Source organism: Caldicellulosiruptor obsidiansis OB47 (assembly GCF_000145215.1).
GTDB lineage: Bacteria > Bacillota > Thermoanaerobacteria > Caldicellulosiruptorales > Caldicellulosiruptoraceae > Caldicellulosiruptor > Caldicellulosiruptor obsidiansis.
The window spans coordinates 2,211,102-2,268,772 of sequence record NC_014392.1; the positions used below are offsets into that span (position 1 = coordinate 2,211,102).

Genomic DNA, 57,671 nt, shown 5'->3' on the forward strand with positions numbered 1-57,671 from the left:
TTTTGTCTGAACTGTCTGAATTCGCCCGGCATTCCACCACCAGGTCCGCCAAATCCGCCCATTATGTTAAAGCCCTGCTGAGTTTGCGTCTGTGTGCTTGTTGAGCCTGTTGAAAGCGGTGGCAGGACAACGATATCTCCTTCATTAAGTCCGCTTACAATCTCGATGTATGAGTCATTGTTTATACCAACCTCAACAGGTCGTAAAACTGCACCTTTATAGTAGCTGCTACCCAGCAAACTTGTCATTCTTCTTGTTCGCAGCTGCGAAGAGCTACCTGTGCCTTGACTATTTTGTGACCATGAACCTCTTGACTGGCTATTTCCTGATTGCTGTGCACTTTCTGTGCTGCTACCTTCTTGCTGCTGCCATCTTTGTCGCCAGTTTTGTGAGCCTTGAGCAGAGCTTTGCTGATTATTTCCAAAACCTCCCTGCGGGAAAAATCCGCCAGTTTGCCCTTCTTGAAAGCTATTTTGACTTGAGCTTTTTACAAACACAAAGTATCTGTTGCCAAATTTCTGCACAGCTTCAAGCGGCACCATCAAAACATCTTGTTTCTGGTTTACTATTATCTCAGCATTTGCGTTCATGCCAATCTTGAGGTCTTTTGGGTTGTCAATAGAAATTGTAACAGAGTATGTTGTAACGCCGTTCTGGGTTGTACCAACAAGCGGGATTTTGGCTACTTTCCCTGTCAGCGGGTTTGTCTGTGTCTCTGGCAGAGCATCAACTGTTATATTTACTTTTTGCCCTACTTTTATTTTAGCAATATCAAGCTCATCTATGTCAACCCTGAATACTAAATTTTTGTTATCAAATACAGTTGCAAGTACCTCTCCCGCTTTTATGTTATCGCCTTTTTTGAAGTTTATGTTGGTCACAACTCCGTCAAACGGAGCTTTGATGTAGTAGTTTTCCAAGTTATCCTCTGCATCATTTAGCTGGTCCTGCAAGTTTTTAAGCTGTGTCTGATAATTCTTGAGCTGTTTTGACAGGTCATCGTTTGAAAGTTTTAAAAGCACAGCACCTTTTTCAACAAACTGGTTGTTTCTTGCAAAAATCTCTTCAACCTCACCGTCAACCTTTGCCTTGACATTTTCCTTGTCTACATACTCCAAGGTTGCGTCCTGCGTGCTAAGATATACTTCACTCCCAACCTTTATCTCAGCACTTGCCTTCATGCCTTCCTGCAGAGCGCCGGGGTTTGAGATTGTGATCTCAACATCAAAAACTTTGCCACCGTAGTCATTTGTGTAAGTTGTGTTTCCAAGATAGCTTACTGTACCCTGGATTGACTGGGAAATATCAGGAATGTAAACAACTGCTGGCGCACCTATCTTGACCTTGCCGAAAAGCGCTGCTGAAAATGGTAATGTAACTTTCAACTTTGATGTATCAATTATTGTCAAAACGGTTGAACCTTTTGAAACCCTGTCTCCTTCTTGAACGTTCAGATTTTTAACATACCCAGAAATTGGTGCGGTGATAACAAGGTTTTTGATACTCTCCTGAACATCTGCAATTGAGGAGTTTACATCGTCAATCTGACTCTTAATTGAATCAATCTTGTCCTTTGCATCCTGGCTTTCAAGCTCAAATATGACATCACCTTTTTTGACAGAATCACCGTCTTTGAAAAATACGTTTGTGATGGTTGAACTCACTGTTGATGTAAGATCTACGCTCTGAGCAGACTCAATCGGGCCTGAACCGGTGACACTGACGGTTATATCGCCGCGGGTTACCCTTGCAGTCCTCTGGGCAATGGTTTGATTTTGATTTTTTCTTCCCTGAACAAACCTGTATATTCCAAACCCTGCCCCTGCTAAAATTGCAACAATTACTGTGGATATTATAACTCTCTTTAAAGCCTTGCTTTTTAAACTGAACTTAAACTTTGGAGTTTTTAGCGGTTTTACTTTCTCTGTCATATGCACACCCTTCCTTTCGCTTTTTTTACTGCTTTATTTTGAGCTCTGGCTATATGTTCCCATCACCATAATCCTTTTTGCAGTTGTCTTTTTACTGTCTGAATACCAGATGTAAACTATGTTGTTTGCTTTCAAATCCTTTACAGTCAGCTTCTTTTCTGTCATCTGACCATTTTGAAATGTTCTTGTGACAATCACTGTTGATTTTGAAATTGTGATTGTCTTTGTCTGGCTTGATAGCTTTAGATTCATCATGTCTCTATCAAATCCACCTTGAGGTGGCTGACCGACTGGTCTTTGCTGAGGTTGATTGGTTGACGTGCTTTGCCCTGGCTGTGGTCTTTCGATTGTTGCAACTGTGATGGTTATTCTGCTTGACTCAACTTTTTTGATAACACCAATTAGTTCTGGTGTCTGATATGGGTCGTATGTGCCCTGGACAAGAATTTTTGAGATGGTTTTCTTTTTGCTATCTGCATACCAGATGTACAGAATGTTATTTGTCTTTAAGTCCTTTGTTGTTAGCTTCTTTTCTGTTACCTGACCATTTTGAAATACTCTTGTTACAATTGATGTTTTGCTTGAAACTGTAATTGTCTGTGTTTTGGATGTGAGCTCAATTCTACCTCTTCCAAATCCTCTGCCATCGCTCTGGGATGAGAGCTTTGCAATGTAGATTGTGATTTTACTGCCAGATAAACTCTTTACAACACCAATTAAATCTGGTTGTGAATTTTGACTGCTATTTGATTGGGCATACGATATATTCCATGGTAAGATTAACACTGTAGCTATAAAAGTCAATATTAACATAAGGCACATATAAGCTTTTAGGCTTTTAGGCATTCTCATTTTTTCATTTGCGCCTCCTTCGATGAAGATTTTTCATCTTTAAAATATTTTAGCAGTAATTTGTGAATAAATTTTTAAATTTTTGAAAACAAATTTTAATGAAATGTGAAAATTGTGAAATGTGGGAAAATAAAAAAGGTGGGCTAAATACCCACCTCGCTTTTAGTCATAACCAGAAAGATTTAGCGAAGATAATAACATTATCTTTTTCATAAGTTTAACCTTCTATTTTTACAAAACCGTTTTCTTCTAAAAACTTAATGGCTTCCTCTATTTTTTTCTCGGTGTATTTATTGCCTTTTAATTTTTTCACTTTTTCTATAATTTCTTTTTTATTAAGCTCATCAGTCCCCCGAATTTTTAGTTGATTTATCACGTAATCCACTGTTGCAATTAACTCCAATTCAGAAGCGTTAAAGCTCGACAAGTTTTTTATTAAATCTTTAATCTCTTTTGAGTCTATCATCTCTATATCATGATGGCTCAAATATTTTTCATCATCAGATACTTCTTCAGGAATTATTTCATGAGTGTATCCATCTTTTGGATCAATTCGTACTAATCTATTCATTTCTAATCTGTGTATATCATATTCTAACTGGCTACTGTACGGACCATAATAGTGAATCGAAAAATTATAGTTAAGGTTTAACCCCTTTCTCTGAAGCAAATACACCACTTTTTGCAAAAACTTTTTACCTACTTTGTTTCCTGTACTTGAGCAATGTTTAGTAAACTCTTTTATCAAATGCCACAATATCAGGTCTCTATTTTCTTTCATAGTGTAGGTGCCTCCCTCCCCTTTTTAATTTGAACGTTTCATCATATTCTGTATTTCATTTACTATTGCCTCTGCTTCTTCCTTTTTATCCTCAGAAACATATATCCTTTTTATATTTATTGGTTCAGGCATCTTTTTTATAACCTCTGAAGCAATACTTATAGACATCACTTCTTTGTTTTTCTCGGTCTACTATAGGGATTGCTTTTTCACTATCAAGTTCATATTTTACAGGTATCTGATGAATCATTTTGTCAGCCGAATCAAAAAGAAGATTTTCTTTGCTAATTTTTTGTATAAGACTGTTTTTTATCAAATTATAAATAGATTCTTGATCTTTGTTAGAATGAGGTGGTGTTTCATAAATACAGCTCATTATCTTTCTCTTTAAAAGTCTTTCTGCGCATTCATTTTCTTTGCTCTTTTCTCTGATAAGTTCACTGATTGTTACATCGTCATATTCTAAAAATTCATTAATGTCTTTGGGATATTTACCCTCTTTCAAAGCAGACTTCAAAAAAGAAAAAAGCATATTATCCAAAAACCTTCGAGTTTTGTGAAAGTAAACTTGTGTAAACATAAAATATCGAGCTAAAACAAACTCTTCAAAAGCGTGTATTCCGCTTTTTTCAATAGCAAGATGAAGTATACCTTCATCATTTTTCCAAATGGTAAGAGTGTTTATTAACCTTTCCAAATCAAACTTTCCATAGCTTACTCCACAGTAAAGTGAATCCCGTAAAAGATAATCCATCTTGTCACAGTCTAATTCACTGTCCATAAACTTTCTTAGAAACATGAAATCAGGATTTTCTATATTTTCTCCTTTGTATATAGAACAAATCAGCTCAGGAGTAATATCATAGTCTTTACTGTAGAGTTTTTTGAATCTCTCTCCTATCTCATGAATATAATCTCCTATCTCTGTTTGAGTTGCTATCATGCAACTATAATCTTCATGTTTCAAATCATCTGGAAAAAGCTCTTCTGAAGCGTGAGAAAAAGGAGCATGTCCGATATCATGAATCAAAGCTATAAGTCTCAATATCTGAGTATACCATTCTTTTTGAGGAATATCAAAAATATTTGTCTTCTCAACAACTGTCCTGAATGCTTTTGTAACAAGATGCATAACGCCCAATGAATGTCCAAACCTTGAATGTTCTGCTCCATGATAGACGTAGAGTGGGAAAATGCCAGCTGTTTTATATTGCGTAATCTCTGAAATGGAAAAGAATCTATGATTTTCAGTTCTAAATCATTAACTTGAATAAAACCATGAACTGGATCTCTGAATTCATAGATTTCATTTGCACTCATTTTAACTCTCCAATTTCAAAATACCTTATCTAAATATATTTTTCAAAGTAGAAGTTCTTGTGATAAAAGAAAATATGTTCTATGTGTTTATTATATCAAAGGGAATAAATTTTTGTAAATATATTTTTATTTGAAGTAAACATCTTTTTTAGTTGTCTTATTTGCCATTTAATTAGGTTCTTTGTCAAGAGTTGGGGTGGGTATTCTGAATGCCCACCTTGTAAAATGAAATTTGTCTGCTACTTTCTTTGCATTTTTAAAATATATCTTTGCTGTATCCACATATCACATATGAAATACTTTACTCTCTCCCTATCCCTTAGTTTCTTAAAATATTCAATCAAAACATCTTGTCTTCTGTCTTTTAAAATCTCTACTATCTGTTTTTTCACAGGATCCACAACTATACACTGATATTTAGCTCCACCTGCATTTCCCTTGAATTCATCTATGCATATCGCCTCAAAAGAAAACTCCTCTATCTTCTGGGTAGGACTTACCTTGTCAAATAACCTCATAACTGCCCAAGCTGATACATTTGTCTGTCTTGCTACCTCTTTCATACTGCTTAAATTGCTAAGCTGACTTATAATGTATGCTGCCAGTCTGCTTGTCATCCTTTGATGTTTGCCCAAAAAATTTACGTGTTCAAAAAACTTCTTTCCACATTTCTTGCAAACATATCTTCTTTTTCTTAAAACTAAATATGTTTTCTTACCTATTATTGGTATGTCTTTTACTCTTTGGATACGATAATCATGTATCTTGCTTGTAACGCTCCCACATATAGGACATTTATGAGGCTTTTGCACCTGACTTATATGCAGTTCTACTTCCTTTTCGTTTTCAATTATTTGGTTAAGAACAATATCTTTTGATTTCAAAAGTTCAGTGATATAATTATGATTAAGCACTTATTCTGGATGCCTCCTTTCTTTTGTGTGTTTTTTATTCCTAAAAACAATCTTAATTATAGCAGGCATTCAGAATAAGTGCTATATTTTTTTACTATCTACCCACCCCAATATTTATTATAGAGCCTAAATTTTTATAAACAAATTTTAATGAAATGTGAAAATTGTGAAATGCGTGAAAATAAAAAAGGTGGGCTAAATACTCACCTCACTCTTCGTTATATAACTAACTATTAAAATACAGTATTCAGAACAGCAACCCCAATACATGAATAAAAACCTCAAAATAAAGAAGGGTAGGCATATATTGCCTACCCTTCTTTATTCCAATTTGCCTATTACCAACTTCCTGTTACACTTGTCTGAGCAAGTTCATTCGGTGTTGATGCACTGTCTTTTACGCGATTGTTTGCATTATAGTCTGGTATATAATCAACTTTAATTGATTTATACCTGTGGTCAACATTGCTAAATACAAACTTTATCTTAGTATGATCTGATTTATCAATTCCATCTGGTGCAGTTAATGTTCCACCAATATAAACCTTGAACTGTGCTTTGATTACATCATCACTTAGTGACCCGACGTTAACATCCTCACTGAAATTAACTGTTACATATGTTGTATTTGTTACACTGTCATATGTCGCTTTAACTGAGGAAATACTTGGAGCTATACCATCCACAACTGTATATGACGGTAGCGCAATTCCAATTGAATCTCCAAATAAATCCTTCGTTATAGTTGTATTGCTCTTAAGTGAGAGTGTTAATGGATATTTAACGTTATTAACAGTATATGTTGCATCAGCATTTATCGAAGTACCGAGAGTTAGTGTAAGTTTCTCATTTGTTGCATCCCAATCAGAGCCAATAGCGCTTATTGTCGCTGGACCAGCTGAAATTACAAAGTCGCCCGGATATCTTGTATACTCATTAATTATTCCGTCTAAATATACCTCAATTTTGTCAGTTGCTACAGCTTTTGCACCAGTAACTTTTACTTGTTGTGCAACCATAAATTCATTATTGGCTTTTGCAATTGTCAATTTATTCCCAGCTGTATCTGCAACATTTACTATTTGTAGATAAGCTACTTTGCCCCATACAGATGCATTTGCTGAATCATATGGTATTGTGAGTTTTACAATCTTATTACCTGCCATAAGCGATACGGATGCTCCACTAAACTCTTTCAATGTAAGCGTGCTATCGAGGTATTTATAATTTGTAAGTGTTGTTGCACTTGTAGCATCAAGTGTCTTATTAAACACAATATATACATATGTCTTCTTATTAGATGGATCTTCTTTGTAAACTATCGCTTGAACAGATGGAGCACTTGTATCAGCCAATGTAGCAGATACTGTTACAGGTAAGCTTGCATTTTTAAGCGGTGTATTGTCTTGAACACCACTTACTTCCACAGTTACATTACCTGCTGGTAAATCAGATGCAAGTGTAACCTTTAAAGTATTATAAATATAATTACCATTGCTGTCTCTATCCCAGTCAATAGCGGATACTACTTTTTGATTACCATCTTTATCTTTGACAACAATAGTACCACTAATTCTTACATCTTCACTAAATGTTATTTTTATTGTCTTGCTATCTGCTACTACAACAGATTTAACAGTTGGTCTTTCATTGTCAACCGTTGGTACTACATATTTTGTAATATTTGCACTTTGACCGTTATAGTCAGTTACAGTTACCGTTACATTAGTACCTGAAATTGGTATGCACTTTGTTAAGTCATCATTGTTAGAATAAATTATTACATTTTCACCATCTACATCAACTTTTACAATCTCACCGTTAGAAAGTGACACAGATGCATTTGCAATGGGCTTGTTGAATGTCAAGGTAACTTTGCTCAATGTTGCTGTTGCAGCTTTTAATTCGATTGGTGAAGTATCAGCTTTTACTTCAAACGACCATGTAGGATTAATAACGCCATATCCAGCTACATCTGTAACACCATTTATAGTAATTGAATGATTAGCTACTGAAAGCGCTGAATAAAGATTGAGTATTAATACATTTGGATCTATTGACTTATCTTCTGCAAAACTCTTAGCTTCTTTTACTAAATAACTTCCATCAATTGTATACTTTGCAACATCTGTATAATTGTTAATTGGCTCATTAAATTCAACCTTAATCTTTTGCGGTGTTAAAGCAAAAACAGACTTTATAGATGGAGCCACAGAATCTACCACTGGTCCCACAGTTTGTGTATAATCAGTTGTTAATCCAACATCTTTCTTTATAGTCACAGAAACTTTATCTTGGTTAGCCAAATTATCACTCAAAATTAATGTTGCAACTTTTTTATCGCTGCTCAATCTCACTGCTCCAACAGTTTTTGTACTATCGCCTACTTTAACAATATAGTTTGCAACATTAGTTCCAACATCTTCTTTTACATCTCTATTGAATGTCACAACAACTTGCTTCAAGTTTGGCACTTCAACTTTTGCAACTTGAAGCTGTACTGGTACTGCTACAAAAGTTTTGCCTGTATCATTACCCTTGTAATACAGTTTATAAGTAGCACCTTCTGTTTGCGCTGCTGTCTTTAATACAAGCTTTCCTGCACCAAAGTCAGATGCCTGAGAATCAATCAATGTTACAGCAACTGTCTTTGTTTCATCAGATGCATCTTTAATCTCAAAATCAAGAGGAATTACATCCCCATCTTCAAGTGTTGCAGGCTCATTGTTGAGGTATGCATCAACATAAACCTCAATTGTGTCATTTGCAACTGCTTTAACATCCTTAACAACTATTGTCTTCTCAGGTGGGAAGAATGCATTTGCAAATGCAACTGCTGCTTGACCTCTGATTACAACATCTCCAATTCCAACTTCATCTTCAATCCCATTGAAGAATCCAAGTTCAAGAGCTTTTCTTACATAGTTGAGAGGCCATTTTCCTGCTGCTGGGCTCTCACCTTTTGCAGCAACAAGCATTTTACAGAGCTCTTCAAATTTGACTTTTCTGTCTGGCTTGAATGTTCCATCCGGATAACCATTTACAATACCGAGGTCTTTACCTGCCTCAACATATGCAAATGCCCAATGTGTGTTTGGAACATCGCTGAAGGATTGCTCAGCATATACATAGTCTTTTACAACATCTTCTTGACCTGTTGCTCTGATGATCATTGCCAAAATCTCTGCTCTTGTAAGTTCCTTATCGAGCATCAGGTCGCCTTGCTCATTACCTTTTAAAATACCTTTGTCTTGGAGAATCTTTGCTGCCTGGTCATACACAGAACTTGTCTGTTCTGTTGTAGTTTCGTCCTGTGCAAACGCAGGCGCAATTATTGAGAGAGCAAAAAGCAATACTGTTACGATAGCGATGAGTCTTTTAAATCTTTTCATAACTACTCACCAAACCTCCTTGTATGATTTTTTAGTGATGAGACTATTACCTTTTATATAGCCTCATCACTTACAGCTAAAATTTTATCAAGCGGTCTTTTAATAGTCAATAGCTTTCCCTCATCTGTAACCAAACTGTAAAATTAGTGAAACAATTTTATTACACTTTGAAAACCTGCATAGCATCTTTCAAATCCTGTGCAAGTTTGTTAAGGCTTTCTGCCATGGCACGAAGTTCTTCAATTGCAGCAAGCTGCTCCTGGGTTGATGCAGAAACCTCTTCTGAAGATGCAGCAGTCTCTTCAGAAATTGCTGAGATATTTTCAACACTTTTGATTATTACATCCTTTTCTTTATCTATAGCCTGAATAGATTCGTTAATGTTATCAATTCCTTCTATAACATTACTCATTGCCTCTTTTATGCTAACAAAAGCCTGAGCAACATCTTTTACTGCAATATTTTGCTTTTCAATAACATCTTCTACTTTATCAGCAACATCCTGAGCAGCTTTAGTCTGGTTCACAATTCTTTTAATCATCTCTTCAACTTCTCTTGTTGACTCTTTTGACTGATCAGCAAGCTTTCTAATTTCGCTTGCAACAACTGCAAACCCTCTTCCTGCCTCTCCTGCTTTTGCAGCCTCAATTGATGCATTGAGAGCTAAAAGTTTTGTCTGCTCTGAAATACTTGATAGTACCTGAATAATCTTGCCAATAGATCTTGAATACTCTGCAAGCTGGTTGATTGTGTTTATCATTGTACTTGTTATATTAACCGTATCCTGCGATACATTGTTCAATACCTCCACAACACTTTCACCCTTCTCAGAAAGTTCAGATACATCTTTAGTTAGTTTTTCCATTTTACTTGATGATTCAACAATAGTTTCTATTTTATCACCGAAACGTGAAACAACCTCAACAACGCTTGTCGCTTCTTTTGCCTGGTTGGATGCACCTTCTGCAATCTCAGAAATTGCCTTTGCAACTTCATTAGATGCTGCAGCAGTTTCCCCTGCCACTGTTGAAAGGGTTGAAATTGCGGATGTTACTTCGCTGCTAAGATTTACACCTTTCTCGATAAGCTGTTTGATATTTTTAGTCATGTTATTAAAACTGTGAGCCATCAAACCGATTTCGTCATCTCGTTTTATATCAAGACTTACTGTCAAATCACCTTTTTCTGCAACCTCAAATGCCTTTGTTATCTTCTCTATATCTTTCACAATTCTAAGAGCAAAAAAGATTCCAACTACAAGAGCAATCAATGTAAATATTATAGTAAGTATGATTGATAATACCTCCAGCTTCCTTGCACTTGAAATAAGCTTTGTAAGTGGTATCATACCAACAACAGCCCATGGAGTATCTGGTATAAGTGAATACGTTATAAGGTATGGCTGCTTAGAATATATAGTTTCAATTGCTCCAGAAACCTTTTCAGCTTTTATATTGGAGATAACTTCTCTTACAAACTCAGTGTTAATATTTGGAATATCCTTGAAGTTATTTTCCCATTCTGTTGGAAGCACTATTTTCCCCTGAGTTGATACAGCAAGCATAAACCCACCTTGCTGTGATATTTGGGTATCCTGAAGTTGATCTCTGAGCCAACTCTTGCTTACATCTAAAAGCATTACACCAAGCGTCTCATTTGTTGAAATATCTTTGAATGGAAGTCCTATACAAAAAGCATATTCCGGTATATTCGCATTATTCTTCTGCGCTATCTCATCAAATTCCTTATCATGGGCTTCTATTAAAGTAGGACCACCCGCATCAATAATTTTTTTATACCACCATGTATTCTTTATTTTTGAATAATCAATATCAAAAACCAAAGAAAGATTAAATAACGATTTTTCTTTATTTATCAATATGTATATACCCGCAATCATGTTATTTGAAATTAAAATATTCTGCAATGCTTTCTGAGCATCTGTTTGTAATGTAATTTTTTCATAATCTTCTAAAGCAGCCTGTTTGCTTTCAGAATAATACCTTTGAATAAGTTCGTTTGACATGAGCTGAGTTGCATTATTTTGAGCAGTTTTTATTGCAAGCTGAAAATACCTTGCAGTAGAATCTGTTGCAGCAAGATATGACTTTTTGCTCTCACTGATAACTGAATTTACAGACATAGTAATTGACAAAATATCAATTATGACTATTGGAACAATAACTATGCATGCTATAAGCAGTGCAAATCTTTTTGCAAGTTTACCACTCTTCAAAAAAGATAAAAATAGTTCTTTGAAGTCTCTCTTGTTTTTTGACTGGGTTTTTCGTTCTTTTTTCACAAGATCTCCCACCCTTTTTTATTTTGTATGTTAATTTTGATTATATCTTATTTTACCTGACAATACAATAATAAGTCACTTTTTATATACTGTTAGACAAAAAATTAGTCGGAATTTACTAAAAGTTGTATAATAAAAGTATTTCAAAAATCATCTTAAATTTTTGCAGTTGTTTAACCTAATTTTATATTAACAAACAAAAGCCCTGTAAAAGGTCCTTCCCTCCTACAGGGCTTTATAGATATATTTATTTAAAGACTACTACCTGAACAAAGTCAACAGCACACCTGCTGCAACAGCAGAACCAATAACTCCTGCAACGTTTGGTCCCATTACATGCATCAAAAGAAAGTTTGAAGGATTTTCTTTTTGACCCACAACCTGTGAAACGCGTGCTGCCAAAGGAAAACTGGCACCTTTACATTTTCTTTTAAAGCCTTTACAAGCTCGTACGCCTCTTTTGGGCTCATAATACCTGCCATGTCTTTTATACAGATGGAATGAACACCCACACTCTCAAGTTCTCTACCAATCTTCACATACATCTCAAGGTTATGGATGGGGCTTATGGTATAAACAATTGTGCCCTGGGCATGGCCGCCTGCTTTGATTGTCTCATCAACCGCAACTTCGATGTTTCGAAGGTCATTCAGCGCATCAAATATCCTTATTATATCCATTCCATTTTCGATAGATTTTCGAACAAACATCCTTACAACATCATCTGGATAGTGTCTGTAACCCAAAAGGTTTTGACCACGAAGAAGCATCTGAAGTTTTGTATTTTTCACCTTTGACTTTATTTTTCTCAAGCGCTCCCATGGATCTTCGCCAAGATACCTCAGACACGAGTCAAATGTTGCACCGCCCCAACACTCAATCGAATAATACCCCGCCTCATCAATCTTTTCTAAAATACCTTCAAAATCTTGGTAAGACATCCTTGTTGCAATCAGTGATTGCTGAGCATCTCTTAAAACTGTCTCTGTAAAACAAATCTTTTTCATTTTTCTTCAGCTCCTTTTACCACCTGCATTAAGTCTGTCTGTATGGTGAATTTTTTAACAAAAAACACATGGAAATAATTTTAATAGTTTTATTTTAATTTTCTACATCAAACTTAACAAACTTGTTTGTTAACATTTCACATAGAAAGCTTAATATCAGCACCTATTACAACCAAAAGCTTATCTTAAGGTATCATATACAGCCATGGAAATTTACAAAAATTAAAGGCGTTTTGAAGCTTTCGCCCCAAAACGCCTTTGTTTTGGAGAATGTTTGAATTTGTTGCTTTTATTATAACACAGATATTTGAAAATTGCAAAGCAAAATTAAGAATATTTCGTATACCCTTCTCTTATCTTCTTTATCCTCTCAATCTCAACTCCAGTTGCTTCAGCTATAAAATTATCATCAAAACCTTTTTGAATAAGCCTTCTCACAATTTCCTCTTCTTTCCGCTGTATACCTTTCTGTATGCCTTCCTGTATGCCTTCCTCATAGCCCTTTTCTTTGCCTTTTTCTTCTGCCTCTTTGTAATACTCCTGTATCAGCTGCTGAACATTGAATATAAACTCACCCACATCTTCCACCCCCTCAGCTTCTACCTTCTCTAACAGTTCATCTATCCTGCTTTTCATCTCCTCTCTCACCTGCGGCTTTACTATCCTGAGCAGCCATGAACAAAACACTTTTAACTGCACCTGTGGTAACTTACAAACATATTCTGACACTTCTCTAAGCTTTACAATAAACTCCTCTGCATTTCTTCTTGACTTTTCTAAATACAGAATAATACTTAAAAGGTCTAACCTGCTTTTTAGCCTCTCATCATCAAGCCTGTTTACATCAACCAGAATATAGTTAAACATGTCATCCTTGAATATATCAAAGCCTTTAAATATCTGGGTCGGTATATTCCAGCTGCTTCTTCCATTGTACAGCACTATAGGAATAATCGGTGGAAACAACTCGTCTGCCTTCTCTTCCATGTGTCTTTTCCACACCAAGCTCATATACTCAAACAATCTTCTCGGCATACTTTTGTCTGCTGTGGATTGTGGTTCTATTAACACATAAAAGTATATGTCCGTATCTTCTAATCTTGCTCTATATATGACATCTGCTTCTTTTTCTACAAACTCGTCCTTAATAAAACTCCTGTCAACAAACTCTAAACTCTCAGCATCTATTCTATTTACCCATTCTCTATTTATATTGCTCCTCAAAAAGTTTAAAAATACTTCCTTGAACTGAAATAATCTTTTGAATGTCAAATCATACTGGTTATGCGGTACTTTCTGTTCCATCTACTTCATCCTTATAAATAATTTCTTTCTATCTATAGTTTTTCTTCTGTTTAAAATTATACCATAAAGAAAAAGAGCATACAAGCAACATCTTGCCACTTACATGATTAGTGTAAACCTTAAAAACCTATTTGCTAACATCTCACATTGAGAGCTTTATATCAGCACCTATCACTCCCAAAAGTTTGCCAAAGCCGTCATATACAGGCAGAGAAACTGTGATGCAGTAGTTTTTTGTAATAGCTGAGATGTAAGCTGAAGATACATATGTGTGACCTGCCATTGCCTTTGTGAACCACTCTCTGACTTTTGCGTTTTCTATGCCCTCTGGCGGATTTGAGTAGATGAACGTTCCATCAGGGTTGTTTGTCCACAGAGCCTCAAATATATTAGAAAACTTTTGAAGACTCTGGTCTATAACCTCTTTGTGATGCTGCTCTTTCTGCCAGCTTAAAACAAGTTGCGGAATCACCTCATTTTCCATGGTCTCAATAGCCTCTGCAACACGCTGCTGGTTTACCTCTATCTCTACTCTCTTTGTGATCTTTGCTGAAATGTCATTTCTGACAGATTCAAACTCCCTGCACATGTCAACAAGCCTGTTCATAAGCCGCATAAGCCTTGCTGCAGTTTTTTGGCTCACCTCAACAGAGCTCAAAATTCTGCTGGTGCTCCTATCGACAGCGATGTAGTCATTTTCAAGTCTTGATACATAGTGCTTAAGGTCATTCACAATAAAGTACTGGACCGAAAGCTTTTCTGATGCCTGGGAAATCTTCTTGTTTATGTAGTCAACAAGCTGTGAAACCTGATTTAGTTTCTGGAAAGTAGTTTTGCCATACTCTACTTGTGCTGATATTATGTCCTTGCTCTTCTCGCTGAGACTTGAAATTCCATCAACTATGCCAGAAATCTCAATGATAAAGTCTCCAATCTCGTCTGCAGTTGATTTTGTATCATTTGAAAGCCTTCGGATTTGGTCAGCAATAACATGAAAGCCTGTTTTGAAATTCTCGCCAAGCACACTTTCAAGCTTTGCAGATTCAATAGAAGCGTTCAGTGCAAGGATGTTTATCTGCTCTGAAATTTTCACAATTGTGTCAAGAAAATCTTCTACTTTTTTGAAAACAGCCTTGAGCTTTGTTATTTGGTCTGCCATCTTCTGGGTGTGTGCCGTATTTTCTAAAACCATATTTTCCAAATCACTTGAAACCTCTGCAAGCAGCTTTTGAATGTCTTCTTGAATGTTCTGGTTCTTTTCTTTGAAATGAGCCATGAATTCTTCAAGGCTTGAGATATTTGCATAGGCACTTTCAATGTGCTCAAGCACAAGCTTCAAGGCTACCAGAAGCCCTGATATAGAATCTTGAATGTCCTTGCTGTTTGAAAGCACAAGATTGGATTGCTGCTGGTTCTTTTCTGCACTCGTTTCGATGTCATAAGCAACTGATAAAATCTTGTTGTATGCAAGATCAATTTCTTTAAATATATCACTTAGAAAATCCTGAAAAGATGTTACCCAGTCTTTCACAGGTGTCAAAAAGAGCTTTTCAAATGCGTTGAGGTTGTTCTTGCCCTGCAAAATAGAAAGTGTCTTGTCAACAAAAATTTTTAAAATCAGAATGGAAAATACAGTCGGTAGCACAAGCGCAGCCAAGATAGTCAATACAACCTGCATCTTGCAAAACCCCCCTGAAAAAAGTTTTACAAAAAAATTAAAGGCGCTTTGAAGCTTTCGCCCCAAAACGCCTTTGTTTTGGAGAATGTTTGAATTTGTTGCTTTTATTATAACACAGATATTTGAAAATTGCAAAGCAAAATTAAGAATATTTCGTATACCCTTCTCTTATCTTCTTTATCCTCTCAATCTCAACTCCAGTTGCTTCAGCTATAAAATTATCATCAAAACCTTTTTGAATAAGCCTTCTCACAATTTCCTCTTCTTTCCGCTGTATACCTTCCTGTATACCTTCCTCATAGCCCTTTTCTTTGCCTTTTTCTTCTGCCTCTTTGTAATACTCCTGTATCAACTGCTGAACATTGAATATAAACTCACCCACATCTTCCACCCCCTCAGCTTCTACCTTCTCTAACAGTTCATCTATCCTGCTTTTCATCTCCTCTCTCACCTGCGGCTTTACTATCCTGAGCAGCCATGAACAAAACACTTTTAACTGCACCTGTGGTAACTTACAAACATATTCTGACACTTCTCTAAGCTTTACAATAAACTCCTCTGCATTTCTTCTTGACTTTTCTAAATACAGAATAATACTTAAAAGGTCTAACCTGCTTTTTAGCCTCTCATCATCAAGCCTGTTTACATCAACCAGAATATAGTTAAACATGTCATCCTTGAATATATCAAAGCCTTTAAATATCTGGGTCGGTATATTCCAGCTGCTTCTTCCATTGTACAGCACTATAGGAATAATCGGTGGAAACAACTCGTCTGCCTTCTCTTCCATGTGTCTTTTCCACACCAAGCTCATATACTCAAACAATCTTCTCGGCATACTTTTGTCTGCTGTGGATTGTGGTTCTATTAACACATAAAAGTATATGTCCGTATCTTCTAATCTTGCTCTATATATGACATCTGCTTCTTTTTCTACAAACTCGTCCTTAATAAAACTCCTGTCAACAAACTCTAAACTCTCAGCATCTATTCTATTTACCCATTCTCTATTTATATTGCTCCTCAAAAAGTTTAAAAATACTTCCTTGAACTGAAATAATCTTTTGAATGTCAAATCATACTGGTTATGCGGTACTTTCTGTTCCATCTACTTCATCCTTATAAATAATTTCTTTCTATCTATAGTTTTTCTTCTGTTTAAAATTATACCATAAAGAAAAAGAGTATACAAGCAACATCTCATTACTACAACTCGAATAGGTGTAAAGATATTTACCACAGCGAAAAAATGTGCGAAAATAGTGAGGAGAAACAAAAGTTAAATTCAAACTGACTAAATTCCTTTCTATGGTTATGTTATAATGGTTAACAGGAGGAAAAAGAAAAAGGAGCCATGTGTAATGATGGATGTTGAAATATTAGACCCAATAGGATATGAAATATGTAGAAATATTGCTAAAAGCAATTTAGCGGAAAAATTCTACCTTGCAGGCGGCACTGCATTAGCATTGCAACTTTGCCATAGAAAGTCATATGATTTGGATTTTTTTCAAAAAGAAGTTAGTGAAAGAATAGAATTTGAATATATTTACAACATCTTAACCAAGTTGTTTCCCAGAAAAGATGAAAGATGTAAATATTATTATAAAGCAAATTGACCAAATGACTTCAACTATATGTGGAGTAAAGATAATTTTAATTGCATATCCCTTCCCTTTGATCGAGCCATTAGTCCAAGGTGATAAAATAGACATTCGTTTAAAAGGAATCAATTTAGCATCTCCTAAAGAAATTGCTTTGATGAAGGCATACACCATTGGTAGACGACCAACATTTAGAGATTATATTGACTTGTATTTTTTGCTCAAAAACGGTATTGTAAATTTAGAATATATTTTAGAAAAAGCACCTCAGAAATTTGTCATAGAGGGAAAGCCAGTTTTTTCTAAAAAATTATTTTTAGAACAGCTTATGTATACAGAAGATTTAATTGATAAAGAAACAGCACTAATCTCTATAATTGGTACAGCACCAAAAGTAGATGAAATAGAAATGTTTTTAACCCGGCAAGCTAAAGCAGCAATTGAAAAATATATGAAGAAAAGAGGTATGCTACTGTGAAACTTCCAGAGGATTTTATAATCTTGTTCAAAAATTACAACTTTGAAATGCTAGATACAGAAAAACACAAAGAATTAATAATAAAGACAGTATTAGCAAAAGGTGATTGGGGACATATTGAAAAACTCTTTACTATTTATAGTTTCAACGAAATAAAAGAAGTATTCTTAAAAGATTTCTATGGAGTCCAAGAACTCCCTATCCCTACAATTTACCTTTGGGGAAGTCTATTTCTCGATGAAAAAGAGTACTGGAAATTTAGAAATATGAGAAGGAAGCTAAACTCAATAGAAAAGTGGAAACAAACAAGAAAAATTCGGGTCTGTAAATAATTTTGTGTATTTAAATTGAACCATCCCTCTTGGTAAGAAATCATTCAAGATAATCCTGTCTACCTTCTATTTTTTAGTATTACCATTTTAAAAATTTTTATGCATAAATTTTTTAAAAGCTGGACAAAATTTGATACTGGGATATATTGCTCTGATTTTTCTGATTCTAATTTAATTTGTTTTAGATTGCTTCCATGGAAGCAATCTAAAAGCGAACTGAAGTTTGTTATTAATTTATATATCCACTTAAACGTTCTGGATACATTATCAAAAGCTGATTTAATATTATATCCCAATTTCTGTACCTCTGTGTCCACTTTCTTACAACATTTTTTGTTGCAAGATAAAGCATCTTCTCTAACGCTGTATCGTTTGAAAATACTGATTTTGTCTTTGTCACTTTTCTAAATTGTCTGTGAACTCCTTCTATGATGTTTGTTGTATAAATTATCTTCCTTATTTCTGGGGGAAACTTAAAAAACGAAGTCAGTGAATCCCAATTGCTTTCCCAACTCCTGAACGCATAAGGATACTGTTTCCCCCATTTTTCTTTTACCTGATAAAAATTTTCCAGTGCTTCTTCTTCATTAGTTGCCTGATATACTTTTTTAAAATCCTTTGAAAATTCTTTTATATGCTTGTATGAAACATATTTGAATGAATTGACTTGACTGATGAATAATACACCTTTGAATATCGCTTTTTGGGAACACTGCTTCTATTGCCTCTTTTAAACCAGTAAGGCCATCAACACAAAACAGTAATACCTCTTCTACTCCTCTTGTTTTCAGGTCATTCAAAACACCCAACCAGAATTTAGAGCTTTCACTTTCTCCAATCCATATCCCTAAAACATCCTTATATCCCTCAATGTTAATTCCTAAAACAACGTAAGCAGCTTTGTTTACAATCCTGCCTTCATCTTTTATCTTGTAATGAATTGCATCCATAAAGATAAACGGATATATCTTTTCTAACGGTCTGTTTTGCCATTCTCTTATCTCTGGTATTATTTTTTCTGTAATTTTGCTTACCATCTCAGCAGATACTTCAATACCATAAATATCTTTAATTTGCTCATGAATGTCTCATGTTGCTATTGCTCAGGAATATAAAGCTATTATTTTATCTTCAATTTCAGAGATATCTCTTTTATATTTGGGAATTATCTTGGGTTCAAATTCGCCTTCTCTGTCTCTTGGTATATCAATTTCCATCTCTCCAAATTTTGTTTTTACAGTCTTCTGAGTATACCCGTTTCGAGAGTTAGTAGTTTGTTTGTTTTTAACATCATATTTTTCATAACCCAGAGTTTCTTCAATCTCTGCTTCTAAAAAGCTTTGAAGTACACTCTTAAACAAGTCTTTTAAGCTTTCGTAAATATCACTTACGCTCTGAATATTATTTTTTCTTATAAACTCTAAGAGCTGCTCTTTTGTTAAAACATTTTCCATAACAAAAAACCTCCTTCTTGGATATTTTTGTTTATATTCTGATTCTTACCAAGAAGGAGGTCTTTATACTTTGCACAAAATTACTTATAGTCTCCCCCAAAACGCCTTTGTTTGGATAATGTCAAATCATACTTGTTCTGCAGTACTTTTTGTTTCTTCTATTTCATCCTTATAAATAATTTCTTCTATGCCAGAAATCTCAATAGATAAAGTCTCCAATTTCGTCTACAGCTAATAATGAACCATGAATTTTTCAAGTATAAAAAATACTCTAATTCTCAGTTATAAAACGTGATGTTGTCATATCAAGCTCAGCTGATAATTTTCTAATTTCATCTATCATATTTTTAAGTTCTTCTATTGAAGCAAGTTGCTGTTCAGTTGCAGCTGATACTTCTTCGGCTGATGCAGCTGTTTGCTCTGTAACTGCTGAAATGCTTTCTACACTACTGAAAATCTTATCCTTTTTGCACTCTATCTCTTCTAATATCGTTAAAGACTTTTTCATATTCTCGTAAAGTTCTGAAATGGTATCACGCATTGATTTAAAAGTAATCTGAACATTTTCAAGTGCATTCTCCTGAAGTTTTATTAAACTTTCAACATCAGCCATAACTTTATCAGAAAACTTTGCTTTTGAAAGAATATTTTTTACAATATCTTCAACATCTTTTGTCGATTCTCTTGACTGTTGAGCAAGTTTTCTGATCTCTGCTGCAACAATAGAAAATCCTTTACCAGTTTCGCCTGCTTTTGCCGCTTCAATTGCAGCATTCAAGGCTAAAAGTTTTGTTTGTTCAGAAATGCTTGAAAGAAGATTCATTATTTTTCCTATTTTCTCAGCCCACCCTATAAGTTCTCTAACATTTACAATCATGTTTTTTGTAGTATCCTGTGACTTTTTTGCAACCTGATACAACGTTTCAATCGCTGAAAATCCCTCGTTAGCCTGAACCAGTACGTTTTCTGAAATTTTATTCATATTCTTAAAATCATTTGCCATATTGCCAATTTCATTTGAAAACTCTGACATTTGCTGAGAAATTGCTGTAGCTTCACCTGCCTGCTGGGATGCACCCTCGGCAATCTCTGAAACTGCTTTGGTAATCTCCTGCGATGCAGCTGCAGTTTCAGCAGCAACTCCTGCAATTACTGATATTGATTTATTAACTCTCTCTGAAAGTTCTTTGATTTTCATAATAAGCTCTTTTAGCTGCTGCACCATGCTGTTAAATCCTTCTGAAAGCATACCTATTTCATCATTGGTGTTAACCTTTGCTGTAATAGTTAAATCTCCTTTTGCTGCTGTGCTCATCGAATCAAGAAGTATTTTTATATTGCTGGTTATCCTGAGCGTTATAACAAGCCCTAAGATAATCCCCAAAATACCAAATACCAAACTTGCTAAGACTATAAAAATCTGTAATTTTGCAATTTTAGAATTAATATCACTGACAGGTACAAGCGAAACATACAAATAACCGCTATCAGGACTTTTTGAATAACTCACAAGCCATTTTCCTGAAAGATTTATCTCAAAATTATCAATCTCTTTTTTATTAGCTTTTTGTAATAAAATGTTACTCAGTATCTTTAAATTTTTCTTCAACTTATCATTTAGGTTGTTTGGAAAAATAATACTTGCATCTGGCGTAACAACAAAAGATGTGCTATTTTTGGTAACTTTTATATTCGAAAGCATTCCATCAAAAATATCTTTTCCAATATCAACAACTATTAGTCCAGCTCTGTTACCACTTGAAGAATCATACAAAACCCTTACAACTGATGTAGCATATTCTCTTATATCAGAACCCACCTCTTTTAAAATATCATTAAAATGCTGGTTATGATCAGAACACCATATAAACCCCTGTTCACTTTCAAATGCTAATTTTGCCCAACTGCTGCTCATAAGATTTTTAAAGTCAAGATTCTCAAAACTCAATGTAGGGTATCCTAATGACGATTCCTTATCAATCAAAATATAAATCCCTGATAAAAACTTGTTTGCAGAAACAATGCTCAACAAAGCTCTTTGAGCATTCTTTTTCCACTCCAATTTTTCATAATCATCTTTACTTGTTCTTTGCACATTCAAATATTTTTGTATAGTCTCATTTGTAGCAAGCTGAAAAGATAAATCTTTTGCACGCTCCAGTATTTGATCAAAGTATTTCCCCGACTGAAAAGTAGAAGTTGAAATACTGTTTTGAAGATTTTGTCTCAGTGTAGATGTAGAAAGTGTTACAGCAAAAATATCTATTGCAAAAACCAAAATCAAAATTACAGAAAATATTAAAAGAGAAATTTTTCCTGGTAATGTTGAAAGTAACTTTCTAAATTTTTTTAAATCTACAGACAACTTTATATCCCTCCTGAATGCTAAACATCATGAAAAACAGAGCCATCTAACAATGGAGATAAAATCCATCTCAGACAGCCCTGATACATAATTTATTCTTTCACAGCACCAGCAGTAAGACCAGATACAATTCTTTGCTGGAACACAAATACCATAATTACAAGTGGAATCATAACAACTATTGCAGCAGCTGAAATTTCATCCCATGGAATTGTGAACCTTCCCTGGAACATTACAATCCCAACAGATACTGTTCTCCAGATATCGTCTGTGTTGATAACAAGTGCAAACAAAAACTCATTCCATGCAGATATAAAAATCAAAATTGCTGCAGTGAATATCCCTGGTGCTATAAGCGGAGTTATAATTTTATAAAAAATCTGAAATGTGTTGCACCCGTCAATCTTTGCTGCTTCATCAATTTCATGAGATACACCTTGATAAAATGTTGTCAGATACCATATTGCAAGTGGCAGTGAAAATGTGGTGTATGGGATTAAAAGCCCAAAAAAGCTGTTTCTAAGTCCAAGGTTTTTCACCATAACATATATAGGCGATACAATTGTTATCTGCGGAAACATAGAAACAGCTAATGATAGACTCAAAACAATATTTTTTATCTTCGGTGAGATATTTGTTTTTGCAATTGCATATGCTGCAAAGCAGGCAATTACAATTGAAATAATTGTTGTTTCAAGTCCTATTACAAAGCTGTTTAAAATATATCTTGCAAAGGGTCTTTCAGTAAACACCATCTTGTAATTGCCAATATGAGGCTTTAGTGTTATGAGTGAGGAAACATTGAATATTTCGCTTTTTGGTCTTATAGAGGTAAGAAACAACCAATAAAATGGAAACAAAATTACAATCAAAGCAAATATAATTATCAAATTCATTACAATTTTTGCTATTTTTTCGCCTGTCAGCTTCTTTTTTTTCTTCATTTTACTTTCTCACCTCTTTTGATGTGAAAATACTTCTGCACCAAGAATTTTTATATAGATAAAGCTGATAATTGTCACCATTATAAATATCAACACTGCTAATGTTGAACCCCGTCCAAAATCAAGCTGGTTAAACAGAGTTTTATAAGTATAGACTGAGACAGTCTCTGTTGAGTTTGCAGGTCCACCACCAGTCAAAACATAAATCAGGTCAAATACTCTAAATGCATCCAAGGTTCTAAAAAGAAGTGCAACCAATATTGTGGGTTTTAACATAGGTAGCGTAATCCTAAAAAATTGATATACTGCATTTGCACCATCAACTTTTGCTGCTTCATAAAGCGATTCCGGAATTGTTTGAAGCCCAGCAACAAGCAAAATTGCAATATAAGGTGTTGTTTTCCAAATATCAGCTGTCATTGCAGCTATCATGGCATTGCCAGTACTCGATAAAAGATCTGCCGCAGTTTTAATAATTCCAATGTCTGCAAAAAACTTTGCAAGAATTCCAACCTGCCCATCATACATAAATTTCCACATCAAAGCTGATATAACTGTTGGAATTGCCCATGGCAAAAGAACAATGCTTTTAAAAACATTTTTTAAGTTTGTTACTTTGTGCATAACAACTGCAAGCAGCAGACCAAATACAAGTTCAAAAAACACTGTTACAACTGTAAACAAAAGAGTATTTAATGTAGCTGACAAAAGTCTTGAATCTTTCAAATAGTAACTGTAGTTTTTAAGCCCAACAAAGTTTGGTTTTACTATAACCTGATCAAATGCTAAAAGTGCCTGTTTTAAATCGGCTGCTTCCTGAGTATTCGGCAAATCATCTGCAAGACTTATAATTTTTTTAGCATACATGTTATACTGGTTTACTTCTCTGTTTGAAACTGGTAAATATTTTAAATCTGCAGTAACAGGTTTAAAACTGTTGAGTAAATCATTTACTTTATTTAATCTTTCTATTCTTTCTTTGTTGTTAAAAATGCTTTTTTGCATAAGCATCATCGAAGATTTAATTTCTTTTATTACTGTCTTTTGTTTATTGTTTAAAGAATCAGGGTTTAAGCTTTCAAGAATTGAACTTGCTGTAAACTGAGTATTAGCAAAGTTTTCAACATCTATTTTGTAAGAAAGTGAAACCTCACTCTTTGTAGGGTTATTGAGCTGAATATCAAACAAGCTAAACACAAATACCTGTATAAGTGGAATAACAGCAACAAAAATAAATATCAAAACTGCAGGCAGTAAGAATAAATATCCAAACAGTCTTTCATTCCTGTCCATCTTTTCCCTCCCCTTTAAACTTGATTGGCAGGCTCAAGATTTTCTTGAACCTGCCAATGGAATTATTATTAGAATTACTTTGAACTCTTGACAACTTCTTTTAATTTCTTATCCATATCAAGAACAGCTGTTTTTACATCTTTCTTTCCATTTACAATGTTTGAAAGTTCAATCTGCATAACATCTGAAATCTTTGGGTAAACTGGTGAAACTGGTCTTGGTACAGCTGCTAAAATTGCTTCAACAAACTTCTTGTCTCCAATAAGTGGATTTGCCTTGATTACATCCTTGTCATTGAAAAGTGGTTTGTACACCGGAACATTTCCATTGTAAATAGCCATAAGTTTTTGACCTTCTTTTTGAACAAGGAACTTTAAAAGCCTCCATGAAGCCTCAGGATTTTTGGAGTATTTATTTATACCCACCATCCAGCCACCAAGACATGCAGCTGAGCCTTTTGAACCTTTTGGAAGAGGCAGGATACCAACCTTACCTTTAACTTTTGATTGTGGACTGTTAACCATTGCCCACATATATGGCCAGTTTCTTGCAAAGACAGAAAGACCATTTATGAAAGCTGTATGTGTTTCAACCTCTGTGAAAGTGTTAATGTTTGGCGGAACAATATTAGCTGTTATGACCTTTCTCATCATATTAAGCCCATCAATTGTACCCTGGTTATTTACTACAATGTTGCCACTCTCATCTACAACTCTTCCACCATAAGATGCAATATATTCTATAGCATCACAAACAAGACCTTCGTACTGTTTTGCCTGCATTAAAAATCCGTACTTTGTGCCATTTTTACCTTTGTACTTTTTAGCAACCTTAATTAAATCATCCCATGTTTTTGGAAGTTCATTTTGGGGAACAATATCTTTTCTGTAATACAGAAGACCAGCATCAATAAACCTTGGAAATGCCCACATCTGACCTTTGAACCTCGCAGCATCAATTGTCCCTTTAATGTAGTCGTTGAGATTAATCTTGTCGCGCTTTATAAACCTGTCAAGAGGAAGTGTGTAGCCTGCCTGAGCAAACTCAGCTGGCCAGATAACATCCATATCAAACACATCAATATCAGAACCACCAGCACTCAGTACTGTTACAAGCTGGTCATGATTTTGACCTGTGTCAGACGGGTTTTCTTTGTAAATAACCTTGATGTCGGGATTTTTCTTCATAAACTCTTGAATAATCTTTTCTGTTGCGTGAGTTTCGTCCTTGCCACGCACATAAGTGATTGTGACCTGCTTCTTAGAAGCAGCATTAGAATTAGTAAGACCAAATGCTAAAAATAAACCTGCACAGAAGATAATTAAAGTTACAATAGCAATAAACCTTTTCATTTAAAAATACCTCCTTTTAGTAAATTTATGATATAATATAAATTGGGAGTTGTATATTATCCCATAATATGGGATAATATCGTTTTCGTGCCTGGTCTAATTCAAAACATTTTTTGACCAGGCAATTATTTTTAATGATTGACGTAATCGTTTACGCTAAATAAAATATATTATATCTTGTTCAATTTGTCAATAGGTTTTTAAAAAAACTCTATTATTTTGTCATATTTGCATTTCTGGTTGATTCTCTTGGAATTATTGAAGTATCGAGGATATATTTGCCTTTTGAAATTTCTTCTCCAGACAAAATATTTATCAAAAGTTGTGCAGCCAACTTTCCCATTTCATATCTTGGTTGATGAACAGTAGTAATTTTAGGTGTTACCATTGAAGAGAGTTCAATATTATCAAAGCCCATAATACCAAGATGGTCAGGAATCGAAAAACCAAGTTCTTTTGCTGCATCACATGCACCAATAGCCATTTCATCGTTCGAACAAAAGATAGCATCAGGAAAAGGTTTTACACTTAAAAGTTCTTTTGCAAGTTTGTAACCAGTTTCATACTTAAAATCACCATATTTTATATATCTCTCATCAACATCTAACCCCAAATTCTCAAGAGCCATTTTGTAGCCTCTTAATCTATCTTGAGATAGTATTGCTCCAATTTTTCCTGTTATCTTTGCAATTTTTCGGTAACCACATTTATATAAAAAAACTGTAGCATCATATGCAGCTTTGAAATTGTCAATACACACAGTGATAAGTTCGTCAGAAAAATAGTCAGAAATCACAACCATAGGAAACTGTCTGGATATTTCAACAATCCTCTGTGGCTGGCTCATACTTCCAACAATCAAGATTCCATCTGCTAACTGCCCTTCATCATTCTGTAATATTCTTCTTCAATTTCTTGAGAATTTGAAAAATCACCAAGAATTATATTATATCCTTTTTCACGTGCCTCTGTCTCAATACCTTTTATTAACTTGTTGTAAAAGTAGTTCTCTATATCAGGTATCATTACAAGAATATTTTTAGTTTCTTTGCTTCTAAGTCTTCTTGCACTCTGATTTGGGATATATCCAAGCTGATCTATGATTTTTAAGATTTCTTTTCTTTTTTCCTCACTTACTCCTTCTTTGCCGCTCAAAACCCTTGAAATAGTTGCAACAGAATAACCAGTTATCTTTGCTATGTCTTTTATTGTGTACTTCATCTTAATCATCCTTTTCTTCTTTGATTTATATTGATACGTAATCGATTTCGGCTTTAAATAAAAATATAGCAGTTAACTTTGACGAAATCAATACATATTTTGTATAAAATGTGCGAAATTTTGTTGAACAAAGACAACAAAAAGCCCTGTCCCTTTTGTTATTAAGCTGCCTCTTGCAATTGCTCTTGCAATATTATTCTGACCTATTTTATTAAATTATCCTAAACACTACTGCATTTTGCCATCAAATAGTGGCAAAAATAAAATTGATGTGTTATAATTAAATTGAATCTAAAACCTTTACGAAAGAAGGCGATTTAGATTGAAGGATTAAAGAAAGAAATTGTTTTAAACTACCTTATAGAAATCAAAAAGCTTATTGTAAACGGTAAATGGTATTTAGTACTGATTTCATGAAGATGAACCTCAAAAGGGTGGTGATAAAAAATGAACAAAACTTATTGTCCGAATTGCAAAAAGAATGTTTCTTTCACAATCAAAAAAGAAGTTATAAAAGAATTCAAAGGTATAGAAGTAAATGTGGAAGAGTATATACCACTTTGCAATGAGTGTGGAAATGAACTGTTTGTGGCTGAAATCGAAAACGAAAACCTCAAAAGACTTTACACACGCTATAGAGAAATGACAGGTTTAATTACCCCCGAAGAGATTCAAAAGATAAGGGAAAAATACAATCTTTCACAAAGAGAACTGGGACAAATTCTTGGCTGGGGGAAAATGACAATAAACAGATACGAGCGAGGTGCTTTGCCTTCAAAGTCACACAGTGATATTTTGAAATTAATTCAAACCTCTGAAGATTTTTTCTACAAAAAAGTTGAAGAAGCATTTCTCTGTGGAAGAATAACTGAAAGGACATATGACAAAATAAAAACAAACAGGAAAAACCATGTTGCTGAGATACGAAAAAAAATTATTACTGCAGAACTCGATTCCCCTGAAAGTATTTATAACGGCTTTAAAAAATTTGACCTGGAAAAGTTGGAAAACCTGATAAGTTATCTTTCAGATAAAGTTGAGAATTTATATTTGAGCTCCCTAAACAAGTACTTATGGTATATCGACTTTTTGCATTTTAAACGTTATTCACGGTCTATTACCGGCTTGAGCTATATACGTTACACATATGGCCCAGTTATTAAAGGGTTTGTATACAATGAAATAGCAACTTATCCAAGTGATAAATTCTTTGTAGAAGAATATGAAACAGAAGATGGAGCAATCAAAACAAGCTTCAAAAGCAGAAAAAATTATGATTTATCGCTGTTCACACAAGAGGAATTAGATACTATCAATATAGTAATAAATTTTTTGAAAGATAAGAACTGCAGAACCATTTCAGAGCTATCTCACCAAGAGCTTGCATGGCAACAAACACCGATGAAAGAATTAATTTCGTACGAATATTCAAAAACCCTTAAATTAGAAAGCAGTTAAGGTTATGAATAGTGTTTGAGACTATAAATAATTTTGTGCAAAGTATAAAGACCTCCTTCTTGGTAAGAATCAGAATATAAACAAAAATATCCAAGAAGGAGGTTTTTTGTTATGGAAAATGTTTTAACAAAAGAGCAGCTCTTAGAGTTTATAAGAAAAAATAATATTCAGAGCGTAAGTGATATTTACGAAAGCTTAAAAGACTTGTTTAAGAGTGTACTTCAAAGCTTTTTAGAAGCAGAGATTGAAGAAACTCTGGGTTATGAAAAATATGATGTTAAAAACAAACAAACTACTAACTCTCGAAACGGGTATACTCAGAAGACTGTAAAAACAAAATTTGGAGAGATGGAAATTGATATACCAAGAGACAGAGAAGGCGAATTTGAACCCAAGATAATTCCCAAATATAAAAGAGATATCTCTGAAATTGAAGATAAAATAATAGCTTTATATTCCTGAGCAATAGCAACATGAGACATTCATGAGCAAATTAAAGATATTTATGGTATTGAAGTATCTGCTGAGATGGTAAGCAAAATTACAGAAAAAATAATACCAGAAATAAGAGAGTGGCAAAACAGACCGTTAGAAAAGATATATCCGTTTATCTTTATGGATGCAATTCATTACAAGATAAAAGATGAAGGCAGGATTGTAAACAAAGCTGCTTACGTTGTTTTAGGAATTAACATTGAGGGATATAAGGATGTTTTAGGGATATGGATTGGAGAAAGTGAAAGCTCTAAATTTTGGTTGGGTGTTTTGAATGACCTGAAAACAAGAGGAGTAGAAGAGGTATTACTGTTTTGTGTTGATGACCTTACTGGTTTAAAAGAGGCAATAGAAGCAGTGTTCCCAAAAAGCGATATTCAAAGGTGTATTATTCATCAGTCAAGTCAATTCATTCAAATATGTTTCATACAAGCATATAAAAGAATTTTCAAAGGATTTTAAAAAAGTATATCAGGCAACTAATGAAGAAGAAGCACTGGAAAATTTTTATCAGGTAAAAGAAAAATGGGGGAAACAGTATCCTTATGCGTTCAGGAGTTGGGAAAGCAATTGGGATTCACTGACTTCGTTTTTTAAGTTTCCCCCAGAGATAAGGAAGATAATTTATACAACAAACATCATAGAAGGAGTTCACAGACAATTTAGAAAAGTGACAAAGACAAAATCAGTATTTTCAAACGATACAGCGTTAGAGAAGATGCTTTATCTTGCAACAAAAAATGTTGTAAGAAAGTGGACACAGAGGTACAGAAATTGGGATATAATATTAAATCAGCTTTTGATAATGTATCCTGAGCGTTTGAAAGAGTATACAAAGTAGATAGCAATCACCAGTTCGTACTTTTAACCGCTTCCATGGAAGCAGTTAAAAACAATAAATAAAAAACAGACTATTATAACCCAGTATTAAATTTTGTCCAGGATTTTAAAAATTTATGCATAAAAAATATTAAAATGGTAATACTAAAAAATAGAAAGTGGGCAATTAAATTCTGAATGATTACTTACCAAGAAGGACGGTTTATCTTAAATACACAAAATTATTTACACACCCTATTTAACGTACAAAGAATAATTCTTTTTCGCTTTTGCTTATAAAGTATTTTTTCTACTACAAATTTTTGTTCTTTATTTAACAAGACTTCAAATTCGTTTACATAACCTCTGCGACTTATAAGAGAAACAGGAGCACCTTTTATACCAGCAGGAATTTTTATTACTAACACTATGTCACATTGTTCTCTTTCGTGAGGAGTTTTGTAAATTAAATTGCAACTAACAAAAGCTTTTTCAAATAAAACTGTTCCTTCTTTGATTTTTTTAATACTATTTTTTCTGCACCAATAATTAAAGCCTTCTTGATCTATCCATCTAAAACCAATAATGTTTTTATCAATCATTGTTCTTTTAAGTGCTGTTTCTATATTTGCTATATGACTTTCAATACTTTTCAACAGCCCATAAGTTTGTAGTTTATTTTCACGTAAATAATCATTAATATCTCTATAAGAATATCCCAAATAACATTCTATACTGCTTCTTTCTGAATCACTCAAACTTCTTCTCCACTCGTCATATACGCTTTTTTCCCATTCCTCTATATCTTGAGGTTCTTCAAACCATAGAAAATCCGCCAACAACGAATCTTTTACACTTGGCGATTTTAACTTATTGTAAAGAATTTCTTCTAAGTTCTTTCTTTTGAAAAATATAAAATTCATCATATTAATCTCCTTTCTAATCATCGATTTTATGGTCCTGTTCCAGTCGAAGTCACTTCCCATAAGCCATTTTTATTCTTCTTAAGATAGAAAAATCTAACCTCCATTCCTGTTTGCCTATCTTTGTATCCTTCAACCACATACTGCTGCCCATATTTCTTGTCATAATATCTTCCCCTTGTGATAGTCACTCTACTTGCTGTCCAAGGACCATTTCTTATTGAAATATAAAACCAAATGGCTTTTTCTGGTGTTGAATGATATTTTCTAAACAGCTTTATCCCAAAAACAACAACCACTGTAATACTAACTTTTGATTATATCAATTATATATTTTCACTTCAATTATATAATTTTCTAAATTTCAATACAATTGTTTTGGTTTTTTCATTTCTATTAACTTTTAGTTGTACAGAATCTTTGCTTAATATTTCCATTTATCAAACATATTTTCGATGATATAATATATGTATACAAACTCATGTTCGATAGGTGAGAAAAAGTGGGCAGGGTAATTTTGCACTGTGACCTCAATAACTTCTATGCATCTGTTGAATGTCTTTATCGTCCTGAGCTAAAGAACAAACCTGTTGCTGTTTGCGGTGAAAGTGAGCTTCGGCATGGGATAGTTCTTGCAAAAAACCAAATCGCAAAATTATATGGTATTCAAACAGGTGATGTTATATGGCAGGCACTGAAAAAATGTCCAAACCTTGTTGTTTTAAAGCCTAATTTTCCTCTTTATATTCGATTTTCAAAGCTTGCTCAACAAATTTACTCTGAGTATACAGATTTAATAGAACCTTTTGGAATTGACGAATGCTGGCTTGACGTAACAGAGTCTACAAAAATTTTAGGAAGTGGCAGAAAAATTGCTTATGAAATTAAAGAAAGAATAAAAAGTGAGCTTGGTCTGACTTTATCTGTTGGAGTATCCTTTAACAAGGTGTTTGCAAAGCTTGGAAGCGACTACAAAAAACCTGATGCTGTAACAGTTATCACAAAAGAAAACTTTAAACAAATTGTCTGGCCGCTGCCCGCAAAAGACCTTTTGTATGTCGGTAGTGCAACAGAAAAGAAGCTAAGTTCAAGGGCAATTTATACAATAGGTGATATAGCCAAAAGCTCACCTGAATATCTTAAAAGAATCCTTGGCAAATGGGGTGAAGTGCTCTGGATATTTGCAAATGGACTTGACACAACCCCAGTTACTCCCCCACTTTTTGAAGACAACATCAAAGGAATTGGCAATAGCATAACACTGCCAAGAGATTTGACTTCATATGAAGATGCAGAATACGTTATTCGAATGCTTTCTGAGTCTGTTGCTCTGAGGCTTCGTCAGCAGTATTTAAAATGTTTTACCATTCAAGTTTGGATAAGAGATAGCTCTCTTTTTGCAATCACAAGGCAGGAAAAACTCCAAACACCCACTTTTTTGGCAAGAGAGATAGCTCAAAAAGCTTTTGAGATATTCAAAAAAAATTGGAGCTTTAAAAATAGCATAAGATCAATTGGTGTAAGAGCCTTAGATCTTGTTTGTGCAAACTCATTCTATCAGCTTGAGTTTGACAGCTTGAAAAAATTTAAATTAGAACAGCTAGAGAAAACAATTGATAGAATAAGAAAAAGATTTGGGCACACATCGGTGCTGCCCGCAGTGCTTTTAACAAAACCAGATTTGCCTTGCGAGATTGCCTTGCACAATAAAATCCACCCTGTTGCATTTTTTAAATAAAATTTTGTTTTTCAAAACAAACATGAAAGGGTAAGGTTTTTAAAATGAGAAAAATATTTGTAGAAGTTTATGCTCACTTTTCAAAGGAAGGAGAAATAACCCCGATTTCGTTTGTCTGGCTTGATGGGAAAACATATGAGATTGATAAAATCATAGAAAAAAGACCTGCTGCCTCTTTAAAAGCAGGCGGACAAGGCATAAGATATAAAATCCTTGTCCGCTCAAAAGTCCTGTATCTTTTTTGTGATGAGAATAGGTGGTTTGTGGAATTTATTCACTATTAATTAATTTTCGAAAACATCTCTTTTAAGTAATCACCATTTACAATCTTAATAAATTCATCTGGATGCTTTTTTATAAATTTTTTTAAAAACTCAATGTAAATTTTTAATTGTATGGAGAGCTCTCCATCATTTTCTCTTACAAATTTCTCAATGTCACTTAAAAATTTATTAGGAGATGATACATTTATAGCTATATCCTTTTTAATATAACTAATATATTTCTTTTCCTTCATCTGAAGCTTTAATTCCTTAGACTCTAAATCAATGTAAGAAAGACCAAAAAATTCTGGTTTCCCACCTCTTTCAAGCAATCTACAATACCCAATAAGCACCGTAAATATTTTTCCTTTTATCTTTTTATTACTAATTCCACATTCTTCTCTAAACTCTCTTTCCATAGAATTAATAAGAAACTTAAAAAAATTACCCTCACTATTGATTAAATCAATTATATCTGCTGAACCAGATCCCGAGGGAGCAAACTTTTTTGCATTTTGTGCAGATTTAGGAGACTGAACAGTTATAATCATCTTTTTATCCTTTGTGAAAACAAGTGTTGCAGTCCCTATATGATTTGAACATTCACTTTCATCTAATGTTTTTAATGTCATATTTTTGAAATTAATAAATAGACTAAATCCATCATAAATAATATGTTCGTCATTTTCTTTACATATTTTTACTGCCGTTATTTCGTTCGTACATAAACTTGAAAAATAATCAGTATACCCTAATCTTATTTTTTTTGAAGAGTCCACCAACAAATCTTTAGTAATTTCAGCTGCTAACCTTATTTTTTTGTCATTAAAAATGATCTTAGAACCATGAATATCAAACAAAATGTAAGGCACAATTTCTTTAATTTTTTCTGGAACCTCATATTTTTGGGATGTCAACTCATATTCTTTTTTAATTACATTTTTTGACATGCAATATAAAAAATCATTAACATCGTCGGAAAAATAAACATAACTGCCTTTCAACCGTTGGATTTTATAATTTGAGTCCTTTACACTTTTCTCATCTCCATCTATTTTAACTTTACTTAAAATATCATCCTTTCTCGTTTCTACATAAAAGTAAGACATTCTAATCCTCCGCAAATTTTTAAAATCATTTAAGAGAAGAAGAAATGAAATAATAAAAGTTACAACAGAAATTAAAGAATAGATATCAAAAGTTCTAAAGTCTTTTTTCCAGCTCATGTAAGTACTAATTACAAAAATAACAAAGTTTACTATAAAACCACCTTTATTTTTCCATAAATAAAAGTATAACTGTAACTTACCCTTTAAAACATCCATATTTATAATCACCCAGTTTACTTACAAATCTGTAAGATTTCGTTATCAACCAATACTCATATGTATAAAAAAAGACAAAATTTGATGTTTAAATCTGAAAGAATAATTAAATAAAATGGTAACATAAAGTTTTAAAGCTTTTTTACAAGTAAAGAAGTATTCAAACACAATTATACCATCTGGTAAAACAAAATAGAATGCTTTTTTAAAAAATAGCAGGCAGTTGAAAGAATTGAAAAATTAAAAGAATTTCTTTGTTGTATGCTAATAATTGATGTTTTTATGTACTAATTTTATGATATAGGAGAAATATTCAGATAAGCAAAATGGCAGAAATTTATAACAAGCTGCATCATAGGAAAGTAAAAATATGGTTTGATAAAAAGAAATTTATTATTGGAAGAATATCCGACTATTATTATGAACTGGGATACAGGAAAGAAGAAGTTATTGAAGAAGAGGAAGAAGAAGGAATTCTTATTGAGGTTATCGAACCCAATTTTCTTCAGAAGGGAGATATCTTGCTTCTGCACGATAATGAATTTGAGAAAATTGAAGAAATTGTATAATAATTGATTGAAAAATTAGATTTTTATTATTGTTTTTATTTCCCATTTCTCTAAGCTTATGTATATTCATCAGAGACAGTCTTAAGGATAAGTGAAAACCTACTAATGCTGGGCATGAGAAGTTTTTTTCGAGACTATAAATAATTTTGTGCAAAGTATAAAGACCTCCTTCTTGGTAAGAATCAGAATATAAACAAAAATATCCAAGAAGGAGGTTTTTTGTTATGGAAAATGTTTTAACAAAAGAGCAGCTCTTAGAGTTTATAAGAAAAAACAATATTCAGAGTGTGGGTGATATTTACGAAAGCTTAAAAGACTTGTTTAAGGATGTACTTCAAAGTTTTTTAGAAGCAGAGATTGAAGAAACTCTGGGTTATGAAAAGTATGACGTTAAGAACAAACAAACTACTAACTCTCGAAACGGATATACTCAGAAGACTGTAAAAACAAAATTTGGAGAGATGGAAATTGATATACCAAGAGACAGAGAAGGCGAATTTGAACCCAAGATAATTCCCAAATATAAAAGAGATATCTCTGAAATTGAAGATAAAATAATAGCTTTATATTCCTGAGCAATAGCAACACGAGACATTCATGAGCAAATAAAAGATATTTATGGTATTGAAGTATCTGCTGAGATGGTAAGCAAAATTACAGAAAAAATAATACCAGAGATAAGAGAATGGCAAAACAGACCGTTAGAAAAGATATATCCGTTTATCTTTATGAATGCAATTCATTACAAGATAAAAGATGAAGGCAGGATTGTAAACAAAGCTGCTTACGTTGTTTTAGGAATTAACATTGAGGGATATAAGGATGTTTTAGGGATATGGATTGGAGAAAGTGAAAGCTCTAAATTCTGGTTGGGTGTTTTGAATGACCTGAAAACAAGAGGAGTAGAAGAGGTATTACTGTTTTGTGTTGATGGCCTTACTGGTTTAAAAGAAGCAATAGAAGCAGTGTTCCCAAAAAGCGATATTCAAAGGTGTATTATTCATCAGTCAAGTCAATTCATTCAAATATGTTTCATACAAGCATATAAAAGAATTTTCAAAGGATTTTAAAAAAGTATATCAGGCAACTAATGAAGAAGAAGCACTGGAAAATTTTTATCAGGTAAAAGAAAAATGGGGGAAACAGTATCCTTATGCGTTCAGGAGTTGGGAAAGCAATTGGGAGCTACTGACTTCGTTTTTTAAGTTTCCCCCAGAGATAAGGAAGATAATTTATACAACAAACATCATAGAAGGAGTTCACAGACAATTTAGAAAAGTGACAAAAGCAAAATCAGTATTTCCAAACGATACAGCGTTAGAGAAGATGCTTTATCTTGCAACAAAAAATGTTGTAAGAAAGTGGACACAGAGGTACAGAAATTGGGATATAATATTAAATCAGCTTTTGATAATGTATCCAGAACGTTTAAGTGGATATATAAATTAATAACAAACTTCAGTTCGCTTTTAGATTGCTTCCATGGAAGCAATCTAAAACAAATTAGAACCAGAAAAATCAGAGCAATATATCCCAGTATTAAATTTTGTCCAGCTTTTAAAAAATTTATGCATAAAAATTTTTAAAATGGTAATACTAAAAAATAGAAGGTAGACAGGATTATCTTGAATGATTTCTTACCAAGAGGGATGGTTCAATTTAAATACACAAAATTATTTACAGACCCGTTTTTTCTCTAAACACTATCTCAAGTTCAAACCCCAAATTTTGAGCAATTTCATATAACATTTTTACAGTAGGATTATAATCCCCACTTTCAAGCTTTGACACCATAGCCTGACTAATTCCAAGTTTTGCTGCTAATTCTTTCTGGGAAAGATTATTTTTAATTCTATACTGGATAATCTTCACAGCAATGCCTACCAAAATGTCGTCCAGTTCAAAATATTTTTTATCTTCTTCATTTGTATATCTTTCAACTATTTTGTAGGCTGAAATTAATCTCTTATTATCTAACATTTTACTCATCTCCCTGCAAACTATTCTTGGCAAACTATTTTTGTTATATTATATCCATTTGCACGCGATTTATAATCAATAACATCTATCTCTCAATTTGTAATTAGTTGTAAGTCCTCATATACAGATTTTAGTTCTTCTATTCGCTCTTTTGCTTTTTCAATCGCATATGAATAACTTTTTGGATTATTTTTTGTACTCTTACTTTTTTCAGGAAAAGCATAAAGCAATACTACAATTTCTCTTCCTTGCAAAGCAAAAAAAGCAAACAATATTCGAATATTATGAACATCCATCACTCTTAATGAATATTAAATAACCGTGCTTGCTCAATCTCTCAAAGCTTTTTTGTTGAATACAATTTTTCTTTAGGTTCTCTAAAAAAATAATTTTCTTTCTAAATTGTTTTCCAAAATCAGTTTCTTTCCCACTTTCGCCCAAAATCTCATCTAAATCGTCAATTAAAGAAGGATGAGCATATACATAGTCGCTCTCATAATTCTCTACATAAACTATTTTATTAAGCTTATGTAACATTGGATTAAACACCCCAATTATATAACTTATAAGTTATATTGTCAACAACATTTTTGATTTTTTTGCGTTTTCAAGACTTTGACTTCCCACTTTAATCTCATTTAAATTCTTTTAACTTTCTTTTTGGAAAATCCTCTCTTTAATCATAAATATACCCTTTTATCAACCATTTTCAACAAGAAAAAATTTAGGGATAAGTGCAAATTTGAGCTCTCAATTTTCAGCAATTGCACTTATCCCTACTGTAATTATTTACTGTAATTATTAACCTCTATCTTCAATTTTTAAATTTTATTATATTACCCTTTCACAATCTCTTTTCCCACCTCAAAAGCCTTTTCAAGTAATTCTTTTCTATTTGCCACTTCACCTGCAGGATTCAAATTATTGTTACCTATTATAGCTTTTATCTCCATATTAAATGCCCATTTAAAAAATCCAGCTATCTCGTTCATTATCTTTTCTCCATCTGTTCCCCCGCCTTGAGTATATACAAGTACACACTTTTTGCCGCCATGTATTCTTGATCCTTCTCCAATCTTTAAAAGAGCATACAGTCTGTCTAAAAATAGTTTGGTCTGGGCTGTAACATAGCTCATGTAAATTGGAGAGCCAACAACCAGTGCGTCGGAAGTATACAGGGCATCATATATTCTTTGCATATCGTCTTGTTGTTGGCACCTGCCGTTTTCCTGGCAAAAATTACATCCCTGGCAGGGACGAATATTCAGTTCATTCAATTTAAATATTTCCACCTCAGCGCCTGCCTCTTTTGCACCACTAAGAACTCTTTCAACCAAAATTTCTGTGTTGCCACCTTTGCGCGGACTGCCAATAACACCTATTACCTTCATTTCCAATCACTCCACAGTAACACTCTTTGCCAAGTTCCTTGGTTTGTCTACATCGCAGCCTCTTTGGACTGCTGTGTAGTATGCAAAAAGCTGCAAAGGCACAACTGTCAAAACAGGTGTTAAAACGTCAAGCGTTCTTGGAATGTACAAAATATGGTCTGATACATTTTCTATGTCGGTATTTCCTTCCTGCGCAACAGATAGAACAACAGCACCACGGGATTTTACCTCTTTTATGTTGCTCACCATCTTTTCAAAAAGCTTTTCTTGCGTTGCAAGCGCAATTACAAATGTCCCGTCTTCAATCAGTGCAATGGTCCCGTGCTTTAGCTCACCTGCTGCATATGCTTCTGAGTGAATATACGAAATCTCTTTGAGTTTTAAAGATCCTTCCATTGCAACCGCAAAGTCCAAACCTCTTCCTAAATAGAAGATATCTTTTGCATTGAAATGCTCAGATGCATATTTTTGAATATTTTCCCTGTGAGTCAGAACATACTCAACCTTTTCAGGAAGTCTCTTTATTTCATCTCTGATCTTGGCAAACTCTTCATAAGAAATTGTCCCAAGCTTTGTTGCAAAGTCAAGTGCAATGAGATAGAGGCATATCAGCTGTGTTGTGTAAGCCTTAGTTGATGCAACCGCAATCTCAGGTCCTGCCCATGTATAAAGACAGTCATCTACCTCTCTTGCAATAGATGACCCAACAACATTGACAATCCCAAGCGTTCTTGAACCCTTTGCCTTTGCTTCTCTCATTGCAACAAGAGTATCTATCGTCTCACCCGACTGAGAAATCACAATTGTAAGAGTGTTCTCATCTACAATTGGGTCTCTGTATCTAAACTCGCTTGCAATGTCAACCTCAACAGGAATTCTTGTAAGCTTTTCAATGACATGTTTTCCGACAATCCCTGCATGATATGCTGTTCCGCAGGCAACTATAAATATTTTGTTGAGCTTTTGCAAATCTTCTTTAGTAATCTTAATTCCATCAAGGTTCACTTCAAAACCACTATCTGGAAGCCTCCCTGTCAAGGTATCCCTAATAGCTTTGGGTTGCTCCATTATCTCTTTTATCATGAAATGTTCATAGCCGCCCTTTTCTGCGCTTGATACATCCCATGTAACATGAAATACTTCTTTAGAGACAGGTTCTTTCTCTGCATTGACAATCTCTACCTTATCTTTTGTTACAATAGCAATCTCGCTTTCTTCAAGAATATAGGTATCTCTTGTATACTCAAGTATAGCTGGGATGTCTGATGCTATGAAGTTTTCGCCCTGCCCTAAACCGATGATCAGAGGACTATCTTTTCTTGCTGCAAGTATCATGTCTGGTCTATCCAAGCAAAGAACTCCAAGAGCATATGAGCCCTGAATTTTTTCAAGGGTCTTTATAAATGCATCTAAAATGTCACCATCATAGTAGTATTCTATCAAGTGTGCCACAACCTCTGTGTCTGTTTCAGATGCAAAACTATAACCTTTTTTAACTAAAAACTCCTTGAGTTTTAAATAATTTTCTATGATACCATTATGAACAACTGCAATCTTTCCATTCTGACTGAGATGAGGATGTGAATTCTCATCAGACGGTTCTCCATGCGTTGCCCATCTTGTGTGACCAATCCCAACAAAACCTTCAATGGGATTTTGATTTAGCTTTTCTTCTAAAACAGAAAGCCTTCCTTTTGTCTTGACTATATCAATCTTTGATTTATTTATATTGATAACTGCCACACCGGCAGAATCATATCCTCTGTATTCAAGTCTTTTAAGTCCAGAGAGCAAAACAGGAACACAGTTTTTTGCCCCAACATATCCAACAATTCCGCACATAGTTTTTGCCTCCTATCAAGCCTTTATATTCAATTTCCAAGCTGCTATTTTCTCATAGCAAATACAAGAATATTAACCCTTTTTTCTTTCTGCCTTTGTCCCAGAAGTTGCCTTCCGGGGTTTGTAGCAGAAAGTTTCGAGGAAAAAGGTTTAAAAACCCCGCCGGGGCATCCGCCGAAAACCTCGATTCTCCCCAGTCCTCGTCAACCTCCGGAAAATATGCACAAAGTAAAAAGCGCTATATTCCCCAGAGGTCCTGGCGCTTTTGAGAAAGCCTTGTTAAAAGGCTTTTTAAAACTTTTAAGATAATCTTGATTCAATCAACATAGCAAGTTCACTTGCATCTTTTTTAATCTCTTCATAGTCTTCGCCTTCAATCATAACCCTCACAAGTGGCTCTGTGCCAGATGGTCTTATTAAGACCCTTCCTCTTCCATTTAGCTTCTCTTCAACCTTTTTGATAGCCTCTAAAATTACAGGGTCTTGTAAGCAAAAAGCTTTTTTGCTATTTTCAACTTTGGCGTTTACAAGCACCTGAGGATATACTTTCATTATCTTTGCAAGTTCAGAGAGTTTCTTTCCACTTTCTTTAATTAGCTTTGTCAGCTGAAGACTTGTCAAGATTCCATCGCCTGTTGTTGCAAAGTCTAAAAGTATTATGTGGCCTGACTGCTCGCCGCCGATTGAATACCCGCCTTCAAGCATCTTCTCAAGAACATACCTGTCACCAACTTTTGTAACTTCAAGCTCTATTCCAAGCTCTTTTGCCGCAACGAAAAGTCCCATGTTGCTCATAACTGTCACAACTAAGGTATTGCGACTTAGTCTTCCCTGCTGTTTTAGGTTTTTTGCTAAAAGAAGCATTATTTTGTCACCATCGACAATATTACCCTCTTCATCAACAAAAAGTGTTCTGTCTGCATCTCCATCATATGCAATGCCAAAATCAGCTTTATTTTTAACAACTTCTTCTTGCAGAGCCTGAATGTGAGTAGATCCACAGTTTTTGTTGATGTTTGTACCGTCTGGCTGGTTGTTTATTACCACAACTTCTGCTCCAAGTTCTTCAAAAACTTCAGGTGCAATTTTATACGCTGCACCATTTGCACAGTCAATGACAATTTTAAGCCCTCTGAAATTTGCACCATTTAGCGTTGATTTTAAGTATTCTTGATACTCTCTTTTAAGATCAACTCTATTTATCCTTCCTATCGCATCAAATTGAGCGTGTGGAACCTCATCCCATTTCTTGTTTAAAATAATGTTTTCTATTCTGTCTTCAATCTGGTCAGAAAGTTTAAACCCTTGAGAATTAAAAAATTTGATACCATTGAACTCGTAAGGATTGTGTGATGCAGAAATCATAACACCTGCATCAAACCCCTGCGATTTTACAAGGTAAGCTATAGCAGGTGTTGTAACTACTCCTGCCAAATACACATCTGCTCCAACAGATGTAAGTCCTGCACAAAGAGCAGATTCCAGCATATCACAAGAAATTCTTGTGTCTTTACCAATTAAAATTTTGGGCTTTTGCTTAGTTTCAGTGAGCACGTACGCCCCAGCTCTTCCTAAGTCAAACGCAAGCTCGCATGTAAGTTCTTTATTTGCAATACCTCTCACGCCATCTGTTCCAAAAAGCTTTCCCATTCTCGTCCCCCTTTCATATGAAAGTGATTCATTACTTTATCTATTATATACCTATGTTTAAGAAATCACAATGTGAACATTCATTTTAGAAAAAATAAAAGCTGCCAAGGGAAATTTTCACCGGGCAGCACTCACCAAAGCAAATTACCTGAAATAATCTTTGAGCTTCAAATCTAATTTCTTTATCCCTTCAAGCACAAGCTTTGCAATTTCATACGCCCCGTACATATTAAAGTGGGTATTGTCTTCTACACCGTCCGGAAACTGTGGTAACTCTTTCGGCTTTGCATGGACAAATAACTTTTTCGAATCTTCAACCCCAAGTTTTTCATAAAACTGAGAACTCATTTGTAGCAAATCAATCAGAAAAACATTTTCTTTCTCTGCCAACTCCCTCATAGCCTTAGGGTAATCAAAATGAAGTCCGCTACCAACAATTTTCCCATTTTCATCAAAATGTCTTCGTGCAACAGGTGTCACTAAAACCGGCACAGCTCCTCTTTTTCGTGCTTCATCAATATAAACCTTTAACATTATCTTATATGTAGTATTTGCCTCAGTATACCTTTTATCATCTTTCTGGTCGTTGTGACCAAACTGAATGAAAAGATAATCACCCTCTTTTATAGTCTGAAGAATTTGTTCCAGCCTTCCCTCTTCAATAAAACTTTTAGAAGATCTGCCTGAATAGGCATGATTAGAAATAGAAACTCCTTTTTTGAAAAAGCATCCAAGCGCCTGACCCCAGCCGGCATAAGGCAAGTTTTCCTGGTCGCACACAGTAGAGTCTCCTGCAAGATAAACAACAATTGGATTTTTAGCCTCTGTAACTTCTATACTACATACCTCAGCTCCATCAGTTTCAACTTCAAAAATTATCTTTTCGTCCTTCACATTCACTGTAAATTCTTCTTGATACATTTCTCCCCTCTTGATTTGTGCATTCTTTATCATGAGTCTTCTTGGAAAAACCATTATGGTCGCACTTGCAATATCTTTTCTGAAATTTTTGAGCACAAATTTGATATCATAATTGCCATTCGGGACATCTACCCTAAACTTAAACGTTTCAAAACCATAGCCCTGATCTTTGCTGTAAAGCGTGCTCCCACTAATATTTAAAAAATCATCCTTAACAACAGACTCAAAATTGAATTTAAATGCCATTAGAAACACTCCTTTGTTTTTAAAAATTCTTCTTTACATCTATTTTACTTTCTACCTCAAAATTATTCAACATAATAACACAATATTTCTACATATACTGCTATTGAATTCTTCTTGATTTTTTCGGTAACCCTATCTTTGTGCACAATATCTAATCAAATTTGTGCATATCAACTATTTTCAAAACGCTGATTTGATTGTAATTAGTTCAGATGTTATAATAGTTTTGGAAGGTATTATATCAAAATTTAATATCAAAAGGAGTGTGATATTATAACCCACAATAATCAAACATATTCCTCATAATATCTACAAGAAGGTGGAAAATAAATGCAGATTTTTTTAGCATCAGGACCTTTTAGAGCTCTGAGGCATAAAAACTACCGGTATTACTGGTTTGGACAAGCAATATCTGTAATTGGTTCTTGGATGCAGAACATGGCAATGCAATGGCTGGCTTTAGAGCTTACAAATTCAGCACTGCTTCTTAGCATTGTCACAGCTGTAGAACAGGTCCCTGTTATGATTTTATCCCTCTTCGCCGGTGCAATATTAGACAGAAAACAGAAAAAAAGAGTAATTTTGTTAACCCAAAGCCTTCTTTTAACATTTGCTTTTCTTTTGTTCTTGATTACATATACACATGTTGTTAGGTACTGGCACTTAGTTGTTTTAGCGTTTATGAGAGGTCTTGTTACAACATTCGATAATCCTGCACGGCAATCTTATATGATAACTCTTGTTGGAAAAGATGACCTGCCAAATGCTGTGGGTCTTAATTCTATGATTTTCAACCTTGCAAGAATCATAGGTCCTGCTGTCGCAAGTTTGGTAATATCAACAGTTGGAATTGAAATGTGTTTTTTGGCAAATGCTATAAGTTTTATACCAGTTATTATAGGCGTATTTCTGATTGATGCCAGAGAACATCAAAAAGAGGAAAATGGAAAAAGTGTTTTTGCAGAGGTGGTTGATGGACTGAAATATGTTTATACAAACAAAGTTCTTTTAAGAACAATATCGCTTGTTTTAATCATGGGTACTTTTATACTCAATTTTAATGTTCTTATTCCTGTGTATGCAAAACTTGCGTTGGGCAGAAATGAAACAGGTTTTGGACTTTTGATGTCATCGATGGGAATTGGCTCACTGATGGGTGCATTTTTGACAGCTATAAGAAAAAAAGAAAATATCAATTTAAATCTACTTTTTAAATTTATTCTTTCTGTCTCCATAGTCTATATTCTTCTGGGTTTTAACAAAAGCTACACAGCTGCATGCATATTATTTGTACTTGTAGGACTTCTTGCAATAAGCTTTAATACAAGCGCAAATTCTCTTTTGCAGCTTTCATCAAGCGATGACTTCAGAGCAAGGGTGCTGAGTATTTACTTTCTTTGCAATGCTGGAACAACACCAATTGGTCATCTATTTACAGGGACAATCTCACAAAAAATTTCTCCCTGGGCTGGGTTTTATATATCCGGTCTTGTTACTATAGTTTTGACCATAATCGTTCTTATCACCACCTTTAAGAAAAGGAACCTTGAGAAAACTAAATAATCTTAATCAGCACCATCAAAAACGGCATTATTACAACCGAAAACACGGTGGAATATGTAATCATAGCAGTTGCAAATTCATAATCACCATTATATACTCTTGAAATTATAGCTGAATTTACCATTACAGGCATTGCAGACATTATTATAAACACATCGCGCATAAGTTTAGGAACAGGTATAAAATGCGAAAGAATCCATGTAATAAAAGGTGTTACGAGAAATCTTCCTGCAAATACTAAAAGGCTGTCTTTATCTAATTTGAAATTTTTAAATCCCATCTCATACATTGTTATTCCAATACAGAAGATGGAAAGGGGGGTTGTGAGCCCTCCTACCATTTTAAAACTATCAAATATAAACTTTGGAAGTTTTATCTGTAAAAGTACAAGTATAACTCCTATCAAAAATCCAATCAAAGGCGGGTTAAATATACGCTTTAACGTGTCTATGCTAAAAACATTCTGGTTCTCATCTTTGTTATCTCTAATAATTCCATAAACCCCCAATGTCCACCAAATTGTAGTATTTGCCATGTAATATAGCAGTGTATAAGGTGTTGCAACGTCTCCAAAAAGGGCCAAAGACATAGGAAGCCCTACAAAAATTGAATTAGAAAGTGAAAATATGGCTGCAAAAAGACCTCTTCTGTGAACTTTTACATTTGCAAGTTTTGCTATAATCACAGCTACACTGTAAGAAAGCAGGATTGACAAAAAAGGAATCAAAAGCCCTCGTGCTGAATGTTCAAGCTCATTTTTTGTAAATGTTGAGGTGAGGTTTGCTATCATATAAAGCGGCAGCGACACATTTACAACAACCTTTGCAAAAAGGTCTGATACCTTTGAGTCAAACCATCTATATTTTGCAAGGAAAAAGCCTAGCATTAGAACAAATAAAATCACCAGAACTCCCTGAATAGCATTGATAAATGTATGGAGCAAGATTTTAACCCCCTTCAAAAGTTGCCTAAAAAGTAGTGAAGTTTTTCAAACTATTATAACATCAAAATTCACGCTTTGGAGACAATTTTTATTGTAAATATCCTTGTTTAAAAAGTCAACACAATTAAATATAAACTCCAATATTGTACATTGGGAATTTTGAATATTTATATGGTTTTTGAGGCTAAATTCATTCAAGATAACAATGTTTTGTTAAACAATTATCTTAAATTTTTCGCTTAATACTTAAAATAATCCACTTTAATTTATCATGTTTTGCTGTTATAATTAAGAGCAAAATGGTAAAAATAATGAACAATATTGTGGGAGGTTTAAGATGGAAAAGGAATTTCAACTCTGGGAAAAGATAAAAGACATAACATATCAGTATCTTGATTTTACTCTAAACTACAGGCAAAGCGGACATCCTGGCGGTTCTCACTCAAAGGCTCACATGTTAATTGCTCTTTTGTTTGGTAAAAAGATGACATATGATATAAGAAAACCAGAATACAGATTCAACGACAGACTAATCCTTTCCGCAGGGCATACAATACCAATAATCTACTCAGTATTTTCTGTCATTGGCGATGCCTTTGACGAAATGTACAAGCAAACAAAAGATGCAAAATATCTAATTGATGAAGATAAACTTGTAAGATACTATGACTTATTAACGTTCAGGTACAATAAAGGCTTACCCGGTCATGCAGAGTCAAGTGGAAAAACATTGCTTTTAAAATTCAACACAGGACCTTCTGCACATGGTCTTCCTGCATCTGTAGGGCAAGCTTTAGCACTTAAAAAAGCAGGACTTCAGGATGTAAAGGTTTTTTTGATTGAAGGAGAAGGAGCACTTACAGCTGGTGCAACTCATGAGTCTCAAAACGGTGCATGGGCATACGGACTTGGAAATCTTTTCTGGCTTTTGGACTGGAACGATTTTGGAATAGATGACAGACCTTTTTCTTCGGTTGTGTACGGTACACCGGATGAATGGTTTTCTGCTCACGGCTGGAAAGTTCATGGAACAATGAATGGTCACAGTTGGCAGGACGTCTATAACACAATCAAAAAAGCGGTTGAAGAAGCAAATGATAATATTCCTAATCTTATGTGGTTTAAGACCAAAAAAGGATATGAATATGGAGTATATGACAACAAATCACATGGAGTGCCACACAAGAAAAACTCAGAAATTTTCTGGGAAACAAGAAAACCTTTCATGGAAAAGTATGGAGTTGAGTTTATAGGTTTTGGAAAACCTGCGCCATCTGACCCGTATGAAGAAAGAAAGCAATGGGAAGAAAACCTCAAAATTATAAATAGAGTGCTTACATCAGATGAAAAGCTTTTGAAGTATATCACAGACACACTTGTTGAGATTGCAGAAACTCTGCCAAAAGAGGCACCTTCGACATTTGTTCTAAACCAGAATCCGTATAAAGACCCGGCTATCTATGATTACAAAAACTATCCTGATTGGCTTTTTGCAAAGCCGGGCGAAAATGTCCCAAACAGAGCAGCTTTAGCAAAATGGGGAATGTATATAAACGGCGTAATCGGCAGAAAGTATGGAAGACCTCTTTTTGTTGCAACATCTGCCGACCTTACGGAGTCTACAAATCTCCACGGATTTGGACTTGGAAAAGATGATTTTGCCGGGTTTGGAGTGTATGACAGGGAAAAGAATGTAAACGGAGCAATCTTGCCATCTGCAATTACAGAGTTTTTAAATGCCGGTGTGTGTGCAGGTTTAGCAACTGTAAACTTAAGCAAAAATCCATATGAAGATTTCAACGGTTTTTGGGCTATAACATCAACATATGGGTCGTTTATGTATCTCAAATATGGGGCAATAAGGCTTTTTTCACAAATGGCCCAGGACTCACCAATAAAGTTTGGTAAAGTTATCTGGGTTGCTGGTCATTCTGGACCAGAGACTGCAGAAGATTCAAGAACGCATTTTGGAATTTTTGAACCAGGAGTTTTGCAACTTTTACCGAAAGGAAAGATTATAAATCTTTATCCGTGGGAACACAATGAAGTACCGGTTTTGCTTGCTGCTGCACTTGCAACTGACATAAACAATATAGCATTGCACCTTACAAGACCACCAATTGAAATCCCGGATAGAAACGCTCTTGGAATTCCTTCACATTTTGAAGCTGCAAAAGGAGCTTACATCATAAATGATTTTGATCCGAATAGAAGAAAGGATGGAACAATAATAGTCAGGGGTACAAGCACAACATACAATTTAATAAAGCTTTTGCCACAGCTCAGAAAAGATTTTAATCTCAAGATAATTGCTGCACCCAGCTTTGAACTTTTCATGATGCAGAAAGAAGAGTACAGAAACAAAGTGCTGCCCCTTGAAGACTGGATGGATTCAATGGTAATAACAAATGAGAGCAAAAAGCTCATGCACGACTGGATATTCTCTAAGGTATCTGAAGAATATTCTCTTTCAAGTGACTGGGATAATCAGTGGCGAACAGGTGGAACAGTTGATGAAATCTTAAAAGAAGCCCACTTAGATTGCGATAGCATTTACAGCGGCATTAAAAAGTTTGTAAAAGACAGAGAAAAAAGAATTGCTAAACTTAAAAGTATTTTATAACCCCCAGCAATAAACTAAACCTAAGTTAAAAAATTGAGCGGGATGAGAAGCAACATTATCTTCTCCCTCCCGCTCTTTTTTATTGCTGTTTATTAAGCTCTCTGAATTTGTTTGGAGATACACCTTCAAACTTTTTGAAAGCCTTGGTAAACCCACTTACTTCTGTATATCCTATCATCTTCGCAATCTGAGACACTGGATAGTCAGTTGAAAGAAGAAGTTCTTTTGCTCTGTTCATTCTCAGGTTCTGGATATAGTCGCTTATGTTCTGTCCGGTCTTTTCTTTGAATATTGCTGAAAGATACTGCGGAGTTATATTGAACTTATCTGCAATTGTTGAAAGTGATATCTCTGAGCTTGAATATTGCTGGTGGATATACTCCAAAATATTTGAAATCAAGTCATTGCCCATTTTCTGTTTATTTACTATCACACTTTCAGCCAAAATTCTGTAATCTTCTTGCAACGCCTGAAGAACTTTTTTTGGATTTTTTTCATCAATGATTAACCGCATTACTTTTTCTGGCTCAGGTTTTTGTTTTTCTCCAACTGTGTTTGGAATACTATTCAAAAGTTGATAATACAGTCCGTAGAGATATATAAGTATCATCTTTGCCATGTGAGGAGAATTCGCAGCTGTGATATGGCTGCGGATATTTTCAAACACCTCATAAATTCCTTCTACTTTTCCTTCTTTCACAGAATTTATAATCCTGTTTTCAATGTCCTTGGGCAAAAATTCTTTCTCTGAAGTTATATCTTGAGAAAGCTCAGAAAACTTGAAAATCTTCATGTTAGGTTTTACAAATTTCAAGCCGAGAACCTTTTCTGCCTGCTCGTATGCAAATTTTAAATTTATTATACCCAAAACCTCCCCACTTATACCCACAGATACATATATTTTAAAGTTCTTCTCCAAAAACTCAATCATGTTCTCAAACAGGCTTGAAAGTTTTGCCATGCTCTCTTCAAAGCTATCTTTAATCTCCACGATTACACTGAGCTTTGTCCTTGAAAATAGAACATCCCAATGTTTAAAGTTATTTGTATCTAAAAGTTCATCCAAAACATTTGTGACAACAAGGGTCACAAGAGCATACTCACTATCACTTTCATCCTTTATAAACCCAGAACAGTCATCAATCTCAACCAAACACACTACAAACTTGCCACTTTGTTTTTCTATACCCACGGTTTTTAATTCCAGTTCTCCTATGCTTTCGGGTAAAATACCACCCACTAAAAGCTGGTATAAAAGATTGTTCTTTATTATAGGTGTAAATCTCATAATCTGCTTTTTCATCTCTTCTTCCTTTGAAAGCGTATGAATCACAAGGTCTCTTATCACATCAAATTCATTTTTAGAGTTCTTTGTTTCTTTATTTTCACTATTGGATTGCAAAAGACTTTTTATTTCACTGAGAGGTCTATAATTTTGCAAGCTGAAGAAAAATATAAGGATGCTTCCCACAATGCTCATAAGCCCAAGTAGAAGCAAGCTCAAATTTCTTACTCTTCTAACATCTTCAAAAAAACTATCAACAGGAACCATCGATATATACTTCCAACCATAAAGAGGTGAGATCACATAATATACTATCCACTTTTGTCCTTTTAAATTTAATTCTCTTATGTTAAAGCTATCATATATGGAAAAATCAAGTTTGGGCAGAGCTATATTTTGATTTTCTGCAAATACCTTTAATATCTGATTATTATCTCTATCCAATATCCACATTGCACCTTTTGGATAGCTAATAATCTCTTTCATTGTACTTACAATCTTGCTCTGATCAATTATTACAAAAACATTGGCATTCTTTCCGTCAATAATCCATCTTGACAAAGTATTTGCAAATACAATTGTTGAAAGATTTTTATAATCGGCTTTTATCTTGAACGATGATATATATTTCATTTTGTATTCACCGCTTAAAAATTCCAGCCACTTCTCATAACTCATATCAAGCGGTCTGTTTATATACATATAGTAATTATACGGTGTTGTTGTATATGAAGGACCTATTATCAACTTTTCAGAAGGAATGTAGATAAATGCATCTAATATATATGAATTTTTATATGTCTGTGAATATATCTCTCTACAAAGATTTCTTATATTAAGAAGCCTATCACTGCTGTCGAGTGCTTCTTTCGCTTCAGGCAAAAAAATGAAATAGTATGGATTTAAGTTTACCCAATCTGCAAGAGACTCTACAGATTTTAACACTTCATTTTCAACCTTATCCTCAAGTTGTATCAGTGTTGTCCGATTGTATCTGTATAAATTGTTCATCATAATATCTTTTACATTGAAATATGCTCCTAATCCAATAAAGAGCGGAATGAAAAAAATTATTAGATACGAAAAGACAAACCTCCACAAGATCTTTTTGAACATACTTCAAAAAAATCCTCCTCAAAAGACAAATTCATAAACCCTTCTCTTTTGGGCAATTTCAATTATAATACAAGCGATATAGAAAAGCAATGAAACAAAATTGTAAAGAAAATATATATAGCAAGTACATTTTTAAGAAGTTTAACATTGTCCTTTCAATCTTAATATTTTCCTCTTTCAAAAAGCTATAGTCCCCCTCTATAATTAAAACTGTAAAGCCCGTCGACAAGATGTTGAAAACAACAAGAGCTTGCCACGGGAATTTTGGAAAAATTCAATAAAAAATTTTAAAATGAGGAGGTTGTAAAATGAACTGGTTCAAATCTTCTAAAAAGGTTTTAAGTCTGATTGTAGCCATTGCATTTACATTATCAATTGTAATTCCAGTGTTTGTTTCATCATCCTCAACAGCTTATGCAAAATCAACGCCAACACTTACCTATTTTGTTCGTCTTGACCCCAAGGTTGCAACATCTTACAACAGCTACTCTTCAATTGCTGCTTACCAGCTTTTGCAGAAAAAACTTGGAGTAAAGATTGTGTTCAAGCACCCACCGGTCGGTGGTGAGACAGACCAGTTCAACTTAATGGTAGCATCAAGACAGCTGACAGACATTATTGAGTGGAACTGGGTTGACAACTATCCAGGTGGACCTGTAAAAGCAATGCTCGACAAGGTAATTATTAGACTTAATGATTATCTGCCAAAATATGCTCCAAACCTCAACAAATACTTACAGCAACATCCAGATATCAAAAAATTAATAATAACAGATGATGGTGATGTTTACGGATTCCCTGCTCTTCGTGGAACTAATCCAAAGATCGCATGTGTATACTATGGACCTCAGATAAGAAACGACTGGCTCAAAAAGCTCGGACTAAAAGAGCCAGAGACAGTTGATGACTGGTACAAAGTTTTGAAAGCATTCGTGACAAAAGACCCAAACGGCAATGGCAAAAAGGATGAAAGAGGATTTTCAATTCTTCGAAATGCTTCCAACCCAAGATATGCTTTTGATTATTCTTCTTTCTTGGTTGGTGCTTGGGGAATAAAGACAGACTTCTTCCAGGTAAATGGAAAGGTCAAATATGGTCCGTTAGAACCCCAGTACAAACAGTTTATTGCAACACTTCAGAAGTGGTGGAAAGAGGGTCTTATTGACCCGGATATCCTGACAATGAACCAGAAAGTTATTAAAGCAAACGTTCAAAACGATGTAATCGGTGCATGGATAGGACTTCTTTCTGGTGATATGGGCTTTTTCCTGAATCTCAAGAAAGACATTATAGCAACAAAATTTCCTGTGCTCAAAAAAGGCGAAGAACCACTTCTGGGACAGGCAGAGTTTTTGTTCTCACGAACAAGTGCAGCAATCACAACAGCATGTAAAAATATACCACTTGCTATGAAGGTTCTTGACTGGGGATACAGCAAAGAAGGATATGAAGCGTTCAACTATGGTGTACTTGGAAAATCTTATATTAAGAAAGATGGCAAGGTATACTACACAGATGAAATCTTGAAAAATCCACAAGGGTTATCTGCTGCTGAAGCTTTAGCAAAATATGCTCGTGCATCTATAAGTGGTCCATTTGCTCAAGCTGATGAATATTATCTGCAGATTCAAATGATGTATCCACAGCAGAAAGATGCTGTAGAAAAATGGGGTCAGGTTAAAAACGACAGGATCCTGCCACCACTTTCGTTCACAGACGATGAGTCAAAGAGGCTTGCTAATATCATGAACACTGTCAACACATACTATGATGAAATGTTCTTAAGACTTATGACAGGAAAGGCAACAAATGTTGATGCGTTTGTAAAGACATTAAAACAAATGAAGATTGATGAAGCTATTAAAATTTACCAGCAAGCTTATGATAGATGGAAAAAGAGAAAATAATTAGCCTTTAGATAAAGAGCCTTGCAACAAGGCTGACGGCAATCACTTTCTTGATGGTACACCTTATTGCAAGGCTCTTTTTTATAAAACTCTGTTTCATTTTTAAAGTGCAAAAATCATTATCTTTTCTCAAAGGAGGTTTTTAAATAGATGGAAAAGACTGCGGCAAAGGCCTACCAGCCAAGCAGATGGCAGGAACTCAAAAAAGACCTTATACGAAATAAAAGCCTTTATATAATGCTCATCCCTGTAGTTGCATACTATTTTATCTTTCATTACATTCCAATGTATGGTCTTCAGATTGCTTTTAAAGACTTCACACCAGCAAAAGGTATCTGGGGAAGCCCATGGGTTGGCTTGGAAAAGTTTAAAGAGTTTTTTGTTTATGACAGTTTTTATGTATGGAGAATAATACGAAATACTATACTTATAAACGTTTATGATCTTATATTTGGTTTTCCTGCACCGATAATATTTGCACTGCTTTTAAACGAAATCAAAAACAGCATATACAAAAGGACTCTTCAGACAGTAAGCTACATGCCACACTTTATATCAACAGTTGTCATTGTTGGTATGATTATGGACTTCTTCTCAAGAGATGGTCTTATAAATCAGATTTTAAAGTCTCTCGGTATTTTATCAGAACCAATCTCCTTCATGACAGAACCTGGCTGGTTCAGACCATTGTATGTCGGATCTGGAATATGGCAAAACCTTGGGTGGGGTTCGATTGTGTATTTGGCGGCAATCTCAAACATTGACCCTCAGCTATATGAAGCAGCGCTGATAGATGGTGCTGGAAGGTTCAGACAGGCACTTTATGTCACAATACCAGGAATACTGCCAACAATTGTCATTATGTTCCTGTTGAGAGTCGGACACATGATGAATGTCGGGTTTGAAAAGGTATTTTTAATGTATAATCCTCTTACTTATGAAACTGCTGACGTTATTTCAACATACGTATACAGGAAAGGTCTTTTAGAAATGGACTACAGCTACGGCGCAGCAGTTGGACTTTTTAACTCTGTTATCAACTTCTTGCTGGTCATATTCTCTAATAAGATTGCTAAAAAACTTACAGAGACATCGCTGTGGTAAGAAAAGGGGTGAATTTGCAATATGAAGATAAGAAAAAGTCCAGGTGAAATAATATTTGATACTTTTAACTATATATTTTTAGGTCTTCTTTGCTTTACAATGCTGTATCCCATGCTATATGTTGTGTTTGCCTCATTTAGCAATCCGATAAAGCTCATGGCATACAGAGGTCCGCTGTGGCGACCGCTTGAATTTTCAACAGAAGCATATAAATTGCTTCTTAGTTACCCTATGATATGGATAGGATATAAAAACACACTTATATACGTTATTGTTGGAACAGCAATAAATATTCTTCTTACTACAATGGGCGGGTATGTCCTGTCACGAAAAAATTTAAAGCTTAAAAATCCTGTGATGTTCTTCATAGCATTTACAATGTACTTTAGCGGCGGAATGATTCCAACATATTTGCTTGTTCAATCACTTGGAATGATAGACACAATCTGGGCGATGATAATTCCAGGTGCAATCTCAACAACAAACCTGATTATAATGAGAACAGGATTTCACGCAGTTCCAGACAGCTTGGAAGAGTCAGTAAGGATAGATGGTGCAGGGGACTGGACAATACTTTTTAGAATCATGATACCACTTGCAATGCCGATGATAGCGGTTATGATACTCTTTTATGCGGTAGGTCACTGGAATGCGTTTTTCAATGCGATTATATACCTACGCTCAAGAGAACTTTACCCTCTTCAGCTTGTTTTAAGAGAAATACTTATTATGAGTAGCACTGAGAACATGACAACAGGTATTTCAGATGCATCAGACAGGTTTGCTGTGACAGAACTTATCAAATACGCAGCAATTGTGGTATCAACAGTACCAATCCTCTGTATATACCCATTTTTGCAAAAGTACTTTGTAAAAGGTGTCATGATTGGGGCTATCAAAGAGTAATAATTTGTGATATAATTAAATAAACTTGAACAAAAGAGAAGTGGTGTAAAATCAACATGAAAAAAGATAATATAGCCGCCCAGCTGTATACTTTGCGGGAATTTTTAAAGACTGAAGAGGATATTTCTTTAAGTCTCAAAAAGGTCAGTGAAATTGGGTTTAAAGCTGTTCAAGTCTCAGGGATTGGAAAGATTGAACCAAAAAGGCTAAAAGAAATCTGTGATGAGTTTGACCTTAAAGTCTGTGCAACCCATATACCTTTTGAAAGGCTCAAAACCGAACTTGACAATGTTGTGCAAGAACACAAAATTCTGGAATGCTCTCATATCGCAATACCCTCTGCGCCTTCTGAATACAGGTCTGAAGAGGGTGCCTTGATGTTTGCTTTAGCGTGCAACGAAATTGTAAAAAAACTTAAAGAGGAAGGAATTACTCTTTCGTATCACAACCATAGTTTTGAATTCAAAAAATATAATGGGAGAACATGGTTTGAAATACTGATTGAAAGTTCAAACCCGGAATATCTTATGATTGAAATTGATACGTATTGGGTTCAGTTTGCGGGGGCAAATCCTGAAAAGTTAATAAGATGCCTTGAAGGTAGAATTCCTCTCGTACACTTAAAAGACATGGGAATGATAGAAGATTTTAAGCAAACAATGTTTGAAGTTGGATATGGCAACCTTGACTGGGACGGGATAATTGCTTCTTGTAATCAGGCAGGAGTAGAATGGTATATAATAGAACAGGATATCTGCCAGCGTTCACCTTTTGAAAGTCTTAAGATGAGTTTTGATTTTTTAATAAAAAATTATGTGTCCTGATCCTATCTATACAAAAAAATAATGGCTTGAGAAAACATACTTTCTCAAGCCATTTGTTTTTAAATGGAGAATTTTGTAATATAAGGAGGTTTTATAATATGAAGTATCGGAAGTTTCCAAATATTGATTTAGAAGTATCAGCATTAGGGTTTGGGTGTATGCGTCTGCCTATTATCGGGGAAGATTCATCTCAAATTGATGAGTCTTTAGCAATAAAGATGATAAGACACGCTATTGATAATGGTGTAAATTACATTGACACCGCTTATGGTTATCATGGTGGAAACAGTGAAATTGTTGTTGGCAAAGCTTTAAAAGGAGGTTATAGAAACAAAGTAAACCTTGCAACAAAACTACCTGTATGGAAACTTACTAAAATTGAAGATGCTGATATATTACTAGATGAACAACTTAAAAAACTTGACACAGACCACATTGATTTTTATCTTCTGCATGCTTTGAACAAACAAAGGTGGGATATGTTAAAAAACATGAACATCTTTAGCTGGATTGAAAAAATAAAATCACAGGGAAAAATTAAACATATTGGTTTTTCTTTTCATGACAGTCTTGACACATTTAAATTAATAATTGATGAATACGAAGGCTGGGAATTCTGTCAGATACAATACAATTACCTAAATCGAAACTATCAAGCAGGAGAAGAGGGTTTGAAGTATGCTTACGCTAAAGGACTTGGAGTAATAATAATGGAACCGCTTTTGGGAGGAAAACTTGCAAGAAAACCTCCGGAAGAAGTACAAAAAGTCTGGGAAAAAGCAAAAATAAAAAGGTCTCCTGCCCAGTGGGGACTTCTGTGGCTTTGGAATCAAAAAGAGGTAACAACAGTCTTAAGTGGAATGAGTTCTATACAGCAGGTAATTGAAAATATAGAAACAGCAGACCAGGGATATGTTGGATGTCTTTCAGATGAAGAATTAAAGCTTATCGATGAGGTAACCAAAAAATATCTTGAATTAAAACCTATTGATTGTACAGGTTGCAAATATTGTTTACCCTGTCCTAATGGTGTTGATATTCCCCGCAACTTTAATCTTTACAACGATGCAAAAGTTTATAACATGTACGAAGAGGCAAAGAAAACATATTTAAAACCTGATAAAGAACAGCAGAAAGCTTCAAATTGCGTAGAGTGCGGCATGTGTGAAGAAAAGTGTCCTCAAAACCTGCCAATCAGAAAACTTTTGAAAGAAGTCGTACAATTTTTTGAAGGATAAAAAATTAATAATGATGGGGCTGTCCAGAAAAAAATGATTGAACAGCCCCTTAATTCTTATAACCTTAAAATCCTTTACCTTTTATTTGTGTAATTCTTTCTAGAATCTCTATGTCACTCTCAAGCGGAAGTTTCACTGGTTTTCCTGTCAGGCTTGAAAGATAAATGGCAAGTATGATTTCAACAGGATGTCTCCCCTCTTCAGCCGGGATAAGTGGTTTTGTCCCGGTTTTTATAGAATTTATTACATCTCTATATTGTCTTAGATGCCCTTCTTCTTTGATGGCAGCAGAAGATGCACCAGCAGGACCATCTTCCTCTTTTTTGTAGCTCTCCAAATACTCATTCTCAGACCCATCTTTGAAGTAAAGACTTTTAAGCTGAGTATTTACAGCTATTGCAGAACCATTTTCTCCAAAGATCTCAAGCCTTGTCTCAAATCCTGGATATGCACTTGTTGTTCCAACTATTTCGCCAATCGCTCCATTTTCAAACTTGACACAAGCCACAGCAGCATCTTCCACCTCTATTTTATTATGTGCTCTTGTTGTACAGTATGCAAAAACCTCTGAAACTCTGCCAACAATCCACTGAATCATGTCTATATAGTGTATAGATTGGTTCATGAGCGCACCGCCACCATCTAAATCCCATGTACCTCGCCAGCTGCCACTATCATAATACTCCTGCGATCTATACCACTTTGTATAACTTGTTGCTAAAACTATATTGCCAAACTTACCTTCATTCATGAGCTTTTTTAAAAGTTGCATACAATCGCTGTATCTGTGTTGTGAAATTATCGAAATTATAACATTATTTCTATTTTGAGCCTCTATTATCTTGTCTGCCTTAGACAATGTTATATCCATTGGCTTTTCAACAATTACATTTTTTTTCGCGTCTGCTGCCAAAACTGCCATGTCAGCATGCATACCCGATGGTGTGCAGATAGAGACAACATCAATCTCAGAATCAAGAAGCATCTTTTCATAATCAGTATATATCCTCTTTACTCCAAAATCCTGCGCAAGTTTTCTGGCTTTTTCTTCTACCACATCGCACACTGCAACAAGCTCAGCATCATTTGAAAGAGCAGAGATGGCTGATGCATGTGTCTTTGATATAACTCCACAACCGACAATGCCAAATTTAAGTTTTGACATCTTTTAAATCTCCCCTTCTTCGTCTATTATCCTCTTAATTGCTCTGTAAGCTTTTGCAAAATTTTCAGGTCCTCCACCAGGAAGGTTATTGTTCAGATGAGGTTCTACAGACAAAAAACTACAAAAACCTATCCTTTTCAGTGCTGCTATCACATCTTTTAACCTTCCGTCACCCTCACCTGCCACTGTAACACTGCCATCTGAAAATTTTGCATCTTTTATGTGTACATACTCAATGTAATCCTTTAAAAGTTCAAATGCATAAGGATAGACTTCAACCTTGCACTGGACAAAGTTTGCCGGGTCAAATGTTGCTCTCAAATTGGGTGAATTGATTGCAGAGAGGATTTTATAACACCTTTCAGCATTGCTGCCATATATCTCTTTTTCATTCTCATGAAGAAGAATTATATCTTCCTTTTTAGCAATCTCTGTAAACTTCGAAAGCCTTTCTATAACAACATCTGTGTACTTTTCTTCTTCACCCTCTGGAACATAAAACGAAAAGATGCGTATGTACCTTGTCTCAAGGATGTGAGCAAGCTCAATGATGTGCTTGAAAAGCTCAAGATACTTTTCAAAGTCGCAGTTTACATCAACCTTGCCAATCGGCGACCCTATTGCCGAAACCTTTATGCCACTGTCCTTTAACTTTCTTAAAACCTCCTTTGCTTCATCCTCAGTATAGTCAGCAATGTTTTTACCATTCGCGGACCGAAACTCTAAATATTCAATACCGTGTTTTTTTAAAACCTTTATCTGTTCATCCAAACTGCTTGCTATCTCATCTCCAAATGCCGAGAATATAAATTTATACATCCTCCCACCATACCTCCTTGTTCAAATTCCATT

The 57,671-nt window shown here is 34.6% G+C and carries 43 protein-coding genes and 6 pseudogenes (1 of these 49 only partly in view); 16 read left to right on the plus strand and 33 right to left on the minus strand.

Annotation, left to right across the window (positions count from 1 at the left end):
• The 12 genes and pseudogenes from COB47_RS10350 to COB47_RS10400 all read right to left on the minus strand — a co-directional run.
• A protein-coding gene (locus COB47_RS10350; RefSeq protein ID WP_013291318.1) for an HlyD family efflux transporter periplasmic adaptor subunit crosses the window boundary here: on the minus strand, positions 1–1,931 show its 5' portion. Its footprint begins 64 nt before the window's first position; 1,931 of the gene's 1,995 nt are visible here — the first part of the coding sequence; it begins with the start codon at positions 1,929–1,931; its stop codon lies beyond the left edge, outside the window.
• 33 nt (positions 1,932–1,964) lie between these two features.
• Positions 1,965–2,783: a hypothetical protein gene (locus COB47_RS10355; protein ID WP_013291319.1), complete on the minus strand. Its 819-nt coding sequence runs from the start codon at positions 2,781–2,783 to the stop codon at positions 1,965–1,967.
• A 217-nt stretch (positions 2,784–3,000) separates the two neighbouring features.
• On the minus strand, positions 3,001–3,564 hold the full coding sequence (locus tag COB47_RS10360; RefSeq protein ID WP_013291320.1) for a hypothetical protein: 564 nt from the start codon (positions 3,562–3,564) through the stop codon (positions 3,001–3,003).
• A gap of 124 nt (positions 3,565–3,688) precedes the next feature.
• A complete protein-coding gene (locus tag COB47_RS10365) occupies positions 3,689–4,696 on the minus strand; it encodes an HD domain-containing protein (protein ID WP_237699036.1) in 1,008 nt (335 codons plus the stop codon).
• A 395-nt stretch (positions 4,697–5,091) separates the two neighbouring features.
• A pseudogene (locus COB47_RS10370) lies at positions 5,092–5,798 on the minus strand (transposase); the annotation flags it as partial.
• A 338-nt stretch (positions 5,799–6,136) separates the two neighbouring features.
• Positions 6,137–9,190 carry an S-layer homology domain-containing protein gene (locus COB47_RS10375; RefSeq protein ID WP_013291322.1) on the minus strand — a complete coding sequence of 1,018 codons (3,054 nt, stop codon included), beginning with the start codon at positions 9,188–9,190 and terminating at the stop codon, positions 6,137–6,139.
• A gap of 160 nt (positions 9,191–9,350) precedes the next feature.
• Positions 9,351–11,492, minus strand: coding sequence for a methyl-accepting chemotaxis protein (locus COB47_RS10380; protein WP_013291323.1), 2,142 nt, complete (start codon positions 11,490–11,492; stop codon positions 9,351–9,353).
• A gap of 261 nt (positions 11,493–11,753) precedes the next feature.
• Positions 11,754–11,906: pseudogene (locus COB47_RS12030) on the minus strand (sodium ion-translocating decarboxylase subunit beta); the annotation flags it as partial.
• A pseudogene (locus COB47_RS10385) lies at positions 11,882–12,499 on the minus strand (oxaloacetate decarboxylase subunit alpha); the annotation flags it as partial. The pseudogenes COB47_RS10385 and COB47_RS12030, both read right to left, overlap by 25 nt.
• A 327-nt stretch (positions 12,500–12,826) precedes the next feature.
• On the minus strand, positions 12,827–13,804 hold the full coding sequence (locus COB47_RS10390; protein WP_013291325.1) for an Rpn family recombination-promoting nuclease/putative transposase: 978 nt from the start codon (positions 13,802–13,804) through the stop codon (positions 12,827–12,829).
• Between the two features lie 142 nt (positions 13,805–13,946).
• Positions 13,947–15,482, minus strand: a complete 1,536-nt coding sequence (locus tag COB47_RS10395) for a methyl-accepting chemotaxis protein (protein WP_013291326.1) — start codon at positions 15,480–15,482, stop codon at positions 13,947–13,949.
• A 142-nt stretch (positions 15,483–15,624) separates the two neighbouring features.
• Complete coding sequence (locus COB47_RS10400) at positions 15,625–16,590, minus strand: Rpn family recombination-promoting nuclease/putative transposase (RefSeq protein WP_013291327.1); 966 nt, start codon at positions 16,588–16,590, stop codon at positions 15,625–15,627.
• A 253-nt stretch (positions 16,591–16,843) separates the two neighbouring features.
• On the opposite strand from COB47_RS10400, the gene COB47_RS12680 reads away from it, so the two are divergent.
• The 3 genes from COB47_RS12680 to COB47_RS10410 are packed head-to-tail and all read left to right on the plus strand — an operon-like array spanning position 16,844 to position 17,896.
• Complete coding sequence (locus COB47_RS12680; protein WP_237698902.1) at positions 16,844–17,101, plus strand: nucleotidyl transferase AbiEii/AbiGii toxin family protein; 258 nt, start codon at positions 16,844–16,846, stop codon at positions 17,099–17,101.
• On the plus strand, positions 17,067–17,564 hold the full coding sequence (locus tag COB47_RS10405; protein WP_237698903.1) for a nucleotidyl transferase AbiEii/AbiGii toxin family protein: 498 nt from the start codon (positions 17,067–17,069) through the stop codon (positions 17,562–17,564). The genes COB47_RS12680 and COB47_RS10405 overlap by 35 nt, the downstream gene beginning before the upstream one ends.
• On the plus strand, positions 17,561–17,896 hold the full coding sequence (locus COB47_RS10410; protein WP_013291328.1) for a DUF6922 domain-containing protein: 336 nt from the start codon (positions 17,561–17,563) through the stop codon (positions 17,894–17,896). Before COB47_RS10405 ends, COB47_RS10410 begins: the two co-directional genes overlap by 4 nt.
• Before the next feature lie 229 nt (positions 17,897–18,125).
• Here COB47_RS10410 and COB47_RS10415 read toward each other — a convergent pair.
• From COB47_RS10415 to COB47_RS12690, 7 genes and pseudogenes are all read right to left on the minus strand, one after another.
• Positions 18,126–19,350: pseudogene (locus tag COB47_RS10415) on the minus strand (IS256-like element ISCob1 family transposase).
• Between the two features lie 271 nt (positions 19,351–19,621).
• A complete protein-coding gene (locus COB47_RS10420; protein WP_013291329.1) occupies positions 19,622–21,715 on the minus strand; it encodes a methyl-accepting chemotaxis protein in 2,094 nt (697 codons plus the stop codon).
• A 92-nt stretch (positions 21,716–21,807) separates the two neighbouring features.
• Entirely contained in the window at positions 21,808–22,659 is an 852-nt protein-coding gene (locus COB47_RS10425) for a carbohydrate ABC transporter permease (protein WP_013291330.1), read from the minus strand.
• Between the two features lie 9 nt (positions 22,660–22,668).
• The gene (locus COB47_RS10430; protein ID WP_013291331.1) at positions 22,669–23,952 is read right to left on the minus strand and encodes a carbohydrate ABC transporter permease; all 1,284 of its coding nucleotides are present in this window, start codon (positions 23,950–23,952) and stop codon (positions 22,669–22,671) included.
• Between the two features lie 74 nt (positions 23,953–24,026).
• A complete protein-coding gene (locus COB47_RS10435; protein WP_013291332.1) occupies positions 24,027–25,304 on the minus strand; it encodes an ABC transporter substrate-binding protein in 1,278 nt (425 codons plus the stop codon).
• 214 nt (positions 25,305–25,518) lie between these two features.
• Positions 25,519–26,166 (minus strand): substrate-binding domain-containing protein, encoded by a 648-nt coding sequence (locus COB47_RS12685; RefSeq protein WP_237698904.1) that lies wholly within the window; start codon positions 26,164–26,166, stop codon positions 25,519–25,521.
• Positions 26,167–26,177: 11 nt separating this feature from the next.
• On the minus strand, positions 26,178–26,525 hold the full coding sequence (locus COB47_RS12690; protein WP_237698905.1) for a LacI family DNA-binding transcriptional regulator: 348 nt from the start codon (positions 26,523–26,525) through the stop codon (positions 26,178–26,180).
• A 447-nt stretch (positions 26,526–26,972) separates the two neighbouring features.
• Between COB47_RS12690 and COB47_RS10445 the strand changes: the two genes are divergently transcribed.
• Together COB47_RS10445 and COB47_RS10450 are read left to right on the plus strand one after the other, a co-directional pair.
• A complete protein-coding gene (locus COB47_RS10445) occupies positions 26,973–27,983 on the plus strand; it encodes a type II TA system antitoxin MqsA family protein (RefSeq protein ID WP_013291333.1) in 1,011 nt (336 codons plus the stop codon).
• A gap of 111 nt (positions 27,984–28,094) precedes the next feature.
• Positions 28,095–29,319 (plus strand): annotated as a pseudogene (locus tag COB47_RS10450) (IS256 family transposase).
• Between the two features lie 220 nt (positions 29,320–29,539).
• Here the strand turns inward: COB47_RS10450 and COB47_RS10455 are convergent.
• Together COB47_RS10455 and COB47_RS10460 are read right to left on the minus strand one after the other, a co-directional pair.
• On the minus strand, positions 29,540–30,220 hold the full coding sequence (locus COB47_RS10455; protein WP_013291334.1) for a binary exotoxin A: 681 nt from the start codon (positions 30,218–30,220) through the stop codon (positions 29,540–29,542).
• 29 nt (positions 30,221–30,249) lie between these two features.
• Complete coding sequence (locus COB47_RS10460) at positions 30,250–30,519, minus strand: hypothetical protein (RefSeq protein WP_013291335.1); 270 nt, start codon at positions 30,517–30,519, stop codon at positions 30,250–30,252.
• 203 nt (positions 30,520–30,722) lie between these two features.
• On the opposite strand from COB47_RS10460, the gene COB47_RS10465 reads away from it, so the two are divergent.
• Positions 30,723–31,958: a DNA polymerase Y family protein gene (locus COB47_RS10465; RefSeq protein WP_013291336.1), complete on the plus strand. Its 1,236-nt coding sequence runs from the start codon at positions 30,723–30,725 to the stop codon at positions 31,956–31,958.
• A gap of 44 nt (positions 31,959–32,002) precedes the next feature.
• Positions 32,003–32,242, plus strand: coding sequence for a hypothetical protein (locus COB47_RS10470; RefSeq protein WP_013291337.1), 240 nt, complete (start codon positions 32,003–32,005; stop codon positions 32,240–32,242).
• Here COB47_RS10470 and COB47_RS10475 read toward each other — a convergent pair.
• Complete coding sequence (locus COB47_RS10475) at positions 32,239–33,546, minus strand: hypothetical protein (RefSeq protein WP_013291338.1); 1,308 nt, start codon at positions 33,544–33,546, stop codon at positions 32,239–32,241. The genes COB47_RS10470 and COB47_RS10475 overlap by 4 nt on opposite strands.
• A gap of 326 nt (positions 33,547–33,872) precedes the next feature.
• Here COB47_RS10475 and COB47_RS10480 point away from each other — a divergent pair, with 326 nt between their 5' ends.
• Positions 33,873–34,115 carry a hypothetical protein gene (locus COB47_RS10480; protein WP_013291339.1) on the plus strand — a complete coding sequence of 81 codons (243 nt, stop codon included), beginning with the start codon at positions 33,873–33,875 and terminating at the stop codon, positions 34,113–34,115.
• 224 nt (positions 34,116–34,339) lie between these two features.
• A pseudogene (locus COB47_RS10485) lies at positions 34,340–35,564 on the plus strand (IS256-like element ISCob1 family transposase).
• 228 nt (positions 35,565–35,792) lie between these two features.
• On the opposite strand, the gene COB47_RS10490 reads toward COB47_RS10485, so the two are convergent.
• The 7 genes from COB47_RS10490 to COB47_RS10515 form a co-directional block, all read right to left on the minus strand.
• On the minus strand, positions 35,793–36,095 hold the full coding sequence (locus COB47_RS10490; RefSeq protein ID WP_013291340.1) for a helix-turn-helix transcriptional regulator: 303 nt from the start codon (positions 36,093–36,095) through the stop codon (positions 35,793–35,795).
• 92 nt (positions 36,096–36,187) lie between these two features.
• Positions 36,188–36,391 carry a hypothetical protein gene (locus COB47_RS12695; protein ID WP_237698906.1) on the minus strand — a complete coding sequence of 68 codons (204 nt, stop codon included), beginning with the start codon at positions 36,389–36,391 and terminating at the stop codon, positions 36,188–36,190.
• A complete protein-coding gene (locus COB47_RS12700) occupies positions 36,378–36,632 on the minus strand; it encodes a hypothetical protein (RefSeq protein ID WP_237698907.1) in 255 nt (84 codons plus the stop codon). Before COB47_RS12700 ends, COB47_RS12695 begins: the two co-directional genes overlap by 14 nt.
• Before the next feature lie 299 nt (positions 36,633–36,931).
• Positions 36,932–37,486 (minus strand): flavodoxin family protein, encoded by a 555-nt coding sequence (locus tag COB47_RS10500; RefSeq protein WP_013291341.1) that lies wholly within the window; start codon positions 37,484–37,486, stop codon positions 36,932–36,934.
• A 6-nt stretch (positions 37,487–37,492) separates the two neighbouring features.
• The gene (gene glmS, locus COB47_RS10505; RefSeq protein ID WP_013291342.1) at positions 37,493–39,328 is read right to left on the minus strand and encodes a glutamine--fructose-6-phosphate transaminase (isomerizing); all 1,836 of its coding nucleotides are present in this window, start codon (positions 39,326–39,328) and stop codon (positions 37,493–37,495) included.
• Between the two features lie 300 nt (positions 39,329–39,628).
• Positions 39,629–40,978: a phosphoglucosamine mutase gene (gene glmM / locus COB47_RS10510; RefSeq protein WP_013291343.1), complete on the minus strand. Its 1,350-nt coding sequence runs from the start codon at positions 40,976–40,978 to the stop codon at positions 39,629–39,631.
• Between the two features lie 144 nt (positions 40,979–41,122).
• Positions 41,123–42,145, minus strand: coding sequence for a rhamnogalacturonan acetylesterase (locus COB47_RS10515; RefSeq protein ID WP_013291344.1), 1,023 nt, complete (start codon positions 42,143–42,145; stop codon positions 41,123–41,125).
• A 330-nt stretch (positions 42,146–42,475) separates the two neighbouring features.
• On the opposite strand from COB47_RS10515, the gene COB47_RS10520 reads away from it, so the two are divergent.
• On the plus strand, positions 42,476–43,708 hold the full coding sequence (locus tag COB47_RS10520) for an MFS transporter (RefSeq protein ID WP_013291345.1): 1,233 nt from the start codon (positions 42,476–42,478) through the stop codon (positions 43,706–43,708).
• Here COB47_RS10520 and COB47_RS10525 read toward each other — a convergent pair.
• Complete coding sequence (locus tag COB47_RS10525) at positions 43,701–44,651, minus strand: AEC family transporter (RefSeq protein ID WP_013291346.1); 951 nt, start codon at positions 44,649–44,651, stop codon at positions 43,701–43,703. The genes COB47_RS10520 and COB47_RS10525 overlap by 8 nt on opposite strands.
• 337 nt (positions 44,652–44,988) lie before the next feature.
• On the opposite strand from COB47_RS10525, the gene COB47_RS10530 reads away from it, so the two are divergent.
• Positions 44,989–47,274 (plus strand): transketolase family protein, encoded by a 2,286-nt coding sequence (locus tag COB47_RS10530; RefSeq protein WP_013291347.1) that lies wholly within the window; start codon positions 44,989–44,991, stop codon positions 47,272–47,274.
• 79 nt (positions 47,275–47,353) lie between these two features.
• Here the strand turns inward: COB47_RS10530 and COB47_RS10535 are convergent, their stop codons facing one another.
• Positions 47,354–49,675 (minus strand): helix-turn-helix domain-containing protein, encoded by a 2,322-nt coding sequence (locus COB47_RS10535; protein WP_013291348.1) that lies wholly within the window; start codon positions 49,673–49,675, stop codon positions 47,354–47,356.
• 308 nt (positions 49,676–49,983) lie between these two features.
• Between COB47_RS10535 and COB47_RS10540 the strand changes: the two genes are divergently transcribed.
• From COB47_RS10540 to COB47_RS10560, 5 genes are all read left to right on the plus strand, one after another.
• Positions 49,984–51,582 (plus strand): type 2 periplasmic-binding domain-containing protein, encoded by a 1,599-nt coding sequence (locus tag COB47_RS10540; protein ID WP_013291349.1) that lies wholly within the window; start codon positions 49,984–49,986, stop codon positions 51,580–51,582.
• A gap of 150 nt (positions 51,583–51,732) precedes the next feature.
• The gene (locus COB47_RS10545; protein ID WP_013291350.1) at positions 51,733–52,686 is read left to right on the plus strand and encodes an ABC transporter permease; all 954 of its coding nucleotides are present in this window, start codon (positions 51,733–51,735) and stop codon (positions 52,684–52,686) included.
• Between the two features lie 21 nt (positions 52,687–52,707).
• Complete coding sequence (locus tag COB47_RS10550; protein ID WP_013291351.1) at positions 52,708–53,592, plus strand: carbohydrate ABC transporter permease; 885 nt, start codon at positions 52,708–52,710, stop codon at positions 53,590–53,592.
• Between the two features lie 56 nt (positions 53,593–53,648).
• A complete protein-coding gene (locus COB47_RS10555) occupies positions 53,649–54,416 on the plus strand; it encodes a sugar phosphate isomerase/epimerase family protein (protein ID WP_013291352.1) in 768 nt (255 codons plus the stop codon).
• A 98-nt stretch (positions 54,417–54,514) separates the two neighbouring features.
• Positions 54,515–55,654, plus strand: coding sequence for an aldo/keto reductase (locus COB47_RS10560; protein WP_013291353.1), 1,140 nt, complete (start codon positions 54,515–54,517; stop codon positions 55,652–55,654).
• Positions 55,655–55,718: 64 nt separating this feature from the next.
• Here the strand turns inward: COB47_RS10560 and COB47_RS10565 are convergent, their stop codons facing one another.
• Together COB47_RS10565 and COB47_RS10570 are read right to left on the minus strand one after the other, a co-directional pair.
• The gene (locus tag COB47_RS10565) at positions 55,719–56,819 is read right to left on the minus strand and encodes a Gfo/Idh/MocA family protein (protein ID WP_013291354.1); all 1,101 of its coding nucleotides are present in this window, start codon (positions 56,817–56,819) and stop codon (positions 55,719–55,721) included.
• Between the two features lie 3 nt (positions 56,820–56,822).
• Positions 56,823–57,638, minus strand: a complete 816-nt coding sequence (locus COB47_RS10570; RefSeq protein WP_013291355.1) for a sugar phosphate isomerase/epimerase family protein — start codon at positions 57,636–57,638, stop codon at positions 56,823–56,825.
• Positions 57,639–57,671: the final 33 nt, after the last annotated feature.

Bases quoted from the DNA above. Each gene is read 5' to 3' on its own strand.
- COB47_RS10570 (WP_013291355.1), bottom strand. From the start codon at position 57,638: ATGTATAAATTTATATTCTCGGCATTTGGAGATGAGATAGCAAGCAGT.
- COB47_RS10470 (WP_013291337.1), top strand. From the start codon at position 32,003: ATGAGAAAAATATTTGTAGAAGTTTATGCTCACTTTTCAAAGGAAGGA.
- COB47_RS10555 (WP_013291352.1), top strand. From the start codon at position 53,649: ATGAAAAAAGATAATATAGCCGCCCAGCTGTATACTTTGCGGGAATTT.
- COB47_RS10530 (WP_013291347.1), top strand. From the start codon at position 44,989: ATGGAAAAGGAATTTCAACTCTGGGAAAAGATAAAAGACATAACATAT.
- COB47_RS10475 (WP_013291338.1), bottom strand. From the start codon at position 33,546: ATGGATGTTTTAAAGGGTAAGTTACAGTTATACTTTTATTTATGGAAA.
- glmM (WP_013291343.1), bottom strand. From the start codon at position 40,978: ATGGGAAAGCTTTTTGGAACAGATGGCGTGAGAGGTATTGCAAATAAA.
- COB47_RS10425 (WP_013291330.1), bottom strand. From the start codon at position 22,659: ATGAAGAAAAAAAAGAAGCTGACAGGCGAAAAAATAGCAAAAATTGTA.
- COB47_RS10520 (WP_013291345.1), top strand. From the start codon at position 42,476: ATGCAGATTTTTTTAGCATCAGGACCTTTTAGAGCTCTGAGGCATAAA.
- COB47_RS10565 (WP_013291354.1), bottom strand. From the start codon at position 56,819: ATGTCAAAACTTAAATTTGGCATTGTCGGTTGTGGAGTTATATCAAAG.
- COB47_RS10375 (WP_013291322.1), bottom strand. From the start codon at position 9,190: ATGAAAAGATTTAAAAGACTCATCGCTATCGTAACAGTATTGCTTTTT.
- COB47_RS10535 (WP_013291348.1), bottom strand. From the start codon at position 49,675: ATGTTCAAAAAGATCTTGTGGAGGTTTGTCTTTTCGTATCTAATAATT.
- COB47_RS10455 (WP_013291334.1), bottom strand. From the start codon at position 30,220: ATGAATTTTATATTTTTCAAAAGAAAGAACTTAGAAGAAATTCTTTAC.
- COB47_RS10400 (WP_013291327.1), bottom strand. From the start codon at position 16,590: ATGGAACAGAAAGTACCGCATAACCAGTATGATTTGACATTCAAAAGA.
- COB47_RS10550 (WP_013291351.1), top strand. From the start codon at position 52,708: ATGAAGATAAGAAAAAGTCCAGGTGAAATAATATTTGATACTTTTAAC.
- COB47_RS10560 (WP_013291353.1), top strand. From the start codon at position 54,515: ATGAAGTATCGGAAGTTTCCAAATATTGATTTAGAAGTATCAGCATTA.
- COB47_RS10355 (WP_013291319.1), bottom strand. From the start codon at position 2,783: ATGAGAATGCCTAAAAGCCTAAAAGCTTATATGTGCCTTATGTTAATA.
- COB47_RS12700 (WP_237698907.1), bottom strand. From the start codon at position 36,632: ATGTTACATAAGCTTAATAAAATAGTTTATGTAGAGAATTATGAGAGC.
- COB47_RS10430 (WP_013291331.1), bottom strand. From the start codon at position 23,952: ATGGACAGGAATGAAAGACTGTTTGGATATTTATTCTTACTGCCTGCA.
- COB47_RS10490 (WP_013291340.1), bottom strand. From the start codon at position 36,095: ATGTTAGATAATAAGAGATTAATTTCAGCCTACAAAATAGTTGAAAGA.
- COB47_RS12680 (WP_237698902.1), top strand. From the start codon at position 16,844: ATGATGGATGTTGAAATATTAGACCCAATAGGATATGAAATATGTAGA.
- COB47_RS10480 (WP_013291339.1), top strand. From the start codon at position 33,873: ATGGCAGAAATTTATAACAAGCTGCATCATAGGAAAGTAAAAATATGG.
- COB47_RS10395 (WP_013291326.1), bottom strand. From the start codon at position 15,482: ATGCAGGTTGTATTGACTATCTTGGCTGCGCTTGTGCTACCGACTGTA.
- COB47_RS10360 (WP_013291320.1), bottom strand. From the start codon at position 3,564: ATGAAAGAAAATAGAGACCTGATATTGTGGCATTTGATAAAAGAGTTT.
- glmS (WP_013291342.1), bottom strand. From the start codon at position 39,328: ATGTGCGGAATTGTTGGATATGTTGGGGCAAAAAACTGTGTTCCTGTT.
- COB47_RS10515 (WP_013291344.1), bottom strand. From the start codon at position 42,145: ATGGCATTTAAATTCAATTTTGAGTCTGTTGTTAAGGATGATTTTTTA.
- COB47_RS10435 (WP_013291332.1), bottom strand. From the start codon at position 25,304: ATGAAAAGGTTTATTGCTATTGTAACTTTAATTATCTTCTGTGCAGGT.
- COB47_RS10445 (WP_013291333.1), top strand. From the start codon at position 26,973: ATGAACAAAACTTATTGTCCGAATTGCAAAAAGAATGTTTCTTTCACA.
- COB47_RS10405 (WP_237698903.1), top strand. From the start codon at position 17,067: ATGAAAGATGTAAATATTATTATAAAGCAAATTGACCAAATGACTTCA.
- COB47_RS12695 (WP_237698906.1), bottom strand. From the start codon at position 36,391: ATGGATGTTCATAATATTCGAATATTGTTTGCTTTTTTTGCTTTGCAA.
- COB47_RS12690 (WP_237698905.1), bottom strand. From the start codon at position 26,525: ATGAAGTACACAATAAAAGACATAGCAAAGATAACTGGTTATTCTGTT.
- COB47_RS10500 (WP_013291341.1), bottom strand. From the start codon at position 37,486: ATGAAGGTAATAGGTGTTATTGGCAGTCCGCGCAAAGGTGGCAACACA.
- COB47_RS10365 (WP_237699036.1), bottom strand. From the start codon at position 4,696: ATGCATCTTGTTACAAAAGCATTCAGGACAGTTGTTGAGAAGACAAAT.
- COB47_RS10390 (WP_013291325.1), bottom strand. From the start codon at position 13,804: ATGGAACAGAAAGTACCGCATAACCAGTATGATTTGACATTCAAAAGA.
- COB47_RS10545 (WP_013291350.1), top strand. From the start codon at position 51,733: ATGGAAAAGACTGCGGCAAAGGCCTACCAGCCAAGCAGATGGCAGGAA.
- COB47_RS10540 (WP_013291349.1), top strand. From the start codon at position 49,984: ATGAACTGGTTCAAATCTTCTAAAAAGGTTTTAAGTCTGATTGTAGCC.